The following is a 57,671-nucleotide window of genomic DNA, read 5'->3' as shown; positions in this document are numbered from 1 at the left end:
GCTTGGTTGTGGCGCTCAAGTCGTTTCTTGAACGGCCCACACCTGCGCGTTGCCCATATGCGGAGCAACCAGAACCCGTCATTGCGCCACCGCAACCCCTGACCAACTGTGTCGCGGGGACACAGGGGCAGATTGTAGCGCTGAATGTCCCGGCTATGAGCGCCACCTTCCTCCAAGCTCAAGGGGTGAGCCTGGGCAGCCAGGCGGAGGTGCTCGCGGTGGGTGGAGATGGCTCGGTGCTGCTCGCCGTTGCGGGGCACCATGTCTCGCTCGCGGCGCCGGTGGCCACCCAGATCATGATCGCCACCACCCCGCTGCTTCCCACACCCCGCCATGAGGCGTGGATGCGCTGTAGTGCCTTCTGGGCTTGCCCCAAGGGGAAGGAGTGCTCGCGTGGTGAGGCTGAATCGATCTCCCTCACGCCCTTCTCTGAATCGCATGCCAACTGAGGAGTCTATGCAACTCGATAGCCGTACCTTCCGCGATACGATGGGCCTCTTTGCGACGGGGATTACGATCATCAGTGCCGAGCATGCGGGCGAGATGCGTGGCATGACGGCCAACTCCGTCACGTCGGTCTCGCTCGATCCCTTGCTGTTGCTGGTCTGTATTGATCGCCGTGCCCATATGTTGGCCACGATCACCGCTGCTGGTCGCTTTGGGGTGAGTATTCTGCGTGCCGATCAGGAACCGATCTCGCGCCATTTTGCTGGCCGCCCCGATCCCGATCTGCACCCCACCTTTACCCCGCTGGCCTCGACGCAGCGGCTGAGTGCGTGTATGGCCGCCCTATCGTGTGTCACCCAGCAGATCATTGATGCTGGCGATCATGTCATCGTTCTGGCTCAGGTTGAGGCCATCTGGCGGGCGGATGATCCGGGTGTGCCGCTGCTCTATTTTGCGGGCAAGTACCGCCACCTGCAAGCATTGGATTGATCTGATATAATTGCGCTGGTTTCGTAACTGTTCACACTTGGGGTAAAGGAAGCTTCTGATTGACGCAAAGACGCAAAGGTTTTGTTGCAGGCTTTGCGCCTTGGCGTCTTTGCGTCAAAATCGGAATGCTAGGAGAACTGTGAACAGTTACCTGGTTTCACCGCGATGCAGAGAGGCATGCGATGGGTGCAGGCACCATCAACCAAAGAGCGCATCCTCCTACGCCGCGATCCTTCCTGTCTATAGCCCACCTGATCATCGGAACTGCTCTGCTTACCTTGGCGATCCTCAATCCGCTGCTCTGCATGTTTCACTGCGCCCGCGCTCATTACCTGCATAGCCGAATGCAGCCTCAGCGTATCTTCTTGTGCGATCTGCGTGGCGATCCACTGCCTACCGCAGCGCCACTGGCTCAGGTTTGGGGCGGGCCACGTGCGATCTATGAGGCCGTTCCAAGTGTGTGCCTTACCCTGATCCTGATCACCCTGGTCAGCCAGATCTTCCACCGCTTCCAAATGCAGGTAGCCCAGCATATTGTGGGGCCAACTTCTCCACCACCAAAACTCCTTCAATCTGCCTAGCCAAATAATTCCGTTGCCGGTCTTTTGGGTAGCATGCATAGCAAGGAGCTACGGTTATGAGTTGGCGTCCCTCGAACGATTTCCGTTCGTCCAATTCCTATCGCGGTCCTGATCGTAAGAACGATTCGGCGCTTGATCCGACGATGCGCTTGATCCTGATCGGAGGTGGGGCATTCGTCGTGTTGGTGATCGGCATCATCATCGCGATCAATCTGTTCAATCGCCCAAGCGGCGATGTAATGGCGGTTGTATCCACCAGTACCCCGGTTGTGGTGAGCCCGACCAGTGCCGCTCTCACGCCCACGGTAAAACCCACCACCGCCTCGGTGATTGTCAGTGCGCGTGGCACGCCCACCCCCGCCCCCACGGTGAGTCCGGCTGATGCCGGCCCACTCGAGACGAATGGCGATGCTGAGGCTGGGCGTACTCTCTTTAACAACATGCCCGCCGAGGCGATCTCTGCGGGTGCGGTGGCATGCTATACATGCCATAATGTTGATCCGGGGAGTGCTACTCTAGTTGGGCCAAGTCTGAGTGGGGTGGGAGTACGTGCTGCTACTCGGGTTTCTATTCTCTCACCGGCTCAGTACCTGCGTACATCAATCGTTGCGCCCAATTCGTATGTCGTCGAGGGGTTTGCACCGGGGATCATGACCCAGACCTTTGAGCAGGCACTGAGCCCCGAACAGATTGAGGATCTGGTGGCCTATCTGCTTACGCTGAAGGAGTAGGCTTCGGGTGCGTTAGCCACGCCCGTATTTGTGCGTCAATCGCTGGGTGGTTGAGTAGCCCCATATGGTTGATCTGTTCCCCAATCCATACGCCTGCGGCTTGGGACTCCAGATCGTAGCGTGGGTCGCTGTGGCGCCCCAACGCACTCGCGACGGGGACGAGACCATCGCCCCACCACTCCGCTTCGACATCGCTCGTACTGCTTGCCACGAGGTAGCAGTCTACATTGGTGGGTAGGGCTAATGGGAGGCGCGGATCGCCTAGCGGCGCAAAGCGATCCGTGTCGGCCCACTCCGCATCGCGCAGGGTGCCGTAGCGCAGGTCGGTGATGCCTGCACTGCGGATCTGGCCCAGGCGTGCAAATGCGGCACTATAGGGGCTGCTGAGGAGCAGGGTGTGAACCCAGTTGCCTACCCGTTCCCAGGGCGATCCATGGTGCGGGGTGCCTAAAAAGATGATGCTGCGGAGTTGTTGTCGCCATCCATGCTGCGTTTCTTCGGCAATCTGGCAGGCACTGCGCGTTACGAGGCCACCCATACTGTGCGCCAAGATCGTGATCTCGCTGATCGGTTGGGGCCATGCTGAACTTAGCGCAGCCAATACGTCGGCGAAGGTGCGTCCATTGGTCGAGATGTGTAGCCCGGTGTTGTAGCGGACATAGACTGGCGTATAGCCCAGATCAGTCAGATGTTGCCCATAGTCGTCGGGTATGCCCCAGTGTTGTTCATTCAGGCAGAGTCCATGAATGATCACCAGGATCTTGGTGCTGACATCGGGACGTATGTTTGTGCCATGCGGATCAATACACCCTCCATCCATCCAGAGGCTCATCGGTAGCGCTAACGGATTCCCCTGCTGCTGGAGGTAGTCGCCGACTACCCCATTGAGGATCGCGAGGGCCGCATCGCGTTCAGTTGAGGATTCGGGGGGGCGTAGCCCATGCACCAGCGGCGCAAGTGCGAGATCAATACTGCCTCCCACAAGCCCCGTGATCATCCGAATACTTGTATAGACCAAACCGGTGATCCCAACCGTTGGGCGATCTTCGATCCGCCCCAAAGGGGCCGGAACCCGCAGGATGGTACTGTGCAGCGCTTCGACCAGATTCGTGATCCCTAGGGTTGCATCAATCACCAATTGACTCAACCCACGGACATCGGTGGGGTGGATGTGGTTTTGATCGGGTTTTGGCATCAAATCATCCGTGCCGGTGTACGGTGCAACGGCAAAATTCCCGCCGCAGCCTGCTCCGGGGTGGGTAACGCCGATTCGGCAGGTTTGTCCGAGGTGGCTAGGCAGAGCGCCCCCGCCAGTCGCAGCCGTTCACACAGATTGAAGAGATCTTTGCATAGACACAACCGCCCATCCGCCATTCGGCTGATCGTAGACACAAACTCGGCGCGGCGGAACTGCTTGAAGGGGGTCGGATCGCCCGCTGCAACCCGTGTGCGCAATTCGGTGTAGAGGGTTGCGAGGCTGGCCGGAACATGCGGTGTCACGATGTCGAGCAGATGCGCGAAACTCATAATCTTCTCGGCGGCCACATCCGCATCGAGTTGGTCGTACTCCAAGACCCCGCTGGCGATCAGCAGTGCGGTGGAGGTGACATAATCCTGGTTGTCGAGTGTGAAGTGGTGCCACTCCTGATGGCAGAGATCGGCATAGGCGCGCCGAAAGAGCGGGATATTCATGTCCGCACCCAAGAACTGTTCGGCCACCACCAGCGCCCCCTCGGCGCGTGCATCATCAATCGCCCCATCACCTCGTCCCCGTGGGCCGAGCAGGGTCTTGTCAATGTCAATCAACAGGGCTGTCTGCGACCAATTGATCCCTTGTTGTTCGAGATCTTCCGCCCATGGATGTAACAACGACCAACGGGTGGCACTGGCGATTGAGCCATGCCACTCTAGAATCTCTGGGGCCACCGGGCGATCCATCCCGATAAAGCCATAGGTCGTGGGTGCTCCTGGCAGTTGGCTGAGGAACTCGGCCAAGAGGCGATCATTCTCGGTATCCCCGATCACAACCAGTGCCGTGAGGGGATCACCGCCCCGCTTTGCTTGGGCTGCTTGCGCCAATGCCAACGCTACCCGTGCGTAGTCCGCCTCGCGTTTACGCGGCAGCTTACCTTCCCGAATACCGAGTTGGTGACGTAAGCTTTTCAACCCCGGTAACTCCGGGTCACATGGCTCCAGATCGCGGTAATAGACTCGGTCGGAGGTTAGGTCTGCAATGGTTTTCATAGGATTATTTCTTAGTGCCTGATGCGTGAAGCATCAGGCACCAAGCATTAGCTATTCAACATCCCCTGGGCATACATTAATTCGGCATTGAGCAGCGAGCCACCTGCTGCGCCACGGATAGTATTGTGGCCCAGCGTGACCAGCTTGTAATCGAGCAGCGGGCAGGGGCGCACCCGCCCCACGACTGCAGCCATTCCCGCGCCGGTCATCCGGTCGCGGCGGGGTTGGGGCCGATCTGGCTCCTCGCGCAGCACAATTGGTTGCGCGGGTGCACTGGGCAACTGCAACTCCTGGGGCAAGGCGCGGAAGTTGGTCAATGCCGCGATCAACTCCTCCAGATTGGGCTTGCGGGTGAAGCCAATCGAGAGGCAGACCAAGTGGCCCTCTAGGACGGGGACGCGGTTGCAGTGGGCTGAGGTGGTGAAGTTGGCCGGTAGCACTCGCCCATCCACCAAACTCCCTAGCATCTTCTGGGGTTCCTCTTCCACCTTCGGCTCTTCGCCGCCAATATAGGGGATCACATTCTCGGTCGCATCGTATGAGGGCACCCCCGGATAGCCCGCACCCGACAGGGCTTGCATACTCACCAGGAGTACCTTCTCAACCCCAAACGCATCGAGGAGCGGGCGGAGCACCATGGTCGGGGCGGTGGCGGTACAGTTGGGGTTGGTGACAATCGCGCCGCGCCAGCCGCGATTCTTGCGCTGTACCGCGATCAATTCCAGATGTTCTGGGTTGACTTCGGGGATGAGGAGCGGCACATCCTCGGCCATCCGATAATCACTCGCATTTGAACAGACCACATGCCCCGCTGCGGCCAACCGAGCCTCGATGATCCCGGCTGTCTTGCTCGGCAATGCCGAAAAGACCAGCGGGGTGTCCAGTTCGGCATCTTCCGATAAAATCCGTATATCGCGAACCGCAGCGGGCATCGGAGTATCAAGAACCCAACGGCTTGCCTCGGCGTAGGTGCGTCCGGCAGTGCGCTCACTACCCGTCAGTGCAGTTACCTCAAACCAAGGATGACCGTCGAGGAGTTGAATAAAACGCTGGCCGACAGTGCCCGTGGCACCTAAGATGGCAACTTTCAGTTTTGCCATTATAATCCTCCTTGTGTGGAGTCGAGAGGCGTGCATTGCTTCCTCCACACAGTGTCGTGTGTATACCTATTATACCTGTTCCTTGCAGGTGAACGATTCTCAACACAGGTTCTTCTAGGCCAAAGAAAACATCCCTAGCATGCATCGTAGGGCTGGTGTATAATTGCAGATGCTTGTGACAAACATCTCATCAAGCGTGGTTCTCGCCCTCTTCAACTGCTCCTCCCATGTTTGCAGGAGCCACTGCCCAAACATTCTACTCGCATTCTTACCCGTTGTAGCAGGTGGCACCCATGCTTCGGCGTGTCTTTAATGATGTAACTGTATGGAAGGAGGAATGGTCAATGATTGACCCTGTGATTCAGCGTCTCTTGGAAAAGGCGATTGATACACCGGTAAAACTCCACCTGTTGCTCATGTTCCACGAGAATGCTCGTATGGAGGGAACCGCTCACGAGATCGCGAACCGTGTCTGTCGCGATATCTGGAGTGTAGCTCAAGCCCTCGATGAGCTTGTGGAAGATGGAGTGATGGGCCGATCTGTGAGTTCAAAAGGTGATCTTCGCTACCGTTACGCTCCCCAACCTGAAAACCACGAATCTATCAAGCGCCTGATCGCTGGCTATGATGACCCCATTGAGCGCGATCTGCTGCAACGCTTGATTCGCGACCTCTCCACCTATGCCGCCTATCGCCGATCAAGTGCCTGGGAGTATCAAATTGCATAGACCGAACTGGGTATCACGTCAGTTCCCAGGCCGACGCCCTGCTTGCGTCGGTTTTTTGTTGGCAGGCGGCTGCGCCGCAGAACCCCATGCCCTAGTGAATTCTACGCAGACTTTGACAATAATAGAGTAGAGTCTCTACAATAGACACCAAAAGCAGAGGGAAGCAGCAGGAAGGAAGTCCACTCGGCTATGAAAGACTACTACCAGATCCTTGGGGTCAGCCATAGTGCCAGCGAACAAGAGATCAAGCAGGCATATCGCAAGCTGGCACGCAAGTATCACCCCGATATTAACCCCGGCGATGCGCAGGCTGAGGCGCATTTTAAGCAGATCAACGAGGCATATGAGACGCTCTCCGACAAGGAGAAGCGCGAGAAGTATGATCGCTTCGGGAGCGATTGGAAGCGCTACGAACAGGCTGGCCCTGGAGTTGATTATGGGGCAAATGCAGATTTCTCCGACTTCTTCGAATCGATCTTTGGTAATCGCCGCACGGGTCGGGCTGGAGGCGCGGGCTTCAATACGCGCATGAATGGCCAGGATGTTGAACAACCGGTTGATATTACGCTCGAAGAGGCATTCACTGGTACCCAACGTAGCGTGCAGTTCTCGACCCCCAATGGCAACCCGCGCACGATCACGGTCAAGATTCCGGCTGGCTCGGATACCGGCGGGCGGGTGCGGGTGGCGGGTGAGGGTGCCCCTGGCATGAATGGCGGCGCACGCGGCGATCTGATCCTTCAGGTACGGGTGCTGCCGCACCATCGGTTTGAGCGCAAGGGCAGCGATCTCTATGTGACGGTGGAGGTGGGGATGTACACGCTGTTGTTGGGTGGCCAAGCCGCAGTGCCGACCCTGAGTGGGAAGACGATCACCATGACCATCCCGCCGCACACGCAGAATGGGCGTACCTTCCGCCTTGCAGGCCAGGGGATGTCGGTACTCCACTCACACCATCATGGCGATCTGTATGCCAAGGTGCAGGCGATTTTACCCACCAAACTGAGCAACCGTGAGCGTGAACTCTTCGAGGAGTTGCGCCAGATTGCCGAGGGCCAGCCGGCATGAGCGCACCGCGCTCCGAGGGGCGGCGCTACCCCATAGGCATTCGGTTAAGGAGGGCATAATACCATAGCAACCGCAGAGGACACAGAGGGATGGGGTTCGCGCTCTGGGGTACGCCCCATGGTTCTTCCTCTGCGTTCCTCTGCGTTCTCTGCGGTCAACAACCGGGGCGCAAGAGGACGCTTAACCGAACGCCAATGCGGCGCTACCCCATCGGTGTCGCCGCCGAACTCGCCGGGTTGCACTAGCAGAGCCTGCGGATGTACGAGCGGCGTGGCCTGATCACGCCCCAACGTACCAAGGGTAATATCCGCCTCTTCAGCGATGAAGACATCGAGCAAATTCGCTTTATCCGCCGCCTAATTGATGATCTGGGCGTCAATCTCGCCGGGGGCGAGGTGATCATCCAGATGCGCTGCCAACTGCTGGCTGCTCAGGCTGCCCTGGCTGAACAGAACCTCCCGCCGTCGTAGCGTTCAGTTAGCGGCATCAATCCATGCCGCGTTGAGTACCTGCCGCAGATCCCCCACCGCCAACCCCAACATGATCCCGCGCTGCCCGGCATTCACAAAAATCTCTTCCAAACCCTCCGCCCCCCGATCCACGTAGCATGGCCAGCGCTTGGCACTCAAGGCCAATGCGCCGATCCCGCCTACCTTGAGGCCGGTCAGTCGTTCTGTTTCGTTGCGGGGCATCAACTCTAGCCGCTTCTGTCCGCAGCCCGTCGCCGCTCGTTTCATGTCGAGTTGCCGATCTGCGGCCAGCATAATCAACAGCGGGCGGCTTGTGCCACCCGCTGTTACGACCAATGTTTTGAAGACGGTGTGCGGCTGCTGCTCAATCCGCCGCGCTACCTCTACGGCATCGGGAGGATCTTCAGGATTGTATGAATAGGTGTAAACTTGATAGGAGATATGACGACGCTCTAATAGGCGCATTGAATTCAGTTTTGTTGCCATATTGAAGAATGAATGTGATGCTTCTTATGGTGTCAGCTTAATGCGCCATAGCCCGATTGCGCGCCTGGGGAATATCAACCGGCAACATCGTTACTGGTGGCGATGGTGCGCCAAACGCACGTTCCATGGGCGGGGCGTCGGTACACCAATCTACCTCGTCTACCAAATAGGCGTAGCAGTAACGCTCACCAGCGTGGAGGGTGAGTTTGGCCTCCCAGTAGTGTTCGCCGAGCCGCATCGGTGTGGCCTGAGTGCTCCAGCCATTGAAGTCACCAACTAGTTGTACCTTGTCGGCCCAGATTGTAGCCGGAAGGCGGAAGTAGACGGCAACATCACCATTAGGTAAGGGAAGCTGAAGAATCATAGCGATTCCTCCGTAGTATATGATGACTGCGCGGAACTCACGATGCAAGCGGTGAATTGGCGCAAGGTCAAGGCATGTCGAGGTCTTCTTCGCCGGTTGCAGTACTGGATTGCTCAGCAAAACGGCCCCGGATATGACGCCATTGTCATAATCCTGGACCGTTGGCGTTGATTGACTTCTTCAGCATACTCTACGGGGTAGTGGGGTGTAACTGCGGAGATAGTGGCTTCTGTCCCTGAATTCAGCCTACGGGTAGAAGTACGGGAAATCTACGGAGAAGTACGGACTACCTACGGAGTGTCTATTCTTCGAGCAGACCTCGTTCATGGGCAAAGTGCATCAGATCGGTTTGGCCTTTGAGGCCAAGTTTGCGTAACAGGTTGGTGCGATGGGTTTCGGCGGTGCGCGGGCTGATCGTCAGCCGGTCGCCAATCTCAACATTGCTCAATCCTTGGGCGGCGAGGATGAGCACTTGGCGTTCGCGAGCCGTGAGCATCTCGGCCCAATCAATATGCTGGTCGGGGCTGGGCTGGTGGAGATAGGCACTGATCATCCGCTCGGCCAGGGTCGGGCTGAGGTAACGGCCCCCCTGAAGCGCCACCCGTATGCCATGGATCAGTTCCACCGCATCCGCATCCTTGAGCACATAACCAACCGCCCCTGCGGCAAGTGCCTCACGTACATACGCATCCTCGGAGTGCATCGAGAAGAAGATTACCCGTGTGGTGGGTGTACTAACTCGTACCTGCCGCAACACATCTAAGCCACTTATGGTGGGCAGTTGGAGATCAACCACTAAAATATCGGGGTGGAGTTGATTGACGAGTGTTAAGCCTTCAATCCCATCATCACCCTCGCCAACCACGTGCCAATCCGGTTCGGCGGCGAGCGCGGCGCGCAGCCCCCCGCGAACAATCGGATGGTCATCCACCAACACAATCGTTGTCATTCAAACTCTCCTCTGACCAGAGCGGCAACTCGGCAATGATCCGAGTGCCCACGCCTTGGGCCGACTCGATTGTCAACAGGCCACCGATGAGTTGCATGCGCTCCTGCATGCCACTCAGACCACCGGTGGTCTGGTTACGTAGGGTCTTGATCGCCACCTCGCTATCAAACCCACAACCGGCATCATCAATGCGCAACATGAGCCGCTGATCATCGGCCAGCAGGCGCACTGTCGCGTGGTGGGTATTGGCGTGGCGGGCGACGTTGGTAAGTGCCTCCTGTATGGTTCGGTAGGCGACGGTTTCGACTTCGGATGAGAAGCGTCGGCTGACGCCTTGGTGGCGTAGTTCAACCTGTACACCTGTTCGGGGCGTGTAGCGATCCAGGTACCAGCCTAGCGCGGGGAGTAGGCCCAGGTCGTCGAGCAGCGCTGGGCGCAGATCGAGCGAGAGATCGCGCACGCGGGCCATCAGTTCGTTGAGCGCGGCTTTGGCTTCATTCAGCACCGACAACATAGCGGGTGGCGCTGCTGCTGCTGAGGCTCCCAACGAGAGCTTCAGCCCGGTTAAGACTTGCCCGATCTCATCGTGTAGCTCGCGTGCAATGTGGCGGCGCTCGCGCTCATGCGCCTCGACCAGCCGCCGCGACAGGTTCTGCAACTGATCGGCTGAGGCGCGCAGTGCGGCCTCTTCCTGCTTGCGTTCGGTAATGTCTTGGCTGGTGCCATTGCTCAATACCGCACGCCGATCCGCCCCTTCGCCGGTGAAGTAGGTACGCGCATGAATCGCCAGCCAATGGATGCTCCCGTCAGGGTGGATGACGCGGTATTCGGTACTGTAGCGCCGCTCGCTGTTTGGCTCGGTTGTGATCGCAACCGATTTCCACCATAATGCGTGGTCATCGGGATGAATGCGCTCCAGGATCAGCGCGAAGGGGGCATCTTCAACCCCTACCCCGTAGTGGATGCGTGCGCGAGCATCCAACTGTAACCGATCAGGACGGCCCGCCAGATCGCGCTGCCACGTGCCTAGTTGGGCCGCGTCGTAGGCCATGTGCAGCAACTCGTCACGGTCGTGGATCTCGCGCTCGGCCTGTTTGAGCGCCATGATGTTGTTGTTCACGGCCAGAATATGGATCTGGAAGCGATCACCCAGTTGGAAGCGCATATCACCGATGGTGGTTGCGCCTGAGCGGATGAGCGAGAGCAGCAGCCGGTCGGCATCGGGAGTTGTCACCACGAAGAGTTGTGACGACTCGGCGATGATGCGCAACTCGGCTTCACTCTTCTCAAGCGCTGCGACCCGCGCCTCAAGCTCGGCAATACGTGCTGCGGCGGCGCTATTGCTCATCTTAGAAGGCGCGGGCATGCTACGAACTCCCTTGCATCGTTCATGACGTAACGAATATGGGAATTATACCAGTTCTCGTCACTGTTCACACTTCTCATCGCCTTCAGGTTTTGACGCAAAGACGCCAAGGCGCAAAGCCTGCAACAAAACCTTTGCGCCTTGGCATCACACGAGGTTTCTTTTACCCCAAGTCTGAACAGGTACCAGTTCTCTTCAGACCTGCTCCAATGCTTGGCGCAGATCGGCAATGATGTCCTCTGGGTGCTCAACTCCCACCGAGATCCGCACCATCGCCGGGGTGATGCCAAGCTCCATGCGCTCCTCTGGGTCTACGTCGGCGTGGGTCATGGTTGCTGGGTGCTCGGCCAACGATTCGGTGCTGCCCAGGCTCACCGCGAGGTGGATCATGCGTAGGTTGTTGAGCAGCCGGAAGGCTTCGGCCTCGCCACCGATCACATCAAAGGAAATCATTGATCCTGGGGCGGTACATTGGCGGTGGAAGATCTCGTGCTGGGTTTCCTCTGGGTTCAGATGCCCCAGGTAGTACACCTTCGCCACCTTGGGGTGGTCGGCCAGAAAGTCGGCGACGTAGCGCGCATTCTTCATCTGGCAGGTCATGCGCAGTTTGAGCGTCTCCAGGCTGCGCATGAGTAGGAAGGATGTGTTCGGCCCGGCCATGGTGCCGAGGATGGTGCGGAAGCCCTTGATCTGGCTGATTAGTTCTTTGGCCCCCAGACAGACTCCGGCGATCACATCGCTATGCCCGCCAATATATTTGGTCGCTGAGTAGATCACCAGATCTGCACCGTGCTTGAGTGGCTGTTGCCAGAGTGGCCCCAGGAAGGTGTTGTCTACCGCCACTAGGACACGCCGCTCACTGCTGTTGACCTGGGCCAGCCGCGCACAGGCGGCGATGTCCACCAGGGTGTTGGTGGGGTTGGCGGGGGTTTCGAGGTAGATCATCCCCAGTTTGCCAAACGCGCTCGAACGGCTGATCACCGCCGCGATCTCGGTTTCGCTCGCCTGTGCCGGGAAACCCACACAGCGAATGCCGAACATCGGCAAAATGTGTTTGAGCAGGTAATCCGTTCCACCATAGACCGGCTCACTATGCACAACCACCTCACCTGGCCGCAGGAAGGTCAGGATCGTGGTGCTGATCGCAGCCATTCCACTGGCAAAAGCGGCGGCAGCTTCGGCGTCATCCCAGATGGTGAGGCGATCCTCCAGAATTTCTAAGTCGGGATTATTCAACCGACTATAGATTAGCCCCATTTCTTCGTTGGGGCGTTGTTTGCGCAATCCATAGGCCAGTTCAAAGAAGGCTTTGCCCTCTTCGGCACTCGCAAAGACGAAGGTTGAGGTCTGGAAGATCGGACACTTGACCGCCCCTTGCGAGAGTTCTGGGCGGTAGCCGTAGCCCATCATCAGACTCTCAGGGTGGAGTGGTTGGCCATCTAGGTAGCCTTCGGGTTTACGTGTCGCCATAGGACACCTCCATGTATTTGGGCAGAGCCGCGTCGCTCTGCCCCCTCATGGTGCGTCTAGATTGGTCGAAGGGCAAGGGGGAATTTGTGGCTATTGGGCGCTGCTTGCCGCCCGTTCGCGGGCGCGTGCCCGTGCCGCCCGCCCACCAACGATCAAGCCCTCGGTGGTGTAGATGCTGAGTGCGATCCAGATCAAGATGAAGCCGATCATCCGCTCTGGGGTGACGGCCTCATGGAAGAAGGTTACCCCCAGAATGAACTGGATGGTAGGGGCGATGTACTGCAATACTCCCAGCAGCACCATAGTGATCTGGCGCGCCCCGGAGGCAAAGAGCAGCAGTGGCACTGCCGTGACCACCCCGGAGGTGATGAAGAGCAGTGTGGTGCTGAGTTCGGCGTGCATAAATGCACCCTGGCCAGTGGTTTCTAAGAAGATCAGGTAGCCCAGCGCGGGCACGAAGGCGATCAGCGTTTCGAGGGTCAACCCCTCAAGCGAACTGATCGGCGCGGTCTTGCGAATCAGCCCGTACAACCCGAAGCTCCCCGCCAGCACCAGCGCGATCCACGGCAGCGCCCCATACAGCACGGTGAGGTAGATTACTCCGGCTGCTGCGACCGTTACCGCTGCGATCTGGCCAAACCGCAGCCGTTCACGCAGAAAGAGCACCCCAAAGATCACATTCACCAACGGGTTAATGAAGTAACCCAGGCTCGTCTCGACCACATATCCGGCATTGACCGCCCAGATATAGATGAACCAGTTGGTAGTGAGAAGCGCCGCCGAGAGGGTAAAGGTGAGCAGGATGCGCCAATTGCGCATGGCGGCCCAGAGTTTCGGTAGGTGCCCACTAAAAATGGTGAGCAGGAAGGTGGCAACGAGTGCCCAAACGATGCGGTGCGCGAGGATTTCGGTAGCAGGAACGTGGTGGAGGGCGTGCCAGAAGAGCGGTAACAAGCCCCAGATGACATACGAGCCAGCCGCGTACAGAGGTCCTTTGTGCATGAACGTCTTTCCTCTCCAGACAGGGTAGGAGCAAATTATACTCCGCTCTGAAGAGTTTGACCTATGGCGAAAGTCGTAGTTTTGGGGGGTTCCGGTCAAGTGTCCGCAGATTGCGCAGATGACTAAGAAAGAGAATAATCTGCGTATTTGGGGGCGATAAGGGGGGACATGCATTCCGGTCACGTGTCCGCAGATTGCGCAGATTACTAAAAAAGAGAATAATCTGCGCAATCTGCGTCATCTGCGGATAAACAACACACTGGCGCCTCTACTCACGATCCCCATTACGGTTCATCTGGCGCAGGCTGTTGCTCCAACTATCCAGCATCCCCGCCAAACCGTGGCTCTGGGGCGGCGGCGGCGGCATGGTGAGCCGTGTCTCCTGTGCGCGTGCGGGCATCGTCGGTAGGCCCATGCTGGGGACGGATGGTGCCCCCCGCGTGCGATGCAGGAAGTCTATTGCGGTATGCTCGTCGCCAAACATCCCGATCCCGCTTAGCATCTGCATCAATGGCGCAAAGAGAAGCAAGTGTTGTGAACTGACGACAAAGGCAATATGGCCTAAGTGGGGGTGGTGGACGACTTGCTCGGTGCGTTGGCGCGCCGCTGTATGGGCGCTCTGCATCATACGCCCATCAACTAAGAGGTCGGTTGGGCGGGGACACTCATTCAAGGTTCGCCATATCTCCTGGATGTAGCGCTCGGCGTGCTCCATAGCCAAATGGCCTTGCATAGTCACCCAGACTAAATCGTGGGCGTGGCGATCAATCTTGTAGAGCATGGGTGCGCTCCTCCGAGATCTAGTGGTGTCTTACCAGTCAAAAAATTGACACGCTGAAATGTTCGACTAGTATACTACTCCCACAGGGTGCTGTCTAGACATATATGGCAAATGTGCGACGCTGATTTCGCTTGCTTGTGCTATACTGAAACCCGTTGAGCAGGGTCTTTCAGAGTCGGAAATTGCGCATCTTGATGCGGATTGTGCGTGAACTGTTGCACATGTATCTGGCAACTTTTGGCTGCCAACGCGCTCCATACTGCTCCGAATCGGATGTTGCAATTACACCATAGTTAGTAATTATTCACGATGTGCGGCGCTTGATGGCTGATAAGGAACTGCCATGATCTTCATTGTGGGTGGTACCGGCACACTTGGGCAGACGTTAGTGCGTATGTTGCGCGAACAGGGCCATCCGGTGCGGGTGCTGGTGCGTCCAGGCTCGGTGGCTAAGGCGGAACCCCTCCGTGCGCTCGGAGCCGAGTTGATCGGTGGTGATATGCGTGATACCGCGAGCCTTGAGGTGGGTTGCCGGGGGGCGAAGGTGGTTATCGCGGCGACGAGTGCTGGTGCCGACCGCCGCGACGAGTCGCGGTACATGGCCGAGTACCAGGGGCCGATCAATCTGCTAGAGGCGGCGCAGGCCACTGGGGTGCAGCACTATATCTTCACCAGCGCACTCTTCCCCAAGAACCCGGTCGGCTATAAGTTTTGCTGGGCCAAACTCATGGCTGAGGAGGCTATCCGGCAGAGCGGCCTCCCCTATACGATCTTTCGCCCTTGTGGCCTCTTCTATGAAGTTGTCCAGCGCGGTGAGCCGATTGTCGAGAAACTTGGCTTCTTCCCCGTCGTTGGGATGGCTCCCAAGCGTACCCAAATGCTGGGGATGATTGATGTGGCCCGCGCCTATCTCCACGCGATTGATAACCCAGAGGCGCTGAACCGTACTTTTGAACTGGGTGGCCCCGAACACCTCACCTTCGACGAGATTGTGGCGATCTGGTCGCGGGTGCTCGGTACGAAGATCCCGGTGCTGCACATGCCCGTCTGGCTCACGTATGCTATCGGAGCCTTGCTGAAGCCCCTCCAGCCCTCAGCACCCGGCATCATGGAGATGCTCGAATTTAGCTACGATGAGATGGCCTGTGATATGCGCGAGACCAGCCGTATCCTACGCCTCGGCCCAATGCAGACCTTCGAACAGTATTGTCGGGATTATTATGCGACCAAGGGCAAGGTCATATAGCGGTTGGTCAGGTTGTTGAACCCTTGTGAGGCCGCTTGTCATTCCGAGCGTAGCGAGGAATCTCGACCGAGACCCTTCGCTGCGCTCAGGATGACCGTGTGACGGCTGCTCTACGGTCTTTGTGTCTGAAACAGCCCCACTGGATACCCCACCATCTTGGCGATATCGCCGACGATGCGAATGATCGGCACCAGCAGCAGTGCGCTGGCGCGTTCTGGTCGGCTGTGTCCGCGCAGGCGCGGCCAGAGCCGCCGGTAGGGTTTGTAGGTGTAGCCCGCGCCCCCCAGCCCGATCAAGACGAGACCTAGCGGGCGCAGCCACGGCCACTGCCACATCGCCCACAGCAGTCCCAACAACCCTTTGTAGGCTGCGTAGCGGAGGATGTGTCGCTTCGTCCATAGTCCGGCGACCCCATCGCCGCGTGCGTAGAGGTAGTATTGGCGCGCAAAGGCACGCAGCGACTCACGTGGGCGGAAGTGGACGATGGCGGTTGGGGCGAAGCTGCGCCGATAGCCGGCTCGTTCGGCAGCCAGGGCGAAGATGATGTCCTCGCAGTGGCTGGCCCATTCGGGAAATCCGCCCACCGTGGCCCACAGGTCACGTCGGAAGGCCATGGATTTGCCGAAGGGTAAGAAGGTGGCCGGATCGATCTCGCTCACATCGCGATAATTCACCGCCCCCAGCGTTAACTCGAAGAGGCTCTGCGGGGCAGGCGTAAAGAACCCACCTACCAGATCGGCTCTGTGGCGCTCCAGCGGTGCGATGATCGCCGCCAACCAGCCCGGATCGAGCCGCAACCCCGCATCGGTGCAGGCAATCAGTTCGCCACGTGCGCGGGCCACCGCACTGTTGCGCCCCGATGAGATGTTGTGCCCGCCCTGTACCAAGCGGATTCGTGGCTCACGAGCGGCATACTCGCGCACCATCGCGGCGGTTGCATCGCGGCTCCCGCAGTCGTTGATCACGATCTCGTCGGGTAGCCGCGTCTGCGCCAGTATCGAATCGAGCAGCGCGGTAATGTTGTCGGCCTCGTCACGTACCGTACAGATGAGCGAGACGATAATAGGATCTGCCATATGATGATACTCTGAAGGCGCAGCCATGGCCGCGCCTTCAACCAACCTATGCTGGTTTCTCTTCCGAGTCGTCCGTCTTCTCGGCTTCTGGCTCTTCTGGCTCTTCATCCTTGGGCAGCATCCGGCCCAACAACGAAGCCACGCTCTCCTTGGTCAGTTGGAGCGCGATACGGCCATCGGAGACCAGCCGCTCCATCACACTCGGATCTGGTGCCTCGCGGGGCAGCGCGATCACAAAGTGGTTCAACACCTCGCTGCGCTCCTCCAACAGATCGCTCCACGTGACATCAGGGCGCTCGCGGCGCATATCAGCCAGGTGCAGTTCGGCAAACTCCACCAACTTCTGCGGAGTATCGTTGGTCAGATGCGCTGCCGCGCCGCCCAGGTAGTAGTTGGGAACAGGCGCATCCAACGGGGTATCCGCCGGGGTCAGGTGCCCCACTACCACCTCGCCGACCTCTAGGCGCTTAGCGGCATTGTAATCGGTCACATCAAACTCCTGCTCCCCCAACAGGTCGCGCAGGAGCATCCCCTTACCCTTACGGATCTCAGCCACAATGTAGGGGCGCAGCCGCACTGTGCGCCACTGTTCGAGCAAGCGCCGCTCATATGGGTCAACCTCGAAGCTACCCTCATCGGCAGCGATGTTGAGTTGCTCCACCAGTGTGCGCCCATTATTCATGTGAAAGTCGAAGGCGAACCAGGTCAGGAACCGCTCGGCCCCGCGATCTTCCACCGCATCCAGGTCGCTCATCTGCTCAAAGGGGTACTTGTTCTGCCAGAAGCGCGCAAAGGCTTCCGGGAACTGTTCGGGCACACTCTGAGCGGCCTCAATGATCTTGGGCAGCAGGCTATCCTGGGCTTGACGCAACAGTAACTGTTCGCTGCGCGCCGCCTCCTCAATGATCAGGTGGCAATCCTTGTATTTACGTCCACTCCCGCAGTGGCAGGGGTCATTACGACCAAGTTTCTTGTTCTTGGCGGGCTTCGCCATAGGTCATCCTTCTCTCTTTGGGCATAGTAATGTCGCTGATTGTAGCATAGGTTTTTTGGTGGTCTGAGCGGCAAAGCCGCCCAGGCCACCTATCTGATTTTAGGCAAACAACACATACTGCTGCAAGAATCGCTCCATCTGCGTATAGAACGCCTCGATGGTCTCTGGCTTACGCCACCCGTGGCCCTCGCCGGGGTAGAGTTGGTAGATGTGGGGCACCCCGTGTCGCCGCAGTGCGCTGACGATCTCCTCGGATTGGCTGGGCGGCACAACCGTATCCTCAGCACCTTGAAAGATCGCCACCGGATCACGGATCAGGTCGGCGTGGAAGATCGGCGAGCGCTCGCGGTAGCGCTCGGCCTGCTCCGGCAACTGGCCGACGATCAGATCCAGGTAGCGCGCTTCGAACTTGTGTGTATCTGCCGCGAGCGTAAAGAGGTTGCTCACCCCATACAGGCAGATTCCAGCGCGGAAGGTGCCCGGTGCACGACAGAGTGCTTCTAGCACGGTGTAGCCGCCCGAGCTGCCCCCGTAGATGACGATTCGCTGCGGATCGGCGGCTCCTGACTCAGCCAAGTAGTGCGCCGCGCTCACCGCATCTTCGACATCGCACACCCCCCACGCATCGCGCAGCGCCAACATATAGGCCCGCCCATAGCCGGTGCTGCCCCGGTAGTTGACATCCAGCACCGCGTAGCCCCGGCTGGTAAAGAACTGGGTCGCGGCACTGTAGCTCGCCGTGGCCTGTCCGGTTGGCCCGCCGTGGATGCGTACAATCGCGGGTGGGCGTGGGCCAGCCTGCCCAGGGGTGTAGCCACTGGGTAGGTAGAGCATTCCGTAGACGTGGATCCCTCCGGTGCTACTCCACGTAACCGGCTGCGCCGCTGCTAATGGTGTGTACTGCCCCAACTCACCCGCGCTCCGCCGTAGCACCCGGCTCTGTGCCTGTTGATGCAGCACGACCCGTGGCGGTAGCGTGCTCGACGCGGCAATACAGGCAATGCCCTCCCCCTTGGGGGCGGCATTGGGCTGGGCGAGCCATTGGTAGCTGCCACCCAAATCTACCAACTCGGCTGCGCTGCCATCCAGCCCATAGCTGCACAGCTCATAGATCCCATGCTGGCTGCGCAGCGCATAGATCTGGCTACTATCGCTCGCCCAACTCAGATTGCGCATACCCTGCACCCAGGCGGGTTGACCATGTTCGATCTCACCTGTACTCAGTTGGCGCACGCGGTTCTGTTTCAGATCGCGCACATAGATGTGGCCCCACCCCGACTCATCACTGACATAGGCTACATAACGCCCATCGGGTGAGAAACATGGCTGAAAGATGGACACCTCTGTGCCACCCGCGATGAGGTGTGGCATATGCGCCACCGGCATGCGCTCACTTACCTCCAACTCAGCCAGATAGAGCCTGCTCCCATCCCAGGGCATATTGGGGAAATCCCAGGCCACATAGGCGATCCACTTGTCACTGGGGTGCCAACATGGCTGCATAAAGAAGTCATGCCCAGCCATGAGTCGCTGTGGCCACTGGCTGCCATCGGCGGGGACAATCGCCAAGCAATCCACTCCGGCGTCACTATGCACATAGAGCAACCAGCGCCCATCGGGCGAGAGGCTTGGCGCAGCGGCGCTACCAAACGCGGGAGTCACCGGCGTGGCTGGCCCGCCCGCGATGGATTGACGCCAGATGCGCCCCGATCCACCATCCACAAAGAAGACCGCGCCATGGCTGACACAAAAATCGCCCCCGCCATAGCCGATCTTGGCGCGTACCGAGAACTCTGCCGGAGTCAGATCCCATGGTGCATCCATACTGCCCGCCTCAGCACAGACGAGCACACCTCGCCCACCCCGGCCCTCCAACCAGACGATGTGCTGCCCGTTACTGTCCCACTGCACATCAGAGAGCCGGATGTCACCAGCGAAACTGCGTGGGGTGATCGAGCTTGGCCAGAGGCCAAAGGTATGTTGTGACATCATAATTGTAGAGGCGAAGCATCGCCCTCCATGTGGAAGAGGAACACGATTTGGATTGTAGGGCGATGCTTCGCCCCTACTTCAATCCGCGATCTCCTCTTCACGTCGGAACTGACTCATATAAAGATCGTAGTACGCTCCACGCTGCGCCAGCAGTTCGCTATGTGTACCACGCTCAACAATCTGGCCATCGCGCACCATCAAGACCAGATCGGCATTGCGAATCGTACTCAGCCGGTGGGCGATCACAAAACTGGTGCGTCCCTGGAGCAACTGGTCAAACGCCTTCTGAATCAGGCGCTCGGTGCGCGTATCCACACTCGATGTCGCCTCATCCAGAATCAGGATGCGCGGATTGGCCAGCGCCGCGCGCGCAATCGCCATCAGTTGGCGTTGGCCCTGGCTCAACCCACCGCCACGTTCGCCCAACACCGTCTGGTAGCCCTGAGGCAACCGCTCAATAAAGCTATCCGCAGCAGCCAGCTTGGCAGCCGCAATCACCTCGGCATCACTCGCTTCCAGGTTCCCGTAGCGGATATTATTCATCACCGTATCGGCAAAGAGGAACGAATCCTGCAACACGATCCCAATCTGACGGCGCAGACTCGCACTCGTCACCGCACGCACATCCACCCCATCAATCAACACCCGCCCGTGGCTCACATCATAAAAGCGCGGCAGCAAATTGATGATCGTACTCTTCCCGGCCCCGGTCGGCCCGACAATCGCCACCATCTGCCCCGGCTCCGCCACAAAGTCCACCCCGCGCAACACAGGTTGCCCCGGCAGATACTCGGCGCAGACCTGCTCAAACACCACGCGCCCGCTAATCGTGGCGAGTTCGTGCGCATCGGGGCGATCCTTGATCTCGGCTGGCTCATCCAGCAACTCAAAGATGCGCTCGCCACCCGCCACCGCACTCTGTAAATTCGTCCAGAGCGTCGCGATCTGCTGAATGGGCTGGTTGAAGCGCTGCACAAACTGAATAAAGATCACGATTGTACCCAGCGAAATCACACTCGTACCCAAGAGTGGCTGGTTGCGCAGCGCACTCATCGCGCCTACCACCACCACGATGGCGATGGCCACATAGCCCAGTGCCTCCAGCACCGGATTGAGCGCACTGGTATAACTTGCGGCACGCACATTCGCATCGCGGTTAGCCGCATTAGTACGCCGAAACTGATCAATACTCTCCTGCTCGCGGTTAAACGCCTGCACCTCGCGCACCCCAGCGATACTCTCCTGCAACCCGGCATTCACGCTCCCCATCTGCTGGCGGGTTGCGCGGAACGCCTTCCGCGCCTGGTTCGAGAAGTAGACCGTTGCCCAGGCCATGGCCGGCACCACCGTCAGGCTGATCAGCGCATACGGCACATTCGCGCTCAACATTGCGATAATCGTGAAGACCACCTGCAAGATCCCAGCCACCACACTCAGCAGCGCAAACCCCAACACCTGCTGGATCGTATCGGTATCGCTGGTGATGCGGCTCATCACATTCCCGGCCTCATTGCGCGCATAGTAGCTGAGCGAGAGGCGATGAATCTGATCAAAGGTATCCTCACGCATAGCCCGCAGCGCGTATTGTCCGGCCCAGTTCATGCTGTAGAAGGCCAGACCCTGCATAAACGAACCGATCACAAAGACCAGCGTGAGGATCACCGTCAGCCACCCCAGCGCACTACTCCGTGCGGCGATCTCCGCGTTGGGCTGCACCGTCGCATACCAACACGCCTCTGGCTGCGGCAAGAGATAGCAGTCCACCGCTTGGCCGATCAGTAACGGAGCCGCTACCTGCAAGATCGTACTGACCACGATCAGCACGGCGGTAGCCACCAGCGCGTACCAGTAGGGCTTAAAGTAATACCAGAAACGCGCCAATGTTGCCAGCGCATTCTTAGGTTTACTCGTCTCTGTATTGAGCATGCGGCCCGGGCCGCCGTGTCCCATCATCATAATACAAGGTTCCTTATACGATAGCGGGGGGGCGGGGGCGGCTGCGCCGCCCCCGCCGATCTTTTTTTGGTATGTTTTGGGGCGTGGCCCCAAGCGGAAATCCCCTTCACGAGAACGATCAAGAGTCGATCAACTGCGAGCTATAAATCTCGGCATAGATCGGGCTATTCTCCAGCAGATCAGCATGAGTGCCTTGGGCCACAATACCGCCCTTATCCAATACCAAGATCTGATCGGCATTCAGCACGGTACTCACCCGTTGGGCGATCACAAAGCTGGTACGCCCGCGCATCAACTGATCAAGCGCCTGCTGAATATGATACTCGGTCTGAAGATCAACACTACTCGTACTATCATCCAGAATCAACAGACGCGGATCGAGCAACAGCGCACGCGCAATCGCCACGCGCTGCTTCTGCCCACCCGAAAGCGTAATCCCGCGCTCCCCCACATAGGTCTGGTAGCCATCGGGGAAACCCATAATAAAATCGTGCGCCGCCGCCGCCTGTGCCGCCGCCATAATCTCAGCATCACTCGCATCGGGGCGCCCGAAGGCAATATTCTCACGGATCGTACCACTAAAAAGATTCGTCTCTTGCAACACAATTCCGATTTGCGAGCGCAGACTATCAATCGTGACACTCCGCACATCATGGCCGTCAATCAGAATACTGCCCTCGGAGGCATCATAAAAACGCGGCAACAGATTGATGATCGTCGTCTTACCGCTCCCCGTCGCCCCCAACAGCGCAATCGTCTGGCCGGGCTGGGCCACAAAACTCACCTGCTTCAGCACCGGGTCGCTACTCGCGAGATAGCGGAAGGTGACATCACGGAACTCGACATGGCCCCGGATAGACGGCAGCGTCGTCGCCTCCGGCAGATCCCGGATCTCACTCTGGGTATCGAGCACCTCAAAGATGCGCTTCGCCGAAGCCGAAGCCTGGGCCATCATCGAAACGATCATCCCCAGTTGGCCCAGTGGGAAGAAGACATAGATCAGAAAGAGGCTAAACTTCTGATACTCACCCAGATTGAGCGTTCCATTGAGGATCTGCACCCCACCAAAATAGAGAATCGCCGATTGCCCAAGCTGGGCTACCAAAAAGACTACCGGGAAGAGGAACGAAAAAACTCGATTGACTCGCAGTTGTTGCGCCATCAGATCCGAGGCCGCCGCATCGAAGCGTTGAACCTCATGGGGTTCGCGAGCAAACGACTTCACCACCTTCATCCCGGCGAGGTTCTCTTGCAGAATCGTATTCAGCGTGGCCAACTTAGCCTGAATAGCCATAAAGAGCGGCTGGGCAACCTTCCCAAAACCCATAAAGAGCGCCATCGCAATTGGCAGCAGCGGCAACATCACCAACGTCAGCGACCAATTGGTGAAGACCAGCATCAGCAACGCCCCGAAGAGCAACATAAACGACTGCGCCGCCATCACCAGACCCTGGGCCACAAACATCCGCAACCGTTCCACATCATCCGTGGCCCGGATCATCAACTGGCCGGTCTGGGTTTGATCATAATAACTAAACGAAAGACGCTGAATACGCGCAAAAATCGCATTCCGCAGATCGAAAGCGACATCTTGCGAGGTCTTTTGCGACATAAACGCCTGAACAAAGGAGAAAAGACCGCGAATAATCGCAAAGAGCAGAATAAGTAACGCGGCATACCAAACCGCACGCTCCCCGGCAGCCAGATCGGCATTCGGTGCGAGGCTCTCAGTAACCGCATCAATCATATTCTGCACGAGTTGGGGCACCATCAACTGGGCGAAGGTCGCAATCGCCAGGGTCGTATAGGTAATCACCACATTGCGACGGTGGCCACCGAGGTAGCCAATTGCACGCAGCAGCGCACCACGCGGCGCTCCGGGCTGGCGAGTGGCCCGGCCCATACCGGGGGTTATCTGGGCTTGCACACAAAACTCCTTGGGTGTTGCCTAAGGCATGGGCAAAGTCATCTCCGAAGATCTCTTGTGGTGTTGTGTAGCGGCGTAGCCGCTATACAACACCACAAACAGGGGTTTGGGGCTGTGCCCCAATGACTTTGCCCATGTCCTTGGGTGTTGCCTGAATATAGGCCAGAGGAAGATGAGAATACGAAATGTACCACTGAATCATAAAAGATCATACCACACATAGAGAACATTTACTTCATACTTGACGCATAGCATACGATTATCGTCTCAAAATGCTCGTCATTTGTTCTGATTACGATCTTGACAAACCCCCATGCTTCTTGCTAGAGTAGAGATGGTTTTCCTACCCCTGGTTTTGTAACCCCTCTTATACCTATTCGCTGGTTCAGATTTAGTCTGTCTCTGATGACCTGCGTAGCGTCTGTTCATGCCTACTACATTATGAGGAGGTATCCATGGCGTCGGATGAGATCAAGGTGGAATACGATCAACTCGACCAGATCAGAAGCCGTTTTAGCAATCAGGTCCAAGCCATCGAGGAGATGCTGCGCGAAATTCGCACCGCCTTCGAGCCACTCTCCAACGGTGGCTGGCTAGGGCGCGGGGCCAATGCCTTCTTTGATGAGATGAATAGTGAGGTATTGCCAGCCTGCCAGAAGCTCTACAATGCCATGAATGAAGCTTCTCAGGTTACCAACGAGGTCTCCAATATTATGAAGCGCGGTGAGCAGGAAGCCCAGTCCATGATCGCTTCGCTCAATGTGTAATCTATTACTGCTAGGAGGCTATGGATATGTCTGACGAGATCAAGATCGTTCCTGAACTTGCTGAAGCGATGATCGCAACCTTTAAGAAGGCATCCGAAAAGACTGAGGCCACGCAGTCCGAGATCAAGGCCATCGTCAGTATGCTGCAAGGTGGGGCGCTGCTTGGTAAAGCTGGCGAAAGCTACTGCGAAGTCCTGACGACCAAGCTTGATCCGGCCCTCTTGCGCCTACAGGCCAAGTTTATTGAGCTTGAAGCCGATGTGAAGACAGCACTGAATATATTAATAGAGACTGATACGAATATTGTTGCTCCCAAGTTCTAGTTTGGAGGTCTGTAATGCTAAGTGTTCTGCTCCGCATTGCCCGCGCTGTGCTGATGAATGTCTTAGTCCAAATCGGCAAACAGGTGCTTACCATCCAAGAGCGGGTGCAAAACCCAACCCAATCAATCATCCAGAAGGTGACGGGTGGGGTTTGGATTGGTAAAGGTGCTGATGCCTTCGTGAATGAACTCTCCACGACGTGCTTGCCGGGGGTTATGCAGACGGTTGACAATATTAACGACTTCAAGACCAAGGTGACGAGTGCTAAGGAGCGCATTGAGCAGGCCGATGAAGAGGCCGAGCGCTTGATTCGTTCCCGCCTGACTGATGCCTTCAATTTCTATTAGGCGCTCTTGAATCACTTAGTTGGTTCGCACTGGTTCTACGCATATCCAATAACCCGTGGAGAGGTGTCAATATGGAAGACCAGATCTATATCAATCTTCCTGAAGTCCGTAGCATCGCTAAGGAACTCCAGGAATTTAGCGAGGTGCTGACGACCGTCGCTCGTGTGCTCGATTTTCTGATCAATACGCTCAAAACGACCGCCTTTATCGGCTTGGTAGGCGGGCAAGCCGTAACCGTCTATCTTGAGGGCATCAAGCCCAAGATCGAGAAGCAGGCCGCTAAGTGCGCCGAGATGAGCCAGGATGTGAACGCATCAATGGATGCCTTTGAGCGCGGTGATGCTGAGGGGGCGACCAAGTTCTATTAAGGTGTCAGCCTATCTGCAGCCCGGCCACTGTGCGATCCACATGTGGCTGGGTGGCTATATCGCCAGATTTTCGTCCCTCTCTTGCCTCTTGCCGAAGGCGCGCAGCTATGAAACAGGTCTGCCTTGTCTGCGAACGCACATCTGCCGATCATAACCTTTACTGCCAGGATGTGCGTTGTCCCTCTGAGTCCTCGCCGTTGGTCTTAGAGCATGGCGAATTATTGGGTGATATTGAGATTGTGAAGCCGCTGATCATTCAGCGCAGCGCTACCCTCTATGTGGCGCAACGGGCGGGTAAGCTGATCTATTTGAAGGTTGCGCATCCGGGGCAGCACCATATTGATCGCCTCGAACGTGAGGCCAAACTCCTCAATACACTGCGCCTCGAACGTGCTCTAGGTGAGCATCTACCGACGATCCTGCCCCCCACCTTGGATGCCTCGATTGATGCCAAGGACGCTGTTGCCTATGCGAAGATCGTTCTTGGTCGCCACCTGCTCTACTACTCTGTCTTTACCCATATTCCTGGTGAACCACTCTCCGATCTTCTCAAGAAGACCCCTCAACTCTGGATTGCACATGTCGTGCAGATTGCGCTAGGTATGGGCCATGCTCTGACGCTCCTTCAGAGTAAAAGCTACATTCATCTAGCGCTGAGTCCTGCGTCCGTCCTCGTCCACCTCGATCCCCTCCTTTCTAAACCACAGGTACTGTTGGTTGATTTTGGCTTAGCCTATAATACAGATCCATCTCACAATAATGGTACATCTTCTTTTAAACAGTGTTGGTACGATGAATTAGTTTCTCCAGCCTATATGGCTCCTGAGTTGCCGCAACAATTCTCTTCTGCCAGTGATGTCTATGGTCTGGGCCTCACACTCTATGAGATGCTGGTCGGTGAACCAGCCATTCCGGCGCACCAACGCAGCGATGCAGAAATTCGTGCGGCGGTGAGCCAAAAGCGTTTTGTGCCGATGACTCGCCAGGATGATGTCCGACCGATTGCTGATATTGCTATGGCTGCGGTTGATGCACGTTCGATACAGGGGGCAGCGGAATGGACTCAAAAATTGCTTGCCTATGAGAAGAATTTTCCTTTGCAACGACCTAAACGCCGCTTTTCAATAGATCTCATCTTGATGGGCGCTGTGATCATTTTGGGTATTGCCTTCATCATTGCCCTGATCATCTCCTTGAATCCAACCGTGATCTGAAGCCTTGCTGCTCTGGAGCGTTCACTATGTCCCAGTCGGCTCCCAAGCATATTGACCGCCCGCCACGTCTTCAGCCCGAAATTCCTTTTGGTGAAGTGCCTATTCCCAAACCACCTGAGTCATCCCCTGAGGATCGGGGGCGTCTGCTTCAGATTGGCTTGCCCTTGATCTCCATTGTGGGCTATGTGTTGGTGGCCTCCTTTGGTGGTGGGCGCAGTCTGGGGATGCTTATTCCAATGGCGCTCTCGGTAGTAGCCTCAATGACCTTCTCTGTCTATAGTTTTTTGAAGGAGCGCGGCCAACGCGCAGCCGCACTTCAAGCCTATCAAGAGCGTCTCGTTGAACTCTCGCGTGAGATGAAACAGGCCCATGATCAGCAACGCCGCTTCTATAGCTATAACTACCCTGAACCCCAAACAAACCTGCATATTGTTGCCCAAACGAAGGATTTGACTACCCAGACGGGCCAACGCCCGCTGCGTAGCGAGAGTCGCCTCTGGGAACGCCGTACTTCTGATGATGATTTTGCGATGATCCGCTTGGGGATCGGTAGCCGCCCCTCTTCGGTCATCTATACCCTCCAAGAGATTGAACATTTTAACGATCCCCTCGCTCGTGCCGCCATGAAGCTGGCAACCGACTCGCAGGTGGTGCATCAGGTGCCGATCACCTTATCCTTGCGCCCACCAATCAAGGATCTTACCGCTGATGATGAGACGCTTAATGCCGATGAGCAGGAACAGCGTCCCCCAACACCTGCCACCCATGCACTGGCGCTGGCTGGAACACCTGAGTCGGTCTATGCCTGTGTGTGGGCGCTGTTGGCACAGATGGTTGTTTTCCATACGTCGAGCGATACCCGCCTCTATATCTTGGCAACTGATCGCCAACCATGGTCATGGGCGCAAAAATTACCCCATACCCAAGAAGGTGAGGATACAAATTTTATCTTCTTCGTTGATCAACATCAGCCGACCACTCCTGATCAACATGACGATGAAGGTGATGAGTTTGATCGCTATATGGAGTCCTTGCGGCGTCTGCTTGTGCAGCGCAAAATCCGCCTCCAACAGAAGGATGCGGCTGAGGATCAGGGTGATCCGCGCTTGCCCTTCTGCTTGGTGGTAGTTGATCTGCTCGCCGCTACGCTACCCGAACGCCTCAATGCCATCGAGACCGAAGCCGCCATCGCGATTCTGCTGGCCGAAGGGGCTAATTTGGGAGCCACGATCCTCTTCCTAGTGCCCGAACGGGTCAAGGCTCCGAGTGGCTGTCAAGCCTTGATCGAGATTGAGGAGACGACGCTGGTTACCAATACCAAGCGTCCCAATGAGCGCCAACTGACCTTCCGCTATGCCGAAACCGGGGTCAATAGCTTTCGCTACCTCGGTGTTGCGGATCACGTTGCTGATGTTGAGACAATGCGCCAATTGGCCGAAGATCTGCGCCTCTTGATGGTGCGTCAGAGTGCGGGAGCCTATGTACCGCCCGCAGTCTCCTATATGGATCTGGTTGGCTATGGCTCAATTGATGATCTGCGCGATGACGCCTGGAAGCGTTGGCGTGAGGCCAACGAAGCCAAACGCGCCAATTGGTTGCGCGTTTCGTTGGGGCGCATGGCCGGGAATAAGCGCCGCACGCTAGTCTTTTCGGCCAAACGTGATGGTGTCCATGGTATGGTTGCTGGCTCAACTGGATCAGGCAAGTCTGAACTCCTGATTGCACTCATTGCTGGCTTGGCGGTCAATTATGATCCCGAAACGCTCAATTTTGTGCTGGTGGATTATAAAGGCGGGGGGGCCTTTAAGGAGTTTGCCAATCTGCCCCACTGTGTGGATATTATTACCAACTTGGCCGCCGATGGCGTTACCCGTATGTTTACCGCCATCCGCGCCGAAATGAATCGCCGCCAGGAACTCAATACTTCTACTGATACCAAAGATATTGTTGAGTATCGCAAGAAGGGTCTGCATCTTACCCATAAACCCTACCCCTTCCTCTTTATTGTGATTGATGAGTTCGCCGAGATGATCGCGGATCGGGCTGAGTATAAATCCCAGTTAGAAACCATTACCCGCCTCGGTCGCGCTCAGGGGGTCTCGCTCATCTTGGCCGCGCAAAACCCTAGCGGTGTCACCGACCAGATGCGCTCCAATATCAAGTTCCGCATCTGTCTGCGTGTCGAGTCGGGCCAAGAGAGCCGTGAAATGTTGCGCCGCCAGGATGCCGCCTTCTTACCCACCGGCATGCCCGGTCGCGGCTACCTCCAGGTGGGCAATGATGAGATCGAACTGATCCAGATCGCCTATACGGGTGAACCCTACCGCGATCCCAATCGTAGCCGCCCCTTGGTTAAATGGCCAGATCGCCACCCTAATGACGATGCCGGTCAGGATACGGTGGCTCCTGAACTCTATAAACTGATCATCGCTACCCTGAACCAACTGGCAGACAAACAGAAGCGCCCCAAGCAACTTGCCCCCTGGCCCAAAAGTTTGCCCGATCACTTGGCTCTCTCGGATTGGCTCATCTCCGACGATCCTCGTATCAAGACCCTGACGGCTGAACAGTACCTCTCACATGAGGCTGTTCAGCACGTCACGCTGGCCCAACCGCGTGAAGCTAACCTGAGCCTCAATCCGGCACTCACCCACTGGCTCGAAGGGATGCCGGGTTGGGTGGAGGTTGAACACGCCGATGCGGCTACCCGCAAGACCTTCTGGAACTCGTATGCCCTGCGTCCCGTGGTTGGCCTGATTGATAATCCCTATGCGGCCTGTAACATGCCCTTGGTCGTCGATCTGGTGCGTGGCCACACGATCATCTATGGGGCATCAGGATGGGGCAAGAGTACCTTCTTGCGTACCCTTGCGATCAGTCTGGCGGCTAGCCACTCACCCAATTACCTGCACCTCTACTTACTCGATTTGGGTGGGCGGGGCTTTGGGGTACTGCGCAAACTGCCCCACGTAGGAGCGGTGATCACTCCCGATGAAGAGGCGTATGAGGAGCGCGTCAATCAGTTGGTGCGCGAGATTGAGCAATTGATTGATGCCCGTAAGAAGGTCTTGGGGAGTGATGATCTGATCGCCTATAACCAGCGCAATGCCGTTCAGCCACTCCCGGCGATTGTCTTGCTGATTGATAATTTTAGCGAGTTTGTGGCCACCTTCGGTGATACGTCGGATAATGTTGAGAGTCTCTTACAACGCTTTATTGTGGTCTTACGCCAAGCCAAGACCTATGGGGTGCATGTGGTTATCTCGGCGGCTCAGCCTGCCGATGTGCCGAGTGGTGTGACCAGCCTCTTTACCGAACGCATGACGCTGCGCTTGGCCGATAGTACCGAGTATCGCACGATTGTTGGTGGCGCAGTTGAAGAGATCGGATCGGTCGCTGGGCGTGGCTATGTGCGTATTGCTGGCCAACCACTGGCCTTTCAGGTCGCATTGCCGATTACCTCAACCCAGAATAGCGATCAGAGTAATGAGCAGCGCGAACTTGAACGCCTTGCCGAAGCAATGCAGTCACATATCGCCGATCATCCCGCTCGCTACATCCGCCCTCCGCGAGTGGATGGTTTGCCCCGCTCAGTGTTGCTCAAAGAGATCCTGAGTGATAAGTGGCTCAGGAATACCAAACTGACGTTTGCTGAACTCACTGTTAGTACGCGCCAAGCATGGGTGAAGAGCCGCGATCCGCACCATGCCGATTGGTTGCAGGCGGTGATCGGCCTTAGTTCGGGTAATCGCCCACGTCAGATCCACTTTGAGGCCAGTAAGGATGGTGTGCATGGCCTGATTGCGGGTGGCACCGGATCAGGCAAGTCCGAACTCCTCATGTCGCTGGTTGTCAGTCTGGCGTTGCGTTATGCCCCCGATACGCTCAATTTTGTGCTGGTAGACTATAAGGGCGGTGGGGCGTTTAAGCCCTTTGAGAACTTGCCGCATGTGGTGGACATGGTCACGAACCTCAATCGGGCAGCGGTTAAGCGCGTCTTTACGGCGATCCGCGCCGAGATGGAGCGTCGCCAAGCCCTGAATAAAGAGACGGGTACCGAGAATATTATTGCCTACCGGCGCAAAGGTCTACACCTCACGGGTGTACCCTATCCGCATCTCTTCATCATTATTGATGAGTATGCCGAGATGATCCGCGATAATGCCGAGTTCGCCGAGGAGTTGGAGAGTATTACCCGCCTTGGCCGTGCCCAAGGTGTTTATCTCCTCCTCGCGTCGCAACGCCCGATTGGGGTCACTGATCAGATGCGCGCCAACATCAAGTTGCGTATCTGTCTACGTGTCGAACAGGCCGAGACGAGCCGCGAGTTGCTACGCCGACCCGATGCGGCCGCCTTGCCCAATGGCCTGCCCGGTCGCGGCTATCTTCAGGCGGGGAATGAAGGCGTTGAACTGCTCCAGTTTGCCTATACCGGCGAAACGTTTGAATCCGCTCCGCCCACCGCCGAGGGCGAGAAGTTGCGCTTCTACCAGGCCGTGGTACAGATGGCTCAGGGGTTGTTGGGGAGCGCTCCCCGTCCGAGTGCGCCCTGGCCTGCTCCGCTTAGCACCTTCACCTTCGCGGATGTGGTGCCCCTGGATCGGGTTGATCCGCACTTCTTGGCCCTGATGACGAACGATCCTACCCGCGTACCGCTTGTCTTGAGTGCTGCTGTACATGATTGGTACCAAGGGCATGGGCGTTGGGCGGGTGTGGATTGGAGCCAGACGGCTCTACGTGGGGTGGTGGGCTTGGTGGATAACCCATACGCGGCTCGCCTGCTCCCGCTGATCGTTGATCTCAGCCGGGGTCATGCGGTGGTCTTTGGTGCCTCTGGTTGGGGCAAGAGTAGCTTTTTGCGCGCCTTGGCGCTGCACCTTAGCGCTACCCATAGCCCAGCCGAACTACACCTGCATATGCTCGATCTTGGTGGTGGCCGTAGCCTGGAGATGCTCAACCCGCTACCCCATGTGGGTACCTATATCTCCCCTGATGCAACCGGCTATGAGGAGCGCCTCCAGCAACTCTGGCGGCAACTCCAAGAACTAATTGCTGATCGCCAAGCCCTCTTTAGCAATCAGAAGGTGTCGAGTATTGAGGAATATAACCGCAAATGTGCGGGTCAACCCCTGCCTGCTCAGGTGATCCTGATAGATAATGTCGGTGAATTGATCGAGACCTTTGGCGTTACGCGCTCTGAGAAGCGCGATATGGCCGATAATCCACTGGAATCGTTTGTTACCCTGGCTCGCCAGGGGCGCGCTTTTGGGCTGTATATGGTTATCAGCGCGAATCGCCCGCAGCAGATCTCTAGTAAGCTCTACAGTCTCTTTACCGAGCGCTTCACACTGCGGCTGGGCGATAGTAGCGACTATAGTATGGTGGTGGGGGTTGGTGCCGGTGAGGTCGAGGAGATCAATGGGCGTGGCTTGGTGCGGATTGAGGGTCGCCCCCTTACCTTCCAGGTGGCGCTGGTGCCTGGTTCGCTCGATGCCCAAGGGAAGGTGTGCGATGAGTCTGATCAGGTCAGGCAGATTGCCCAACACATGCAAGATCTGATCGCCCAAACCGGGCTGAGCTACCCACAACCCATCCGCATTGATGCTCTGGCCAGTAAACTTGCCTACCGCGACATGTTGGCGCGTTCATGCAAGATTAGCCCGTTGTATGCGCATTTTCTAGCTCAACTGCCTGCGGCTATGCAGCAGCAGTGGCAAACGAATGCTGAACCTGATGCCGCAGATTGGCTGAAGGTGCCGTTGGGTACAGGTTCTGGCAATCGGGATCGTATCTTAACGCTCGAAGCGAAGAAGGATGGTGTTCATGCTCTGATCGCGGGTGGCACCGGATCGGGCAAGTCCGAAGTCTTGATGACCTTCATCACGGGTTTGGCCGTTCACTACAGCCCAGAAGTACTCAACTTTGTGCTCGTGGATTATAAGGGTGGAGGAGCCTTTAAGCCCTTTGAACACCTGCCCCATGTGGTGGATATGGTGACTAACCTGGATAAGTCGGCTGTCCACCGTATGTTTACCGCCATTGATGCCGAGATGCAGCGCCGCCAGCGTCTTAATGCGGAGACCGGCACCAAGGATATTGTCGAGTATCGCAATAAGGGGTATCACCGTAGCCGTGAAGCCTATCCGCATCTCTGCGTTATCATTGATGAATTCTCTGAGATGATTAGCGATAACCCCGATTATCGTATCCAATTAGACAGCATTACCCGTGTGGGACGTGCCCAAGGCGTCAATCTCATCCTCGCCTCACAACGTCCCAAGGGCGTTTCGGATCAGATGCGTGCCAATATCAAGTTGCGTCTCTGCCTGCGCGTAGAGGAACTTGATACCAGCCGCGATATGTTACGCCGCCCCGATGCGGCCTTCTTACCCAATAATCTGCCCGGACGGGGCTATATTCAGGTTGGTAATGAGAACCTTGAACTGATCCAGGTTGCCTATAGTGGTGAGGAGGTGCCTGGAGCGCACTTTGTCAATCTCGATGCGAATCAAGCTCGTCAGGATGAGACGCCGCGCCTCTTCGATGCGGTAGTATCCCTCGCCCATGAACTCAATGCGGGCCGCTTAGTGCCGCGTCCATGGCCAGGTTTCTTACCGGCGGCCTTTAGTCTCGATACGCCGCTCAGTGATGGCAAGAGTACTCAGCGCTACCTTCTGGAACCAGCAATGGCCAATTGGTTGGTCCAGGATACGCCGCGCCTGTGGCCGGGTATTGTCTGGAATGCTCCCGATGCCCCACTGCCCCAGAACAAATCGCGGGCGATGCAACCCATCGTCGGCCTCATGGATCTGCCCAGCGAGGCCACGCAACGCCCCATGCAACTCGATCTTAGTCGTAACCATGTGGCCATCTTTGGCGATGCAGGCACCGGACGCTCAACCTTCCTGCGCACGTTATTGTTGAGCCTCGCCACAACCCATACGCCCGATGAGTTACATGCCTATATCCTCGATCTCGGTGGCCGTGGTTTGCGCAGCCTTGAAGCCTTGCCCCATGCGGGTGCGGTCATTTACTCCGATGAGAACCATTTTGAAGAGCGCTTGCAACGCCTCCTCGACACGCTAGATCGGATCGTACAGACACGCCAGCAACGCATCAGCGAGGCCGGGGTTGATCATCTCTATGCCTATAACGCCCTACATGCTGGCGAACCACTACCGGCTATCTTGGTCGTTATTGACAACATTGCTGAACTCCAAGAGGGCTACGAGAAACTCATCGAAGATGCCCTCATCCCACTGGTACGGCGTTCGCTCAATGCAGGCATCTCTTTTGTGATCAGCGCCAACTTGCCCGCGAATATGCCTCCGCGCCTCTATAACCTCTTCACCGAGCGCATTACCCTACGCCAGAGCAATCTAGATCGCTATATGGATCTGGTCGGGCGCGGGGTTGTTGAGTTCGAGAACCAACCCGGACGCGGCTATATTCGGCGTGGCCAACGCCCAGTCCTTTTTCAGACGGCATTGCCCTTAGGGGTTACGGCGCTCAATACGCCCAGTGGCTCCGATCAGATGCAAGCCCATCTGGTTCAACTCACTACCCACATGCGCGATCTGATCGTGCAGCGTGGCTGGCGTACCAAGCCTGAACCCATTCCCGTTCTGCCAGAGCTACTTCCTTTAGATGAGTTGCTTACTCAGTTACCTGCACCGGGCAGTGGCCAGATTGAGGTAGCATTGGGTCTGAATCGGCATCTTGAACCTGTGAGCCTCGATCTCAAGCGCATCGCTCCCCACATGGCGATTGTTGGCCCGCCGCTCTCTGGGCGTACCACGGCACTCACCACATGGGCACTGGCATTGGCAAGTCGCCATAGTCCCGATCAAGTTCGCATAGTGTTGGTGGATATGCAGCGCAAGTTTATGAACTATGGTGGCCAACAGAGCCTTGCCGACCTACCCCATGTGGTTGCGACGATTACCGAGAAGGAGCAACTGGCCGATCTGGTTGATCGCATTACCGATGAGGCCAAGCGCATGGCAGCGGGCGAGATCGGACACCAACTCTTTGTGCTGATTGATAATTTCGAGGAATTCAGCCAAGATCTGCACACCGCCCAACAACAAGCCCTGGCCAGCCTTGCCCGTCGCCATGGCGCTGATGGTCTGCACTTCATCATTGCGACGGCCCCGGAAACGAGTAGTATGAGTGATCTGCGCAGGCAGATTATGGCTGCTCACCTCGGAATTGGCTTACGTGCCTCCCAGTCGCTCGATGTACTGAGAGTAACCCGTATTCCTGCCGGTTTCAAAGATCGTGAACTGCCGCCGGGTCGTGGCTACCTAGTGCGTTCGGGGGTTCCCCAACTGATCCACCTCGCCTCGGCGACGGCTGTACCTGCCACTGAGGCGGAACTGTCAGAGGATGCGCTGGCCAATGCCGTTGTGACCCGCCTCGATCAATGGGTGGAGCGCATTCAAGCGTCGTACCCCGAACCAGTTGCAGCCTGGAGTGATAGCCGCATCCAAGCAGTGGCATCCCAACAGGTGGAAGATCCGCACATCCAGCGCCAATGGACCTTGCTCCAGCAAGGTGCCCAACGTGAACTCCAAGCCCTACGCAGCGATACCCGTAAACTGGATCTGAACACTCCGCTGCTCGTGGAAGAGTTGCTCCAACTGAATGGACAGCGCTCGCCTGAACGGCTACGGCAGTTGTTACATGAACTCTATCGCCGTGAAAGTAGAGCGCAAGGAATGGATGATTCGCTCATCGATTCTATGCTCGAAACATTTAAGGATGAAGATATCATCCGCGAAGTTGCTCGTATGGTAGAAAGCTCGCAGCCATGAGCATGGACGATTACACCGAACTCCAGATAGACCTCTCGCTGATTGACAAACCCCAACGGGTCAAGATTCTGCGCCGTGTCACGCCGCGTGATCTGGTGCAGGCGATCATGAGCGAGTTCCAAGATATTGCGCATCTGATCCGTGATCCAAGCGCCTACCGTCTGGTGCGCGAACCAGATGGCATTCCCCTAGACGACGAAGATATGCTGCTCAAACAATTGGGTACACAACGGGCATGCCGTCTGGTTGAGGTTGACCCACCACTTCCTCCTACTGCCCAGCCTATGGGGCGGCGCATCTACCTGCGCGAACAAGGCAGTGACCGCATCATGCGTTTAGCATGGCAACCGGCAATTATTGGGCGTTTTGATGACAAGTTACCCAATAACGAACTCATCGCTTGCAACCTGAGCGACTATAGTGTCTCGCGTCGTCATGCCCAGATCCTCACCGAGGGCCAGCAGGTCTTGATCGAGAGCCTTGCACCAAAGAATCCGCTCCACGTCATTAGCCCGAATATGCCCCCGGTGCCGGTCAATGGGCGCTATCCGATCCAACATGGTGATACTATCGAACTTGTGCGTAGCCAGATTAAACTGCAAGTCATCATACTTTAATGTTAAGGAGGTCGTATGCCCAACCTCAACCAGGCCCAGACAATACAAATAGAATATCAGTCTATGCTCCAGATCGCAGATCGTTTTGGAAATAGTGCCATCTCGTATGATGACATGTACCGTCAAATGGTGCGTACTTTTAGTCTTCTTGAACAGGGCGGTTGGATTGGTAAGGGTGCGAATCAGTTTTTCCATGAAATGAATAACGAGATCTTTCCTGCTGTTATGCGCCTGATACAGTCTTTGCATGATGCCCAGCAGGTTACGATTGAGGTGGTACAGATTTTTCAGCAAGCAGAGCAGGAGGCTAAGTCAATATTTGAAGGAGATGGAACGCAAAATAGCGATGTAACAGAAGATGATATTAATTATTTTGATATTATCAGGAACTCAAAAGATGTTTCATTAGAGTTACTCATGCGAGTAATTAATAAATTTAAAGGTGCAAAAACAAGGAATATGTTTAAAAATATTGGACGTGCTCTTAATGATTTATTTGATACCCGAGGGAATGTAAAAAGTATGAATCAAATGTATGATTTTATTTTTGGAGTGGGTAAAAAACAAGGTAAACTCAGCGAAATTCTTGACAGTAAAGCCTTCAAATCTGCTACGTTCGCATTTGATACGATTCTGGGTGTCTTGAATGACGTCCAAAGTAAGAGATACACCAATGATTCGGGTAATATTGATTGGACTAAGACTGTAAGTGTAAACACATTAGATACGGGAATAAACTTAGCGATTGGAAGTACTGGAGCTGGTGCCGTAGCATTACTGGTAAATGCTGGTGTTCAGCTAGGAGGAACCGCAGAGATTGGGTTAATTGATTTCTATAATGGTGCTTTTGCTTCTGATTCCTATCGTGAGATTCTTCAAGATGATGCGAATATGGCCAGAAAAGCGCTAAAAAACGCAGATTTAGGAGAGGTAACGAAATCGGTAGCTGAGTTTGGGTATAATTATTATAAAATGCCACTTGCGTCAATGAAAAATGCTTGGGATTTCGGATATGAAATTCTGAAAAACCCTTCAATGGAGACTTTTAATAATGGAATTCAGGATATGCAGAGAAAACAACAAGATCTTAGTAAGGAGTACCTTGGTTCTATGGGTAATATTCTCTTAAAGAGTGCTAATTTTGTGGATGGCGTTGCAGATCTTAAATATTCAATGGAAAACTTAAGAAATAACACTACTTATTCGACTGTGAATAGTATTGTTCAAATCCTTCCGATTGATAATTCTGTAAAATCAACAGTAAATTCATTTGTTGAACAACAAATAAAACAAAATAATCAGACAACTCATCGTATTACAGAAACATTCAACTTTTCAGATGGCAATTGGCGGACTTGGTTTAAGACTCCATGGTGATGACACGATTGAATATTTGAGAGGAATATATGACAACTGAACCAATGATCATAGATCTTCAATTGAGTGGAGCAGAGATGCTCTATCTTCAGAGCGCACTCAACCTTAATCGCTTCATTGGGGGAAGTAGTGCCGATGTGCAACTCACTGATGAGATTGCCAATATTTGGCGTCTGAATGGGTTGCACGCCCTACGAGCGCGTGGCTTTGTTCAGGATGATCATGCCAACCAGACGCTGGAGATTGATCATACCTTGGGTGGAATGCTCATTGCTTGCCATAGCGCTGAACGTGTCATCTACATAGATCGCCGTATTGGTGGCGAGCAACTGACATCATCGTGTCTCCATATCCATGACGAGGTGGTGGTTATCCATCGGCGTGAACGACCTAGCATTGATCGGTTTATGATGTTTGCCGATCCTCAGGTTATGATTAATCAAATTCTGTTGGAAGTGCCACTGACGAGTGAAGGTGAAGAGTATATTCCGGCAATTTCATTGCCACAGGAGCTATTTGCTACATTGCTGGATGATTTGAGTGCTGGAAACCAAGATGCAGTTCATACAACATTGCTCAAACAGCATGTTGAAATTCCTATAACAGAACAATTTATCCAGGCGCTTACTGGGCCATATATAAATAGTTCTATTATGGGTATTGTTGATAAGAAATCTTCTGGCTCTGCGGGTCAAGCTCGGCAATTAACTTTCATAGATACTTCTCAAGGAATATGGTTAATCGAACGTAATGACCCACATAAGGTTAGTATTGAACGAGTAAATCGTGCTTCGGCACAAGCACGTTTGGTGATGTTGTTGACGTACATTTATGAAGTAAACTGATTTCATAACCATATAACTTCTAAAGGTATTCTATGCAACGCAGGCGCTTTCAGTTTATGCTCTTCATCCTGCTCTTCAGTATCCTCTGGCCGGTGTTGAGCTATGCGCAAACGAGCACTCCGAGTGTGGTGGTGCTGCATACGAGTACGAGCGATCAGGGCATAGACAATGGCTTGTTGGTGCGCAGCTACTTTACCCTGCGCGACATGAATGGTGACCCGATTCTGAAGCGCGATGTCAAGCTGCGCAACGAGGGCACGATCAACCTGATCGGCGACAATCGCTCCGTGCGTGCCGCGATTAGTGAACCCGATGCACCAATTAAGATCGTCTTGCTGCTTGATGCCAGCGGGAGTATGCGCAACAACCTGGATGTTGCCCGTGATGCGGCGCTGCAAGCCTTAGATAGCGCCCCTGAACGGGCACAGTTCTTTATCTACCAGTTCACGACATTGGATGTCAATACACGCTTGGGGAGTGCTGAAAGTTTCTCTAGTAACCGCCAGTTTTGGCGTAGTGAAGTGAGTGCATGGCGTTCTGCCCCTGGGGCGGGCACATGCCTCTACAATGCAGCATTTCAGGCGGTACAGCTCCTGGCCGATTCGGCCCAGCCAGAAGAGCGGCGCGCCGTTATTCTCTTTACCGATGGTGTGGATGAACTCTCCGGTGGCGGCCAGTGTAGTGAGCGTGGAGCTGAGAATGTCATCCTACGCGCCAAGGATAAGGGTATTCCGATCTACACGATAGGCTTGTGTGCCTCGCAGAGTTGCCGCTCGATTGATGAAGCGGTGCTCTCGCGTATGGCGCGTGATACAAATGGAGCCGCTGTTGTCGGTGTGGCGGATCAGTTGAAAGACCGCTTCAGCGAGATCATGCAGATCTTGGATAGTCAGTGGGTGGCGAAGGCTACGCTCTACCCGCGCAGTGGGCCAAATACGGCTGCGCTCCAGGTACAGGTGGAGGGGAGCGATCAGACCATTCTGGGTACCTTTGTGGTGAAGGCGGATTTTGACTACTACCCGCCACCCACGTTTAAGCCGGTTGCTTCCTACGACAACGCAGCGGATCAGTATACCCTCAATCTTGATCCCAGTAATATCCAGGCTCTAGGTGGTGTCACCCTGATGATCAAGGATATGGATGCTGGAACCCAGCAGAATAAGCTGAATTTGGCGCTCGATCAACTCCAAAGCGCAATCCCGATCCCGACCACGAGTTTTCAGTCCGGGCATCAGTATTGTTTCCAGATCCAAGCTACGAATCGTGACGGGCAAGCCTTCCAGTTGGGGCCGCAGGAGGTCGAGAACGGAGCCGATCCGACTATCTTGGCATCAACCTGCGTCAAGTATGAACCGAGCCTTCAGGTTGTAGTTGATTCGGTGACACCCAACTGGGAGGCGAAGAAACTGCTCATTCAACTGGTGATGCGTGGCTTGGGTCAGCATCCTCTCCCTTTTCAACTAAGTATTACCACCAATTCGGGGAAGAATGTCATTAATCTCCCCGGTATTGTGCCTGATTCTCAAGCGCAAATTCTGATTGATATACCACCTGACCTCTATCGAGCCGGGGCACAGGATGAGTTTATGCTCAAGTTGCGTACCGAGGCGAATGGACAGCCGTTAGATACCGAATATTCTTTTAAGATTACGCCAAAACCCGGACTGAATCCGATCTGGCTGTGGCTGATCGGAGTTGTCCTCTTGGCAGTTGTCGGTATCTTGGGATGGCGTGGCTATCTCATGTGGCGCACCCGCCAGCCAACTGCCCTGCCTGGCCCGCGTGTCTATACTGAGCTAACCGGACGCGTTAATGGATCGCATGCTTCACCTCCGCTCCAATCCGGCCAACGCACCAAGCAGGTGCGAGTGCGAGTACTCAAAACCAAAGACCCGACCCAAAAACTTGATGTGCTCGTTGACACCTTCCCATTCATCATCGGACGGAGCGAGAAGAAGGGGATTAACCTCCCGATCCTTGGCGATACTGATATTTCGCGCACTCACTTGCAGATTCGTTTGCAAGGGGCTGATGTCACCGTGATTGATCTGAATAGTGCCAACGGCACATTCATCACTGGCAGGCAGCTTCAGCCTAATCAAGCCGAGGTTCTTCGTACTACGACCCAGGTGCAACTTGGCCCCAATACGGTGATCGAGATCAGCATGATGTGAGGGAAGTTAGAATCACGAAGGCCGCCCTGGGCTACCCAGGGCGGCCTTCGTGATTCTCGTTACTTCCACGTTCCAACAAAGATGTCGCCACCAGTGGCGGGAATACCACCACCACCCCGTACTGGGTTGCCGCCGCCATCACGAACGGTAAAGGTGACCGCGTGGTCAGGCAGCCCACACAGCGAGGCATTATTGCCGCCATCGAACGAGGCACCCAGGTTCATGCCATCAATCGTGAGGCGCCAACCAGCGGCACTTACATTGCGTATCTGCATCGAGATACAGCCAGGTCGCTCGTTATGGTTGATTAATCCGACGAAGAGGCGTGAGGGCTGCGGGGTAGGCGGTATTCTCGTTGGTGTGGGGGTTGCGGTGAGGATGGCAATCGATTCGCGGGCATTTTCAACACACTCCTGGGCACTGCTCGATTCGGGATCAATTGCTAGTGCCTGCTGGCAGTAGCTAATCGCTTGCTCGCGCAGGCGTACCTTCTCAGGTGTGCTGTCGCCGCCCTTGCTATAGCTTAACCCAGTGTTAACCAGTGCCTGGACGTAGCGTTGCCCCACCCCAGGGAAGTTGGGATCGAGATCATAGAGTTCGGCAAAGAGACCCTGCAAGCGCTGGGCCTCGGCTTGACGCGCTGCCGCCTCCATACCCTCCGCAATCCCATTAAAGTTATCTTGGGCTACCGCAGCATCAACATAGGCGCGGGCTTGGTTGTGGCTATTCTCGATGCTCTGGTAGAGCAGGCTGTCATTCGGAAGACTGGACAGGCCGCTGATGAACTTATCCAGGCTCAAAATAACCTGGGTCACATCTCCCTGTGAGGATTCGACGAGCGCCATTCCCCACTCTTGATAGGCACGTGCCAACTCCTCATGAACGGCGCGACTCTCACTATAGGTGGCAGTGACACGGCGCAGGAGTTGAACCGCCCGTTCGTAGTTGCCTTCACGCAACTTGCTGCGCGCCTCTTGGACTTCGGGGATACTATCAATCGCCACTTCGGTTGGCTGGGCAGGGGTTGCGGTTGCTTCCAGCGTTGGGGTTACGATTGCCAGCGGTGTGACAGTGGGTAGTGCAGCGGCACTATCGGTACCTGTTGCACAGCCGACCAAGAGGGCTGATATGGTGATCAGTATGCAGAGATGGGTGATCAGTTTCACGCTCGTGACTCCTTAATCCTGATTCCTTTTGGTACTAGGTAGAGACGGCCCAGCGGGCCGTCTTCTAGGGATTGATCTTAGGGTGTTTCGGATGATTCCGAAGGTGGCGGCTCCGCCGGGGGATCTGGCTCCACCGGGGGATCTGGCTCCACCGGGGGATCTGGCTCCACCGGGGGATCTGGCTTCGCTGTAGGTTCTGGCACCGCTGTGGGCGGCTCCGTTGTAGGTTCTGGCACCGCTGTGGGCGGCTCCGTTGTAGGTTCTGGTCCCGCTGTGGGCGGCCCAACAGTTGCCGTTTCCCCTGGTCTTGGCGTTTTACTAGGTGTTGCAGAGGGTCGCGGCGTATTGGTGGGCGATGGTGGATTATTATTAGACGGTGGTGGATTATTATTAGATGGTGGTGGATTATTATTAGATGGTGGGCGAGCCGTAGGTGTATGAGTTGCTGGCGCTGTCGCTGTACTGATGGGATTGGCACCAGGAATAACCGAAGTATGAGTAGCAGAGGCAACCGGCATCTCAGTGGCCGCAATGACGCCGGTTGTTGCCGGAGTTCCTGGCCCCTGCGTGCCGGGTGTACGGGTGATGCGGATGATGGGTGTCCTCGTGGGCGTTGGGGTGGGTGTATTGGTAGGCGTGGGACTCGGCTCAACCGAGGGTGCCAACGTAGAGGTTGCGCCCATGTGTGGGGTTGAAGTTGCCGGACCAACGGGAGTACCATTCACGATCAACGGAGTAAGTGTGGGAACGAGCGTACCCGAATCTCCACCGACTTGACCAAGCGAGTAGAAGAGTGCTAAGCCACCCAAGCCCAAGGCGACTAGGCCAGCGATGGCTAACATAATCATACTTAATGGGAGACGTGTCTGTGGAGCGATGGCAGGAAGGCACGCGACCACCAGGGCCGTGACATTATCGCTCGATCCAGCAACCAGGGCTTGTTCAGCCAACTGAGCCGCCGCATCTTCAGCCGAATGGTTGCGGACAAGGCTGGCAATGCGTTGTTCGTCCAGAACCTTACTCACCCCATCGGTACAGAGGACGAGGCTATCGCCGGGATTGAGGCGGGTTGTGGTCTGGAAATCTGGTAAGCGCCGAAAATCGAGCGCATCACCGAGCGCATGGGTCAGGCGTTCGGCCTGCGGTGCAGCATAGGCTTCACTCTCACTCGACACCTGCCCTTCGCGGAGCAGTTGCTGCGCGTAGGTATGGTCGCGGGTCAGCAGTTCAATGGTGCCACTGGCGCGCACCACATAGGCACGGCTATCACCAACATGCACGAGGGCAACCTCGGCCCCTGTCGTTGTTGGTGTAATACCCGCCGCAACCAGAGTTGTGCCACTGGCCTGATAGCTGGCCTTACTTGCGCGGAGGTTCGCAAGTTCTGCGGCGGTTGTGCGCAGTGCCTGATAGAGTTGATCCGGCCCCACCCCAGCCCGCGCACTGAGGATCACGGACTGCATCTGGGCAACTGCATCGCTACTAAAGCGTTTGCCATCAATCCCACCACCCATACCATCGGCAACCACGGCCAGAACCGCATCGTCAATATCATTAGCGATGACCGAGTCTTCGTTCTGTTTGCGGCGGCCTTGTTGCGAATGATGGGCATATTCAAGGCGAACCGGGTTGGCGGTAGGCTTGGGTTGTGCTGTGCGGCTCGGCGCTGACATGGGGTTGTCGCCTTTCAGACCTGCATCATGGGTTCAGATTACGATGATGGGGTTGAGGTTGGGACTATGGTTGGCGTCGGAGTTGGCGATGGTATGGGGGTATTGGTTGGAATTGAAATAGTTGATGTGGGAGTAGTTGCGGTTATGCTTCCACCCATGGTAAGCCAGACCGTAAGCACTACGGCCAGTAATAAACATCCAGCCGCAATAGCAGCAATGATGAAGTTTTTACGCTCCGGCTTATGATGGGTTGTTATGCGTGCTTCGGGCGTATGCTGGAGTGCCTGAATCAACTGGCGCAAGTTTGAACGTTCGCTCGGATCTTGCGCAATCGCAGCATCAATCAGGGTGGCGAGTTGTGGAGAGATCGTGGACACCTGTTCGCGGATAGGTGGCAATGGGTAGGGAATATTGGTGATCGCATCAGTGCCAGGGTGCGGCAAGCGCCCAACCAAGCATTCATAGATGACCACACCTAACCCATAGACATCCACTAAGGGGCCATGTGAACCGGGTTTTTCCTGCAAGCGCTCAGGGGGCAAGTAGGTTCTGCGCCCATAGACTTGGGTTCGGCGCGGCTTACCGGGCATATCAGCTACCGCGAGATCAATGAGTACACAATCTGGCAGATCGCCTTTATGTAGATTGATCGGGTGGCGGAAGGTGATATTGCTCGGATGGATATCGTGATGAATAAGCCCCGCTTTGGTATGCAGATGTTCGAGCGCCTCGGCCACCTGAAGCGCGATCTGCACGGTCATAGCGGGAGGAAGTGGGCGACGTCCGTTACGTTCTAGGACATGCTTGAGCGTGCCACCGGGCATATACTCAATGGCAATATAGGGCAGATGAACAATCTGGCCCTGATTTGTCCTGAAATCAGCAGACCAGCGACCCTTCGGCCCTTTATGATGTGCAGTACTCGTGTCGCCACGCGGATCGGAGAAGAGCTTAATGATGCGAGGATGCTGAACTTTGGGATCGATAATGTAGTTGTGCTCATCACGTAGACCATCCTCTGAACCAGGAGTTGCCAGCTTGATGACACAGATTCGCTCACGCTCGATCAATTCTTGTGAGGCGGTATTGGCATCAATATGGCGTTGAATCTCGGCGAGAGGTGTGGCGGGTTGGTGAGATACGCGGGCCACATAGACATGGGCTTGGCCATCACGTCCAACCAGTTTGATCATCTCAAACTTGCCTAATAATGCACCCGCTTCAAGCGGGGTAATGGTGTTGGTGGTTGTGCTCATAGGATTAGCTGTGGCTCTCTACCCGCAGTTTCACCTGCGGACTCAGCCAAAAAACATCCCCAGATTGAAGCTGGACGCGCTCGTTGGCTTTGAGTGGACGACGTTCTTCACCCAGGAAAGTTCCGTTTTCTGTCTCAAGTGGGACTAACTCGAGACCATTCACAAGGCGCTCAAGCGTGGCATGGGTACGTGAAACCAACGAATTGTTGATCGGAATGTGCGGATGATGGTTGCGTGCTGGGCGACCAAGATCATAGTGACGCTGACCTTGGAGATCGTGGGTGGTGCGATCTGCCCCCTCAAGAATATGGAGTGTCCAGCGCTTACTACTCGTACCTCCAGAGTTTAAGCGGGCAGTCTTTTCATCATCTTCAAGGCGCTTGGTGGCCTCATCATCATCGTTGAGAACTTGTGTTTGGCGTGGATCAGGCTCACTGTGGCGGGTGGTTGGCTCCTCCTCTGCGACGGGGGGCGGGGGAATATAGACCGGTTTCGTGGGCACTTTTGAGGAACCCGTGCTGTGTCTGTTCCTAACGACCATAATGCTCACGACAGCCAAGACAACAATCACCACAAGCAGGAGCAACACCCACCAATAATCGGCCCAGTTTGGCCCTGGTGCCTCCAGCACAGTCACCGTGATCGGTTCGCTACGGCTCTGCATCCCACGCTCATCGGTGATGGCTGCGACGAGACTATGCTCACCGGGTGGGAATTGCTTGAGGAAGGTATGCACGGTTGAGTCTAAGGTATGCGCATAGCCATTACTGGCCAATGTTGATTCACCAATCGGGTAGTTATCGAGCAGGTATTGCACTTTGGTAATCGGAGCTTGGGCGATCTGCTCGTTCACCGTCAGAATGACCTCACCTTGCCAGCTCGTTGTGCTGGCAGTGACACTGACACTAGGGGCAACGGCTGGGTTCTCGAAGGTGTATTCACCCAGAGTACCATCGGCCTCAACCTGAATCGTTGCCGTTCCAGCCGGAACATTGCCAGCATTGGCCGTAATCACCCACTGTTCGCCGCGTTGAAGGACAGCATCAAATTGAGCATCAATCAGGGCACGGGTTTGGATGCTGGGTAGTTCACTACCAATATCAATCAGGGTGCCATTCAGTTCGAGTGCAAGATCATCAAGTGCGGTAGTGGCCGCCGGAAAGGTAGTGTAGCTACTCTCTGAACCGAAGCTAAAGATCAGCACCTTGATCGGGGCGTTATTTGCACGGGCGAGATCGATCTCTTCGCGGATCTGATTCATTGCCGAGGACTCAATGCCGCCTGAGGCAAAGATGACCAGCACCCGGGGGCGCACTTCGCCGGTGACAAGCTGAGCAATCCCGTTGCGGATGCCTTCATAGAGTGGGTATTCGGCATCAGGGTTGGCACCGCGTAATGGAAGTGGCTCAAAGATCAGATCAGGATTGCCTCGATTGAGTGTATTGACAATCGCCTGGAGGTCATTGGTGAGCGGGTGGGGTAAACGTACCGATTCGCTCACCGTAACGAGGCTGACATAATTGGTACTGGCTTGGAGTTGGCTTACCAGATCCTGCACCAGCGGGAGCATATTCTGGAAGCGGGTGGTGTAGGGGGCGCCCTGATCGCTCATACGCGCACTCAGGTCGGTGACAATTGCGACATTGATCGGAATGCGCTTGCGTTCAACTCCACTGACCGTGAGGGGCTTATTCGCACTCTGCACACGAAACTGCGGTGCGCTGGTTGTTGGTTGGCCATTTGCCAAGGTGTAATCTACCGTGATCTCGATCTGCGGCGCACGGCTGGTGTCAACCTTCATCACGCGCAGGCTGCTTTGGCTTTGGGCATGCAGATAATATGGCGAGGTGATGAAGCTGAGTAGCATCCATGCGACAATGAACAGGAGGATATAGGGGTGGGTGCGGAACGGCAGAGTTCGGTGCATGGGCATAGAGACCTCAGTGCAGGCAACAGATATGATCACGAGACCGACGGATGTAGGCTGTGTATGCTGTCAAGTAGGATCTTGTGCAGGCTTTGCGAATTGATGGTACTAATTTGAAGCTGATCACTCGTATGTGGAAGAATCAGCCATGCTTCATGATTAGTACCGGTTATGATGCCAAACATCTGCTGTTGTACGATCTGTAATGCTTGGATTTGCAGCAGGCTGATGTTAGCTTGAGTATGGGCATGGGTGAACATCTTCGTGAATAGGGGGGCAATCGTGTCCACCCTATCGGGTTCGGCCTGGAGTGCCGCAAAGTCGCTATGGCTGAGGTAGCCAACCGCCTCGGTTTCAACCTGATCGGGGAGACTCAGGGTGTGAATAATGCGTTGGGCGAGCAGATCAGTGGATACCAGTACATTGATGTGGTAATCGCTATTGATCATCGCAACTTCGAGCACCAGATCTTGGCCGATCATGCAGGTGACGCCCTGCGCGGGCGCACCTGGGGCGCTCATGATGAATTGGATCACCACCTTGGGGAAGGTGATGGCGAGGGTAATGGCGATCAGGCGCTCGTCGAGGTGGTAGTTCTGCTGCTCGGTATTCCACACCAGCCATCCCGCAGCCTCTAATTCAGCTTTGCCGCGTTCCAGCAAGGCACTACGGTCGCTGGGATCAGCACTAAAGGGTGATTCCAACCCAATGGTGTCGCTTATCTCGAATAACGTGAGCATCACGCCGAGTTGCGCCTTGCTGAGGATGAGCGGATAGGTGATGGTTGGTGGGTTGGGCATAGAACTATTTACCTGTTAATTTTTTCGTAAACCAATTCAATGCAGTTTGTGCTTGAGCAATATTACCGAGTTGTATTCCTGCATAATTTGATCCTGCTGCCGTGATGACATCACCGAAATCCAATCTTCCATGGGATAGCTCTGACATTAAGAATTTATTATTCCAATAGGCTAATCCAGATACCTGACCTGTGAGCGGGTTATCGGTAGAACTCCATTCGCGATTTAAATAGTCATAGCCCGGCCCAATTTCATAGTAGGTGTGCATAAATCCTGCCGCGTCGTGGAAGGCAGAATGGTAACTAACAGATGACTCACCGGTAGGTATTGCCAGATCACCTGGCCCTGGCATACCTCCAGTTGGGTTGAGCATTGCCCCAAATACGGCATCAACCCCTAAGGTGTCACCAACGACTTGACCGAAACGCAGATGATCGCGGCTACCCATATAGTTTGCCTGGGCGATACCAAGCCCAAGTTTTCCGGCCTCAATATTAGATGTAAAAGGATTTATGCTTAATAATTTGTTAAATTTAGGATCTATAGGCATCAATTCCTCAATATTTTTACCTAATTTATTGGATCGTTCTTGGGCTTGAGATTGAAGTTGGATAAACTTCTGATACTGTTGATCAACCTCGGAGCGGCTCATTCCACGTAGCTCGGCGATAATGTTGAGTGCCTGTTCTTTATTGCTCTCAGAAGGATTTCGGCGTAGTACCTCCATCGCCCACCTTAGGCGCGGATCACCCTCGCCGCTCCATGTCCTCCCGATCATGTTGCTCATGTAGGCGTCATTAAAGACCTTCTCAGGGTGATATGCTGTGTCAATTGGTGTCACTGTTGGTGGGGTTGGGGTTGCTTCGGATTCAGATTGCAATAGATGGGCGGCATCTTCCTCGGCAGCCCGAAAGAGCGCGATGACCTCTTGGGTTACGCTCTCGCCATGGGTGAGGGCTTGTTGTAGACGATCAAGCGCGGGGAAGACTTCAGTGTCCATCTCGCGGAAGAAGGCAGCGGCACCTTTGCCGATCCAGCCGCCTTGTTCGAGGGGCTGATAGGTATGTTTCAGGGTACGTTGTAGCTCAGTACATGCATCGGATTGGGATCGGAAGCGACGGGCTATATCCTGGAGTTGCTCATAGTTGACCTGAATTGCATCCTGGATCGCTGTCATGGTTGCTCCGCTACACATGCATGGTGTTGGCTATGCCCGTATATCTGCTGCTGTTATGGGTAAATAATAGTACTCATATGTCAATATAGCATACAGCCCCATGATACTCAAGATCACCTACTGGTTATTTTGGCGACATTTTTTACCTTCCCAAGTCGCATTTCGTCATTATGAATACATCTGATAGTGGTTGTTGCATTTGCTCAGTATCATCGCATCCACCGCTGGCGTAGCATGATCAACCCGTTCCGTTGGTAGACGAGCCATTCGATGACGAGGACGATTAGCGCGGCTAATGCCAGCCAGCGCCAGATCTCTTGCTTTCCGTCACGGTCGCGGGCGGCGGTGCTTTCGGCACCGCTGGTCTGTGGGATGAGGAGATCGCTTTGGGGACGAATCAGCGACTCTTGGCGATCAGCATTGACTGCGTAGTTGCGTTGGTTGACGATGCTGCCGTCGCGCCATTCTTCTATCTGGTAGACTCCGAGCATGTCGGTGTCGGCGTAGATGGCTTGTTGTTCACGGATCTGGATGGCTGCGTTTCCCGAACTGACCTGGCTGCTGTCGGGGCGGGTGATGCGTACCTCGTTGATGCTGGGGTCTAGCGGGAGAACGAGGGGTTGTCCGGGGTTGAGTTGTGCGCCGCTGCCACCGGGGGCGAGGTATTCGATCAGGTTGGAGAGGAGCAGCGGGAAGGCGATCTGGAGGGGGAGATCGGAGTTGTGGAGGTCAAAGGCGAGTACCGCGATGCGCCGTCCGTCACGTTCGCCTACCATGAGCATGGGTGCGCCGTCGCTGCTGACGAGGACGCGCGCCCAACTGCCGGGGATGATGCGGGCGGCTTTGAGGACGCTCACGTCGCTTAGGCTGACGTTCTGGAGCACTGGATCGCCGCTGCTCACCGCTCGTAGGCTGGGGAAGTCAATCTGCCCCGTGACCGAGAAGTAGTCGGTGCTGCGTAGTGGCCCGATGAAGAGGAGGTTGCCCGCTGGTAGGTTCGTAGGTATCTCGCCGTCAATGATGCTGAGGGGTAGTTCGCCTTCATCGCTGCTGCTGAGGTTGATGTTGGGTAGCAGTGCGAGGCCGGTCTCAAGGAAGTGGTTGCCGCTGCTGATCAGGCGTACATCGAGTTGTTCGCCGAGGGTGCTGACGGCAAATGCGCGATCATCGGCGGGGAGGAGGTCGTCACCGGCGAGGCGCGCCTCAACGAGTTGTACCGTTGGCGGAACTTCAACCACGATGCTCTGGCTCTGGGTGGGGTCGGGGGCTAGGTTCAGGTTGTAGGCGTTGAAGATCGCGCCATCTAGGTAGAGATCGAGGCGGCGTTCGATGGGTTGGCTACCGTAGTTGCTCACCTGCACGAAGAGGGTCTGGGTATTTTGGCCGGGTTGTAGCGCGATGCCGCTGATGCCGACATTTTCGCTGCTGTTGCCAATCGGGAAGTAGCTCACCCGCGCTGGGACGCGGATGTCGCTGGGAAGGGTGAGGTTGCCGTCGGAGATGATCGCGACTTCGCTCTGTTCGTCACGCGCTGCGAGGGCGGCGGCGAGGGTGAGTGCCTGTGAGAGATCGCTGCCACCGCCGTTGGCGAGGGTTACTTGTTCGATGCTGGCCCGTAGTTCGCGCCGGTCGCTGCTGGCGGCGGCGGGTACTTCCAGGGTGCCGCCTACCAGAATGAGGGTGGCGCGCCCCCCGTCGGGGAGTTGGTCAATCAGTTGGATCGCGGTCGCCTTGGCCGCAGCGAGGCGCGAGGGTGGGGTGTCGCGGGCGGCCATACTTGCCGAGCGGTCCAGGATGATGATCAGGTTGCGCCCACTGATGCCCTGGGTGGCGAAGAAGGGTCGCGCTAGGGCGAAGACGAGTAGGAACATGAGTAGGAGTTGCAGCAGCAACAGCAGGTTGTAGCGCAGTTTTTGCCACGGGGCGTTAGCCTCGACATCGCGGATGACCTGACGCCACAAGAAGGTGGAGGAGACGGTGCGTTCCTCGCGGCGTAGCTTGAGGAGGTACATGGCCACGATGATCGGGCCGATGATGGCGGCGGCGAGGAGCGCGAGCGGGCTGATCAGCGACATGCGGGGCCTTTCTAGCGTACCACCCGGCGACTGCGTAACTGGCTGATCACCAACTCCTCTACGGGGAGGGCGGTATCAATCGGGATATAGGCTATGTTGCGCCCGTTACAGTAGCTCTCGATCTCGCGCTGCCATGTGGCGAGGTTGGCGCAGTAGCGTTCGAGGAGGCCGCTGTCAGCGCTGATCTCCAGGCTTGGCCCATCTTCGGTATCATTCAGTTTGAATTCGCCCTCTAGCTGCGGGTCGATCTCCTGGGGAGCCAGGATGTGCATCACGGTCACCTCAAAGGGGCGGGCGGAGAGCGCGGCGAGCGCCTCGCGCCAGTTGGGATCGAGCAGATCGGAGCAGAGTAGGAGCGGGCCGGGGTTGCGCACGTTCATGACATACTGGCGGCAGCGTTGGGCGAGTTGGGTTGTGCCACCGGCCTGGAGTTGCTGGAGAAAGGCGAAGAGCGGGATGGCTCCGCGCTTGCCGCGTACTCCGCTGAGGCTCTGCGGGGTGCCGCCGGTGCCAAAGGTACTCACGCTGACTCGGTCGAGGTTGCTCAGGGCGATATAGCCGAGTGCGGCGGCGAGTTGCTGGGCGTAGCGCAGTTTGTTGGGTTCGCCCCAGTTCATGCTCGCACTAGTGTCAATCAGCATGTGCAGGTTGAGTTCCTCTTCGGCGACGAAGAGCTTGAGGTAGAAGCGTTCGGCGCGGGCGTAGAGGTTCCAATCAATCTGGCGGATGTCGTCGCCGGAGGCGTAGGGGCGGAAGTCGGCAAATTCGACCGAGGCACCCCGACGCGGGCTGCGCCGTTCGCCCTGAAGATCGCCGCGCATCGCCCGGCGTGTCAGCAGGCTGAGGCGATCCAGTTTGCGCAAGAAGGAGGGATCGAGCACTTACTCCTCCTTCACCGCCTCCAAAACCCCCTTCACCACCTCGTCGGGGGCAATGCCCTCGGCCTGGGCCTCGAAGTTGAGCACAACGCGGTGGCGTAGCGTGGGCAGCGCCGCCGCCTTGAGGTCGGCGAAGGCCACATTGAGCCGCCCATCGAGCATGGCCATGATCTTGGCGGCCAGGATGATCCCCTGCATCCCACGCGGTGAGGCACCGTAGCGCACATATTGACGGGTGACTGCGGGGGCGTCTTTGCTGTCGGGGTGGGTGGCGGTGATCAGGCGCGCCGCGTAGTTCAGCACGTGGCTGGCGATGGGCACGGTGCGGGCGAGTTCTTGCATCTCGACGATCATCGCCCCATTGGCGACCTTGCGCGTCTGGGGGGTACGCGCCCCGGTGGTGCGCTGGGCGATCTCGACCAACTCGGCTGCACTGGGGAAGGTGACATTCACCTTGAAGAAGAAGCGATCCAGTTGGGCTTCGGGTAGCGGGTAGGTGCCTTCCATCTCCAACGGGTTTTGGGTGGCCAGCACGAAGAAGGGCTGATCGAGCTTGTGGATCGTCTTGGCGACCGAGACCGTGCGCTCCTGCATGGCTTCAAGCAGCGCACTCTGGGTCTTGGGGGTTGCACGGTTAATCTCGTCGGCGAGCACGAGGTTGGCAAAGATCGGCCCCGGCTCAAAGCGGAACGCCTTACGGCCCTGGGCATCTTCGCTAATCAGGGTGGTACCGATAATATCGGCGGGCATGAGGTCGGGCGTAAACTGAATGCGCGAGAAGCGGCAATCAATCACATCGGCCAGCGTGCGCACCAGGGTCGTCTTGGCCAGACCGGGTACACCTTCAAGCAGTGCATTGCCACCCGCCAGCAGCGTCACAATCACCTGGCGGATGAGGTCGCGCTGGCCAACGATCACATTCCCGACTTCAGCCTCGATCAGCGCGGCGCGTTTACGGAACTCGTCGGGGCTGATGAGGGGGATTTCGCGGGGCGGGTTAGTCATGGGCGCTCCGTTGTATCATGGCCCTCACCCCCCTTGCCCCCCTCTCCCGTTCGCTACGCGAACAGGCGAGGGGGGAATACGCTCCGGGATACTTGAGAGCGTGCCCCCCTCGCCTGTGGGCGCAGCCCACGGGAGAGGGGTTGGGGGTGAGGGCCGTTCGGCGGCAAACTGTCAAGTGACTACTGCATCAAAACTTGGATTCTAGATGTATTATGAACAATTGCCTCACTGGCTCGGTTCAAGTTGAGAGAAATAGCGGCGCACAAAATCCTTCAGGTGGGGCGGGATGTAACCGCGATCCAGGGCTTCGCTGGCGGTCTGGGAATATTCCGGGTAGATCTGCTCGTAGGGAACCGTGACCGGCCCGGTGGCACCGGGCTGATTGTTCTGCCCCGGCTGGGTCTGCACCTGGCCACCTTCGCCGGTTTGACCGGGCACAAAGTCGGGGTTGCCGGTTGGGTTATTGGGGTTGAAGGGCTGGTAGACCATTCCGGCACTGCCCTGCCCCTGCCCAGACTGATTGGATTGGCCGTCTTGTCCGTCCTGGCCTGTCTGACCGGATTGTCCCTGCTGACCAGTCTGCCCCTGTTGGCCAGTCTGTCCTTGTTGTCCCTGTTGTCCGTCTTGTCCAGTCTGGCCCTGCTGCCCCTGTTGTCCGTCCTGTCCAGTCTGGCCCTGCTGCCCCTGCTGACCCTGCTGGCCTGTCTGAGCGGTAGACTGACTCGGCGTTCCCGCCGTCGCTTGGCGCGCCTCTTGGAGTTGGGCCAAGGTCTGCTCGGTGGCCTGCTGGTTGGCCAGATCCTGTTGGGCTTGTTGGACACTCTGGGCGGCCTGCTGAAGACTCTGGGTAGCCGCTTGGGTATCGCCACTGCGTAGAGCGCTTGCGGCATCAGCAAGCTGCTGCGCGGTCTGCGGATCACTACTGGCCAATTGGTTGGCCTGTTGCTGCAACTGATCAGCGAGTTGCTGGCGCTCCTCGGCGCTCATCTGGGCCAGTTGGTCGGCAAGTTGTTGCAGATCCTGAGCAGCCTGATCGAGACTCGGATCTTGACTGGGTTGGCGTCCAGAGAGCGTCTCTAGGTTGCGCGCCATCTGCTCAAGTGCGGCACGTTGTTCATCGGCGTTGGGGTCAAGCTCTTGTTGCAGGCGCGCCTCACTCGCCGACAACTCAGCCAGCGCCTCCTCGCGGTCGCCGGGATTCTGGGCCAGCGCCTCACGCAGTTGTTCCAACTCTTGTTCTAGGCGTTCGCGGTCGGCGGGGCTAAGTTCGCTATTCTGGGCAATCTGTTCTTCAAGTTCAGCCAATTGCTGATCAACCTGTTGCAGTGCGGCCTGGGTAGCTTGGCGTTGGGCAAGCACAGCATCCTGCGGATTAGGCAAGAAGAGCAGCGTCAGTGCGAATGCCAGCGGGAACACGCCGCCCAGCAACCAAGCGCGATCCAGCCGCCATGGGATTTGGGCGGGCTGAAGCGACTGGGCGACGGTATGGGCATTGGCCTGCTGCATGAGGCTCGTGGGGTCAGATGCTTGCTGCTGGTGCAACTCAACTGCCGTCGCGAGGCGTTCGCGCAGATCGAGGATCTGATCGAGGCGCTGGGCGACACGGCGGGGGGGCTGGGGGCGCAGAAGCGCCACGCCGAGGGTACAGAGGAGCCAGAGGGGCAACGGCGTGAGCACCCAGAGGCGCAGGTGGGCAATCGGGAAGAATCGCCCAAGCAGAGCGACGAGCAGCATCGCCAGGGTTGCGATCCAGAAGGTACGGCTAATCAACCAGAGCGCATCGGTGAGCCGCAGCCGCCAGCCGAGTGGTGCGAGGTGGTGCTGGAGCGAATCTTCAGCGTGGCGCGATGGGTGAGCCACGGGCTATTCTTCCTTCCGCCAGACATGTTTCTCGACCACTTGGCGTGCCAAGTTGCCTTGTTCCCAGACCTCAACCACGCGCTGGCTGACAATCGTGACCGTATTGCGCACCAGATCGTTCTGGGGGGCGGCGAGTGTACTAGTTGGCGGACGCACCGTGGGAGTACTGGCAGCATCAGCGCGGCGGCGCAGCCACGCGACCCCAACCTCAGCGGCGACGGTAGCGAGGCTAACCGCGAGCACCTTGCCCACCTGTTTGATCTGGGCAACCGGCACATGTTGACCGGCGATCACAATCGCTGTGGTGTCAGTTCGGGCCAGTGCATCGGGCTGAAGCGGCCCACCACACGCACCGCAGTAGCGGTTGTCTAACGGATTACCGTGCTGACATGCCGGGCAGATACGCTCAACCATGGAAGAACTCCTCGTGAGTAGGGGTAAACCTAGGTAGAGTATAGCATTCTCCGGGGGGATGCTGCAACAGATTCTGCGGGGCAGGCAGGGCATGGGCGAGATACGCACACCCCACACCCCGACTGGCTACGCCGGGGGTGAGTTGGTATGATATGATGCGCTGGCCTATGCGGTATGGGCGGGGAAGCGGCTACCCAATACCGGACAACACCCGTAAGGTGACTGAGATCGCCGAAATACTCCTGCTTCAGGATGGCCAGTATCAACTCAACCCGATCTACCGCTTTCAGCAGACCGGGCAAGATGAACGGGGGAAGATCCAGGGCGAGTTTGTGAGTCGGCCACTCAGCCCACGCATGGCGCAACGCATGGCAAGTCAGGGGTTTCAGATTCCACCTGAGATTATTCCAGATAGTGCATGATGCGAGTGTGTGGATCGCGCAGCATCATCGCCACACTCGTGTAGCCTAGCGACACCAATAACGTGGGCAGCGGCATAGCTCATTCCTCCCAACTATAGACGGGTGGGCACTGCCGATTAGCAAGCGCGGCCTCATCGAAGAAGAGCGGGCTTGGCACGGCATAGGTACGGATCTCATCCTCAGTGAGCACCCGCCCGACATTGCACTGCGCCGCTGCCAGCCAATCGTCTAGCTCGACTGGCCAGAGGCGGGCGGTGCCGTCATTAGATGCGGTAAGGATGCGTGTGCCATCTGGGCTGAAGGCCGCACTATTGACACTGCCAGTATGTCCTCGTAGGGCTTGGACTTGATACGGGCGCGCCACGACGGCGGCTTGCAATGGGCTACGACTACTTGGGTTGTCGGAAGAGTGGATGGCTTCGATGGCTAGGAGGAGGGCACGTTCTGTCTCGCCCTGGGTGAGTTGGCTGTTCGCTTCAGCGGCGAGGCGGCGCGATTCGGCAATGCGGCTCTGTTCTTCAGCCCGCTCGCGTTCGGCAACAGCGGTAGCCTCACGCTGCTGGGCGACCCAACCGAACCAACTCGCAACCCCCGCCAGCGCGATAAAGAGCACCGCAGCAAAGACGACCCATTGGAAGCGGCGGCGGAGTTGTTGGATGGCCCGCTGCTGCTCAGCATCGCGTTGGTGGAGGCTCTGGGTGTAGAACTCCGCTGCATCATCCTCGCGCAAGACCGAATCATCCTGGGCGGCGAGGCTCTCCGCTTCGGCTAACCGCACCCCAGTGAGGAGGTAGTCACTATGCTGTTGCTGGTCACGCCACTCTGCCACTGCCAAGCGGAACCGGGCGCGCTTCTGGAGCGTGGCGCGTTGGGCGGCTATTTCGTCCTGGAGGCGTTGCCAGTTGTGGATCAGACTCTCGTGGATGATGTCCACCACCTCCACATCCCGCCCATCGCGGTGTTCCAGATCCTTGCTCAGCAGGCGGGCATGCACCAACTCGTCAATCAGTTCCTGGCGGGTAGGATCACCCCCAACAAGTACGGTGCGTGTCTGACGGCGGCGCACATCACGGCGGGCATCATCATCGAGGGAGACATCCACCAGGGCGATGAAGATCTGGAGGATCATCTGCTGCGCAGCGGGTGGGCGGGGTTGACAGAACTGCTCGGCCCGATCCCGAATCGCGTCGGTCAGGGTGTGGTAAGCAGCCAGTTTCAGCGCGCCGCGCCGCCAGAGATCTTCGAGGCTCACTTGGAGCAGCGGCAGGTAGGCCGCATCGGGTATCGGGTGCCGCATCGGCAGCCAGGCGCTCAAGCAGGGCTTGCTCAAAGCGCTTCTGGTGTGCCAACGGGTCGGACAGGCTCTGGATCGGGCGTTGGATAGCCGCACGCAGTTCCACCTCGGTCATAGTGCGCAGTTCCAGCCCCGCCTTCACCTGCGCAAAAAGCGTGGAGATCGCAAAGACCTCCGGCAGATAATCGGAGCGCACCGTGATCAGGATATGGGTACGGATAGCGTGGAAGGGCGGCACATCCACGAGCAGACGGAAGAGCGCCTCGCGCTGCTCGGCTTCAGCTTGGGTAAAGACCTCCTCAAACTGATCAATCACCAGCAGATTGAGGTGATCGGGGGGTGTCTGGCTGGCTAGGAAGGTATAGAACGAGTGGGGCAACGCCGAGCGATCAATCGTATTGTTTCGGAGCCATGCTACACAGGTATCTGTATCGAGGAGATAGCGAATACTCATAGGGTGGGAGGTTCTTGCTTCGAGAGTCGTTCCGCAACCAACACCTCAAGCGTTGGTTCACCCGGAGACTGCTTCCAGGCACCAAATGAATTCCAGAATGACCTACGGTCGTCTGAATCTTCAGCAGACCGGTTGGGATCACACATAAAGGTCTCCATATCGGTACGGAGCGCACGGCTTACGGCCTCTAAGAGCAATAACTGCTCACGAGTTGTCAGGCGGGGAATCCTGATGAGGATGTCTTCAATCGTCATGGCGTACCTCCTTGTAATCTTCATTGTACCATCGGCATCTTGCTGATGGAGAAGGGAGGTACGTAGGAGTGTATGCCTTACCAGCCACCGCGCCGCATTTCCGCTCAGCGTGACAATGCCCTTTACCCCAAGTGTGAGCAGTTACCAGAAACGTAGCATTGCAAGAAGCCCCTAAGTTGGCTATGCTATAGGAGAGAGACGCTCCACACCGTATGGCAGGTAAACTGAGGAGGTGTCCGATGGTAACAGCATATCAACGTAAGCAGCAGATTATTCAATTACTCGATACCCTCCCTGAAGATCGCCTAGAGGAAGTGATTGATTTTGTGGAGTTTTTGCACACAAAACATACATCACCACAACCAGCATATGTTCCCATTGCTCTTGGCGGTCTCTGGTTAGGTATCTCTGCCGATGCGGAGGATATTGCCGAAGTACGACATGAGATCTGGGGAGCATTTGGAGATCGTGAACTATGAGCCGCTATGTTAGCGACACCCACGCATTACACTGGTATTTGAAGAACAATCCGAAGCTATCGAATTCAGTTCATGCGCTATTTCAGGCTGCAGACACAGGTATATACCAGATAGTAATCCCAGGGATTGTTCTCGTTGAGTTTATTAGTCCGTAAATTAAGACCTCTTGTGTTCTATCGCCACGTCACTTAGACTGGTGGCATGAAAAAACAGCACCTCACC

General features: G+C 56.5%; 48 protein-coding genes and 1 pseudogene (1 of these 49 running past the window's edge). 20 read left to right on the top strand and 29 right to left on the bottom strand.

All coding sequences use genetic code 11. From position 1 onward, the window contains the following. The 4 genes from EKD03_RS08985 to EKD03_RS08970 form a co-directional block, all read left to right on the top strand. Positions 1–449: the 3' portion of a metal-dependent transcriptional regulator gene (locus EKD03_RS08985; protein WP_129629750.1), read on the top strand. 325 nt of this gene lie to the left of the window's left edge; 449 of the gene's 774 nt are visible here — the last part of the coding sequence; its start codon lies beyond the left edge, outside the window; the stop codon is at positions 447–449. Positions 450–456: 7 nt separating this feature from the next. Next, positions 457–936 carry a flavin reductase family protein gene (locus EKD03_RS08980; protein ID WP_129629749.1) on the top strand — a complete coding sequence of 160 codons (480 nt, stop codon included), beginning with the start codon at positions 457–459 and terminating at the stop codon, positions 934–936. Between the two features lie 182 nt (positions 937–1,118). Beyond that, a complete protein-coding gene (locus EKD03_RS08975) occupies positions 1,119–1,517 on the top strand; it encodes a VHS/ENTH/ANTH domain-containing protein (protein WP_129629747.1) in 399 nt (132 codons plus the stop codon). 56 nt (positions 1,518–1,573) lie between these two features. Then, a complete protein-coding gene (locus EKD03_RS08970) occupies positions 1,574–2,248 on the top strand; it encodes a c-type cytochrome (protein ID WP_129629745.1) in 675 nt (224 codons plus the stop codon). On the opposite strand, the gene EKD03_RS08965 is transcribed toward EKD03_RS08970, so the two are convergent. The 3 genes from EKD03_RS08965 to asd are packed head-to-tail and all read right to left on the bottom strand — an operon-like array spanning position 2,232 to position 5,592. Further along, positions 2,232–3,443: a lipase family alpha/beta hydrolase gene (locus tag EKD03_RS08965; RefSeq protein ID WP_129629743.1), complete on the bottom strand. Its 1,212-nt coding sequence runs from the start codon at positions 3,441–3,443 to the stop codon at positions 2,232–2,234. The genes EKD03_RS08970 and EKD03_RS08965 overlap by 17 nt on opposite strands. Next, positions 3,443–4,492 carry a hypothetical protein gene (locus EKD03_RS08960; RefSeq protein WP_129629741.1) on the bottom strand — a complete coding sequence of 350 codons (1,050 nt, stop codon included), beginning with the start codon at positions 4,490–4,492 and terminating at the stop codon, positions 3,443–3,445. The genes EKD03_RS08965 and EKD03_RS08960 overlap by 1 nt, the downstream gene beginning before the upstream one ends. Before the next feature lie 47 nt (positions 4,493–4,539). Then, positions 4,540–5,592: an aspartate-semialdehyde dehydrogenase gene (asd, locus tag EKD03_RS08955; RefSeq protein ID WP_129629739.1), complete on the bottom strand. Its 1,053-nt coding sequence runs from the start codon at positions 5,590–5,592 to the stop codon at positions 4,540–4,542. A gap of 293 nt (positions 5,593–5,885) precedes the next feature. Here asd and EKD03_RS08950 point away from each other — a divergent pair, with 293 nt between their 5' ends. From EKD03_RS08950 to EKD03_RS08940, 3 genes are all read left to right on the top strand, one after another. Further along, positions 5,886–6,320 carry a hypothetical protein gene (locus EKD03_RS08950; RefSeq protein ID WP_238613455.1) on the top strand — a complete coding sequence of 145 codons (435 nt, stop codon included), beginning with the start codon at positions 5,886–5,888 and terminating at the stop codon, positions 6,318–6,320. 189 nt (positions 6,321–6,509) lie between these two features. Continuing rightward, a complete protein-coding gene (locus EKD03_RS08945; protein ID WP_129629737.1) occupies positions 6,510–7,388 on the top strand; it encodes a DnaJ C-terminal domain-containing protein in 879 nt (292 codons plus the stop codon). A gap of 257 nt (positions 7,389–7,645) precedes the next feature. Next, the gene (locus EKD03_RS08940; protein ID WP_238613454.1) at positions 7,646–7,858 is read left to right on the top strand and encodes a MerR family transcriptional regulator; all 213 of its coding nucleotides are present in this window, start codon (positions 7,646–7,648) and stop codon (positions 7,856–7,858) included. 3 nt (positions 7,859–7,861) lie between these two features. Here EKD03_RS08940 and EKD03_RS08935 read toward each other — a convergent pair whose 3' ends face one another. From EKD03_RS08935 to EKD03_RS08905, 7 genes are all read right to left on the bottom strand, one after another. Continuing rightward, the gene (locus EKD03_RS08935) at positions 7,862–8,344 is read right to left on the bottom strand and encodes a YbaK/EbsC family protein (RefSeq protein WP_129629735.1); all 483 of its coding nucleotides are present in this window, start codon (positions 8,342–8,344) and stop codon (positions 7,862–7,864) included. A 37-nt stretch (positions 8,345–8,381) separates the two neighbouring features. Then, positions 8,382–8,708: an isoamylase early set domain-containing protein gene (locus tag EKD03_RS08930; protein ID WP_129629733.1), complete on the bottom strand. Its 327-nt coding sequence runs from the start codon at positions 8,706–8,708 to the stop codon at positions 8,382–8,384. A 301-nt stretch (positions 8,709–9,009) separates the two neighbouring features. Further along, the gene (locus tag EKD03_RS08925) at positions 9,010–9,657 is read right to left on the bottom strand and encodes a response regulator (protein ID WP_129629731.1); all 648 of its coding nucleotides are present in this window, start codon (positions 9,655–9,657) and stop codon (positions 9,010–9,012) included. Next, positions 9,632–11,023, bottom strand: a complete 1,392-nt coding sequence (locus EKD03_RS08920; RefSeq protein ID WP_129629729.1) for a sensor histidine kinase — start codon at positions 11,021–11,023, stop codon at positions 9,632–9,634. The genes EKD03_RS08925 and EKD03_RS08920 overlap by 26 nt, the downstream gene beginning before the upstream one ends. A 195-nt stretch (positions 11,024–11,218) precedes the next feature. Beyond that, positions 11,219–12,493, bottom strand: a complete 1,275-nt coding sequence (locus EKD03_RS08915; protein WP_129629727.1) for a cystathionine gamma-synthase family protein — start codon at positions 12,491–12,493, stop codon at positions 11,219–11,221. 90 nt (positions 12,494–12,583) lie between these two features. After that, on the bottom strand, positions 12,584–13,495 hold the full coding sequence (rarD, locus tag EKD03_RS08910) for an EamA family transporter RarD (protein ID WP_174842846.1): 912 nt from the start codon (positions 13,493–13,495) through the stop codon (positions 12,584–12,586). A 268-nt stretch (positions 13,496–13,763) separates the two neighbouring features. Continuing rightward, a complete protein-coding gene (locus EKD03_RS08905) occupies positions 13,764–14,276 on the bottom strand; it encodes an STAS/SEC14 domain-containing protein (RefSeq protein ID WP_129629725.1) in 513 nt (170 codons plus the stop codon). A gap of 343 nt (positions 14,277–14,619) precedes the next feature. On the opposite strand from EKD03_RS08905, the gene EKD03_RS08900 reads away from it, so the two are divergent. Then, entirely contained in the window at positions 14,620–15,522 is a 903-nt protein-coding gene (locus EKD03_RS08900) for an SDR family oxidoreductase (RefSeq protein ID WP_129629723.1), read from the top strand. A gap of 110 nt (positions 15,523–15,632) precedes the next feature. Here the strand turns inward: EKD03_RS08900 and EKD03_RS08895 are convergent, their stop codons facing one another. The 5 genes from EKD03_RS08895 to EKD03_RS08875 form a co-directional block, all read right to left on the bottom strand. Further along, positions 15,633–16,598, bottom strand: a complete 966-nt coding sequence (locus EKD03_RS08895) for a glycosyltransferase (protein WP_129629721.1) — start codon at positions 16,596–16,598, stop codon at positions 15,633–15,635. Positions 16,599–16,644: 46 nt separating this feature from the next. After that, complete coding sequence (locus EKD03_RS08890) at positions 16,645–17,592, bottom strand: YecA family protein (RefSeq protein ID WP_129629719.1); 948 nt, start codon at positions 17,590–17,592, stop codon at positions 16,645–16,647. A 99-nt stretch (positions 17,593–17,691) separates the two neighbouring features. Beyond that, on the bottom strand, positions 17,692–19,584 hold the full coding sequence (locus tag EKD03_RS08885; protein ID WP_129629717.1) for a S9 family peptidase: 1,893 nt from the start codon (positions 19,582–19,584) through the stop codon (positions 17,692–17,694). A gap of 78 nt (positions 19,585–19,662) precedes the next feature. Next, complete coding sequence (locus tag EKD03_RS08880) at positions 19,663–21,540, bottom strand: ABC transporter ATP-binding protein (protein WP_129629715.1); 1,878 nt, start codon at positions 21,538–21,540, stop codon at positions 19,663–19,665. A 118-nt stretch (positions 21,541–21,658) separates the two neighbouring features. Continuing rightward, entirely contained in the window at positions 21,659–23,467 is a 1,809-nt protein-coding gene (locus tag EKD03_RS08875) for an ABC transporter ATP-binding protein (protein ID WP_238613453.1), read from the bottom strand. A 455-nt stretch (positions 23,468–23,922) separates the two neighbouring features. Between EKD03_RS08875 and EKD03_RS08870 the strand changes: the two genes are divergently transcribed. From EKD03_RS08870 to EKD03_RS08825, 10 genes are all read left to right on the top strand, one after another. Then, entirely contained in the window at positions 23,923–24,234 is a 312-nt protein-coding gene (locus EKD03_RS08870; protein WP_129629713.1) for a WXG100 family type VII secretion target, read from the top strand. A 20-nt stretch (positions 24,235–24,254) separates the two neighbouring features. Continuing rightward, the gene (locus tag EKD03_RS08865) at positions 24,255–24,557 is read left to right on the top strand and encodes a WXG100 family type VII secretion target (RefSeq protein WP_129629711.1); all 303 of its coding nucleotides are present in this window, start codon (positions 24,255–24,257) and stop codon (positions 24,555–24,557) included. A 14-nt stretch (positions 24,558–24,571) separates the two neighbouring features. Next, positions 24,572–24,904, top strand: coding sequence for a hypothetical protein (locus EKD03_RS08860; RefSeq protein WP_129629709.1), 333 nt, complete (start codon positions 24,572–24,574; stop codon positions 24,902–24,904). Between the two features lie 71 nt (positions 24,905–24,975). Then, the gene (locus tag EKD03_RS08855) at positions 24,976–25,272 is read left to right on the top strand and encodes a hypothetical protein (RefSeq protein ID WP_129629707.1); all 297 of its coding nucleotides are present in this window, start codon (positions 24,976–24,978) and stop codon (positions 25,270–25,272) included. Between the two features lie 107 nt (positions 25,273–25,379). After that, positions 25,380–26,486: a protein kinase domain-containing protein gene (locus EKD03_RS08850; protein WP_129629705.1), complete on the top strand. Its 1,107-nt coding sequence runs from the start codon at positions 25,380–25,382 to the stop codon at positions 26,484–26,486. A 26-nt stretch (positions 26,487–26,512) separates the two neighbouring features. Further along, positions 26,513–35,302: an FtsK/SpoIIIE domain-containing protein gene (locus EKD03_RS08845; protein ID WP_129629703.1), complete on the top strand. Its 8,790-nt coding sequence runs from the start codon at positions 26,513–26,515 to the stop codon at positions 35,300–35,302. A gap of 2 nt (positions 35,303–35,304) precedes the next feature. Beyond that, positions 35,305–35,919 (top strand): FHA domain-containing protein, encoded by a 615-nt coding sequence (locus EKD03_RS08840; protein ID WP_161569221.1) that lies wholly within the window; start codon positions 35,305–35,307, stop codon positions 35,917–35,919. A gap of 15 nt (positions 35,920–35,934) precedes the next feature. After that, entirely contained in the window at positions 35,935–37,296 is a 1,362-nt protein-coding gene (locus EKD03_RS08835; RefSeq protein ID WP_129629699.1) for a WXG100 family type VII secretion target, read from the top strand. 29 nt (positions 37,297–37,325) lie between these two features. Continuing rightward, entirely contained in the window at positions 37,326–38,141 is an 816-nt protein-coding gene (locus EKD03_RS08830; protein ID WP_129629697.1) for a hypothetical protein, read from the top strand. A 32-nt stretch (positions 38,142–38,173) separates the two neighbouring features. Next, positions 38,174–40,315, top strand: coding sequence for an FHA domain-containing protein (locus tag EKD03_RS08825; RefSeq protein WP_129629695.1), 2,142 nt, complete (start codon positions 38,174–38,176; stop codon positions 40,313–40,315). Positions 40,316–40,374: 59 nt separating this feature from the next. On the opposite strand, the gene EKD03_RS08820 is transcribed toward EKD03_RS08825, so the two are convergent. From EKD03_RS08820 to EKD03_RS08770, 11 genes are all read right to left on the bottom strand, one after another. Then, positions 40,375–41,481 (bottom strand): tetratricopeptide repeat protein, encoded by a 1,107-nt coding sequence (locus EKD03_RS08820; protein WP_129629693.1) that lies wholly within the window; start codon positions 41,479–41,481, stop codon positions 40,375–40,377. A gap of 77 nt (positions 41,482–41,558) precedes the next feature. Beyond that, complete coding sequence (locus EKD03_RS08815) at positions 41,559–43,154, bottom strand: PP2C family protein-serine/threonine phosphatase (protein ID WP_129629691.1); 1,596 nt, start codon at positions 43,152–43,154, stop codon at positions 41,559–41,561. Between the two features lie 38 nt (positions 43,155–43,192). After that, positions 43,193–44,410 (bottom strand): serine/threonine-protein kinase, encoded by a 1,218-nt coding sequence (locus EKD03_RS08810; protein WP_129629689.1) that lies wholly within the window; start codon positions 44,408–44,410, stop codon positions 43,193–43,195. A gap of 4 nt (positions 44,411–44,414) precedes the next feature. Beyond that, the gene (locus EKD03_RS08805; protein WP_129629687.1) at positions 44,415–46,343 is read right to left on the bottom strand and encodes an FHA domain-containing protein; all 1,929 of its coding nucleotides are present in this window, start codon (positions 46,341–46,343) and stop codon (positions 44,415–44,417) included. Positions 46,344–46,372: 29 nt separating this feature from the next. Next, a complete protein-coding gene (locus EKD03_RS08800) occupies positions 46,373–47,137 on the bottom strand; it encodes a hypothetical protein (RefSeq protein ID WP_129629685.1) in 765 nt (254 codons plus the stop codon). Positions 47,138–47,141: 4 nt separating this feature from the next. Further along, on the bottom strand, positions 47,142–48,314 hold the full coding sequence (locus EKD03_RS08795; RefSeq protein WP_161569220.1) for a WXG100 family type VII secretion target: 1,173 nt from the start codon (positions 48,312–48,314) through the stop codon (positions 47,142–47,144). Positions 48,315–48,523: 209 nt separating this feature from the next. Further along, complete coding sequence (locus tag EKD03_RS08790; RefSeq protein WP_129629681.1) at positions 48,524–50,389, bottom strand: vWA domain-containing protein; 1,866 nt, start codon at positions 50,387–50,389, stop codon at positions 48,524–48,526. Positions 50,390–50,400: 11 nt separating this feature from the next. Beyond that, positions 50,401–51,270 carry a DUF58 domain-containing protein gene (locus tag EKD03_RS08785; RefSeq protein WP_129629679.1) on the bottom strand — a complete coding sequence of 290 codons (870 nt, stop codon included), beginning with the start codon at positions 51,268–51,270 and terminating at the stop codon, positions 50,401–50,403. Further along, positions 51,271–52,272, bottom strand: coding sequence for an AAA family ATPase (locus tag EKD03_RS08780; RefSeq protein WP_129629677.1), 1,002 nt, complete (start codon positions 52,270–52,272; stop codon positions 51,271–51,273). A gap of 225 nt (positions 52,273–52,497) precedes the next feature. Continuing rightward, complete coding sequence (locus EKD03_RS08775) at positions 52,498–54,132, bottom strand: hypothetical protein (protein WP_129629675.1); 1,635 nt, start codon at positions 54,130–54,132, stop codon at positions 52,498–52,500. Between the two features lie 3 nt (positions 54,133–54,135). Beyond that, positions 54,136–54,546 carry a zinc ribbon domain-containing protein gene (locus EKD03_RS08770; RefSeq protein WP_129629673.1) on the bottom strand — a complete coding sequence of 137 codons (411 nt, stop codon included), beginning with the start codon at positions 54,544–54,546 and terminating at the stop codon, positions 54,136–54,138. Between the two features lie 152 nt (positions 54,547–54,698). Between EKD03_RS08770 and EKD03_RS08765 the strand changes: the two genes are divergently transcribed. After that, on the top strand, positions 54,699–54,968 hold the full coding sequence (locus EKD03_RS08765; protein ID WP_129629671.1) for a hypothetical protein: 270 nt from the start codon (positions 54,699–54,701) through the stop codon (positions 54,966–54,968). Positions 54,969–55,047: 79 nt separating this feature from the next. Here EKD03_RS08765 and EKD03_RS08760 read toward each other — a convergent pair whose 3' ends face one another. The 3 genes and pseudogenes from EKD03_RS08760 to EKD03_RS08755 form a co-directional block, all read right to left on the bottom strand. After that, positions 55,048–56,265, bottom strand: coding sequence for an nSTAND1 domain-containing NTPase (locus EKD03_RS08760; protein WP_129629669.1), 1,218 nt, complete (start codon positions 56,263–56,265; stop codon positions 55,048–55,050). A 52-nt stretch (positions 56,266–56,317) separates the two neighbouring features. Beyond that, positions 56,318–56,716, bottom strand: a pseudogene (locus tag EKD03_RS18990) (nSTAND1 domain-containing NTPase); the annotation flags it as partial. After that, positions 56,713–56,970 carry a hypothetical protein gene (locus tag EKD03_RS08755; RefSeq protein WP_129629667.1) on the bottom strand — a complete coding sequence of 86 codons (258 nt, stop codon included), beginning with the start codon at positions 56,968–56,970 and terminating at the stop codon, positions 56,713–56,715. The gene EKD03_RS08755 and the pseudogene EKD03_RS18990, both read right to left, overlap by 4 nt. A 239-nt stretch (positions 56,971–57,209) precedes the next feature. Between EKD03_RS08755 and EKD03_RS08750 the strand changes: the two genes are divergently transcribed. Next, positions 57,210–57,449, top strand: a complete 240-nt coding sequence (locus tag EKD03_RS08750) for a DUF2281 domain-containing protein (RefSeq protein WP_161569219.1) — start codon at positions 57,210–57,212, stop codon at positions 57,447–57,449. The last annotated feature ends 222 nt before the right edge of the window (positions 57,450–57,671 follow it).

The organism is Candidatus Oscillochloris fontis (assembly GCF_004138135.1).
Taxonomy (GTDB): domain Bacteria; phylum Chloroflexota; class Chloroflexia; order Chloroflexales; family Chloroflexaceae; genus Oscillochloris; species Oscillochloris fontis.
The sequence above is the reverse complement of the archived record's forward strand: the minus strand, read 5'-3'. Positions and strand labels throughout refer to the sequence as shown.

Excerpts from the sequence above, each read along its gene's own strand:
- EKD03_RS08815 (WP_129629691.1), bottom strand. The coding sequence starts at position 43,154 with ATGTCAGCGCCGAGCCGCACAGCACAACCCAAGCCTACCGCCAACCCG.
- EKD03_RS08885 (WP_129629717.1), bottom strand. The coding sequence starts at position 19,584 with ATGATGTCACAACATACCTTTGGCCTCTGGCCAAGCTCGATCACCCCA.
- EKD03_RS08950 (WP_238613455.1), top strand. The coding sequence starts at position 5,886 with ATGCTTCGGCGTGTCTTTAATGATGTAACTGTATGGAAGGAGGAATGG.
- EKD03_RS08960 (WP_129629741.1), bottom strand. The coding sequence starts at position 4,492 with ATGAAAACCATTGCAGACCTAACCTCCGACCGAGTCTATTACCGCGAT.
- EKD03_RS08920 (WP_129629729.1), bottom strand. The coding sequence starts at position 11,023 with ATGCCCGCGCCTTCTAAGATGAGCAATAGCGCCGCCGCAGCACGTATT.
- EKD03_RS08770 (WP_129629673.1), bottom strand. The coding sequence starts at position 54,546 with ATGGTTGAGCGTATCTGCCCGGCATGTCAGCACGGTAATCCGTTAGAC.
- EKD03_RS08925 (WP_129629731.1), bottom strand. The coding sequence starts at position 9,657 with ATGACAACGATTGTGTTGGTGGATGACCATCCGATTGTTCGCGGGGGG.
- EKD03_RS08780 (WP_129629677.1), bottom strand. The coding sequence starts at position 52,272 with ATGACTAACCCGCCCCGCGAAATCCCCCTCATCAGCCCCGACGAGTTC.
- EKD03_RS08840 (WP_161569221.1), top strand. The coding sequence starts at position 35,305 with ATGGACGATTACACCGAACTCCAGATAGACCTCTCGCTGATTGACAAA.
- EKD03_RS08805 (WP_129629687.1), bottom strand. The coding sequence starts at position 46,343 with ATGCCCATGCACCGAACTCTGCCGTTCCGCACCCACCCCTATATCCTC.
- EKD03_RS08940 (WP_238613454.1), top strand. The coding sequence starts at position 7,646 with ATGTACGAGCGGCGTGGCCTGATCACGCCCCAACGTACCAAGGGTAAT.
- EKD03_RS08965 (WP_129629743.1), bottom strand. The coding sequence starts at position 3,443 with ATGCCAAAACCCGATCAAAACCACATCCACCCCACCGATGTCCGTGGG.
- EKD03_RS08755 (WP_129629667.1), bottom strand. The coding sequence starts at position 56,970 with ATGACGATTGAAGACATCCTCATCAGGATTCCCCGCCTGACAACTCGT.
- EKD03_RS08930 (WP_129629733.1), bottom strand. The coding sequence starts at position 8,708 with ATGATTCTTCAGCTTCCCTTACCTAATGGTGATGTTGCCGTCTACTTC.
- rarD (WP_174842846.1), bottom strand. The coding sequence starts at position 13,495 with ATGCACAAAGGACCTCTGTACGCGGCTGGCTCGTATGTCATCTGGGGC.
- EKD03_RS08750 (WP_161569219.1), top strand. The coding sequence starts at position 57,210 with ATGGTAACAGCATATCAACGTAAGCAGCAGATTATTCAATTACTCGAT.
- EKD03_RS08855 (WP_129629707.1), top strand. The coding sequence starts at position 24,976 with ATGGAAGACCAGATCTATATCAATCTTCCTGAAGTCCGTAGCATCGCT.
- EKD03_RS08890 (WP_129629719.1), bottom strand. The coding sequence starts at position 17,592 with ATGGCGAAGCCCGCCAAGAACAAGAAACTTGGTCGTAATGACCCCTGC.
- EKD03_RS08830 (WP_129629697.1), top strand. The coding sequence starts at position 37,326 with ATGACAACTGAACCAATGATCATAGATCTTCAATTGAGTGGAGCAGAG.
- EKD03_RS08810 (WP_129629689.1), bottom strand. The coding sequence starts at position 44,410 with ATGAGCACAACCACCAACACCATTACCCCGCTTGAAGCGGGTGCATTA.
- EKD03_RS08865 (WP_129629711.1), top strand. The coding sequence starts at position 24,255 with ATGGATATGTCTGACGAGATCAAGATCGTTCCTGAACTTGCTGAAGCG.
- EKD03_RS08900 (WP_129629723.1), top strand. The coding sequence starts at position 14,620 with ATGATCTTCATTGTGGGTGGTACCGGCACACTTGGGCAGACGTTAGTG.
- EKD03_RS08795 (WP_161569220.1), bottom strand. The coding sequence starts at position 48,314 with ATGACAGCGATCCAGGATGCAATTCAGGTCAACTATGAGCAACTCCAG.
- asd (WP_129629739.1), bottom strand. The coding sequence starts at position 5,592 with ATGGCAAAACTGAAAGTTGCCATCTTAGGTGCCACGGGCACTGTCGGC.
- EKD03_RS08945 (WP_129629737.1), top strand. The coding sequence starts at position 6,510 with ATGAAAGACTACTACCAGATCCTTGGGGTCAGCCATAGTGCCAGCGAA.
- EKD03_RS08870 (WP_129629713.1), top strand. The coding sequence starts at position 23,923 with ATGGCGTCGGATGAGATCAAGGTGGAATACGATCAACTCGACCAGATC.
- EKD03_RS08760 (WP_129629669.1), bottom strand. The coding sequence starts at position 56,265 with ATGCGGCACCCGATACCCGATGCGGCCTACCTGCCGCTGCTCCAAGTG.
- EKD03_RS08905 (WP_129629725.1), bottom strand. The coding sequence starts at position 14,276 with ATGCTCTACAAGATTGATCGCCACGCCCACGATTTAGTCTGGGTGACT.
- EKD03_RS08825 (WP_129629695.1), top strand. The coding sequence starts at position 38,174 with ATGCAACGCAGGCGCTTTCAGTTTATGCTCTTCATCCTGCTCTTCAGT.
- EKD03_RS08895 (WP_129629721.1), bottom strand. The coding sequence starts at position 16,598 with ATGGCAGATCCTATTATCGTCTCGCTCATCTGTACGGTACGTGACGAG.
- EKD03_RS08790 (WP_129629681.1), bottom strand. The coding sequence starts at position 50,389 with ATGTCGCTGATCAGCCCGCTCGCGCTCCTCGCCGCCGCCATCATCGGC.
- EKD03_RS08800 (WP_129629685.1), bottom strand. The coding sequence starts at position 47,137 with ATGCCCAACCCACCAACCATCACCTATCCGCTCATCCTCAGCAAGGCG.
- EKD03_RS08935 (WP_129629735.1), bottom strand. The coding sequence starts at position 8,344 with ATGGCAACAAAACTGAATTCAATGCGCCTATTAGAGCGTCGTCATATC.
- EKD03_RS08975 (WP_129629747.1), top strand. The coding sequence starts at position 1,119 with ATGGGTGCAGGCACCATCAACCAAAGAGCGCATCCTCCTACGCCGCGA.
- EKD03_RS08765 (WP_129629671.1), top strand. The coding sequence starts at position 54,699 with ATGATGCGCTGGCCTATGCGGTATGGGCGGGGAAGCGGCTACCCAATA.
- EKD03_RS08970 (WP_129629745.1), top strand. The coding sequence starts at position 1,574 with ATGAGTTGGCGTCCCTCGAACGATTTCCGTTCGTCCAATTCCTATCGC.
- EKD03_RS08880 (WP_129629715.1), bottom strand. The coding sequence starts at position 21,540 with ATGATGATGGGACACGGCGGCCCGGGCCGCATGCTCAATACAGAGACG.
- EKD03_RS08845 (WP_129629703.1), top strand. The coding sequence starts at position 26,513 with ATGTCCCAGTCGGCTCCCAAGCATATTGACCGCCCGCCACGTCTTCAG.
- EKD03_RS08980 (WP_129629749.1), top strand. The coding sequence starts at position 457 with ATGCAACTCGATAGCCGTACCTTCCGCGATACGATGGGCCTCTTTGCG.
- EKD03_RS08860 (WP_129629709.1), top strand. The coding sequence starts at position 24,572 with ATGCTAAGTGTTCTGCTCCGCATTGCCCGCGCTGTGCTGATGAATGTC.
- EKD03_RS08915 (WP_129629727.1), bottom strand. The coding sequence starts at position 12,493 with ATGGCGACACGTAAACCCGAAGGCTACCTAGATGGCCAACCACTCCAC.
- EKD03_RS08850 (WP_129629705.1), top strand. The coding sequence starts at position 25,380 with ATGAAACAGGTCTGCCTTGTCTGCGAACGCACATCTGCCGATCATAAC.
- EKD03_RS08835 (WP_129629699.1), top strand. The coding sequence starts at position 35,935 with ATGCCCAACCTCAACCAGGCCCAGACAATACAAATAGAATATCAGTCT.